Origin of the sequence: Escherichia sp. TW09308, assembly GCF_000208565.1 — a bacterium.
Lineage (GTDB): Bacteria > Pseudomonadota > Gammaproteobacteria > Enterobacterales > Enterobacteriaceae > Escherichia > Escherichia marmotae.
The window spans coordinates 917,615-974,115 of record NZ_AEME01000001.1; the positions used below are offsets into that span (position 1 = coordinate 917,615).

The 56,501-nt window shown below is 50.2% G+C and carries 53 protein-coding genes, 1 tRNA gene, 1 other RNA gene, 9 pseudogenes, 1 riboswitch and 1 other annotated feature (2 of these 66 running past the window's edge); of the genes and pseudogenes, 32 read left to right on the forward strand and 32 right to left on the reverse strand.

The genetic code is table 11. The features are described from left to right. The 4 genes from argH to oxyR form a co-directional block, all read left to right on the forward strand. A protein-coding gene (gene argH, locus ESM_RS0104580) for an argininosuccinate lyase (RefSeq protein ID WP_001240113.1) crosses the window boundary here: on the forward strand, nt 1-57 show its final stretch. The gene continues 1,317 nt to the left of window position 1, outside the view; only the last 57 of its 1,374 coding nucleotides appear in the window; its start codon lies beyond the left edge, outside the window; the stop codon is at nt 55-57. Between the two features lie 501 nt (nt 58-558). Then, on the forward strand, nt 559-1,773 hold the full coding sequence (manD, locus tag ESM_RS0104585) for a D-mannonate dehydratase ManD (RefSeq protein WP_000690941.1): 1,215 nt from the start codon (nt 559-561) through the stop codon (nt 1,771-1,773). Between the two features lie 83 nt (nt 1,774-1,856). Next, a complete protein-coding gene (locus ESM_RS0104590; RefSeq protein WP_000382161.1) occupies nt 1,857-3,140 on the forward strand; it encodes an MFS transporter in 1,284 nt (427 codons plus the stop codon). Nucleotides 3,141-3,390: 250 nt separating this feature from the next. Then, nucleotides 3,391-4,308: a DNA-binding transcriptional regulator OxyR gene (gene oxyR, locus ESM_RS0104595; RefSeq protein ID WP_001025929.1), complete on the forward strand. Its 918-nt coding sequence runs from the start codon at nt 3,391-3,393 to the stop codon at nt 4,306-4,308. Here the strand turns inward: oxyR and sthA are convergent. Further along, a complete protein-coding gene (sthA, locus tag ESM_RS0104600) occupies nt 4,291-5,691 on the reverse strand; it encodes a Si-specific NAD(P)(+) transhydrogenase (protein WP_000019889.1) in 1,401 nt (466 codons plus the stop codon). The two genes, oxyR and sthA, sit on opposite strands and share 18 nt — an antisense overlap. A 329-nt stretch (nt 5,692-6,020) precedes the next feature. Here sthA and ESM_RS0104605 point away from each other — a divergent pair, with 329 nt between their 5' ends. From ESM_RS0104605 to ESM_RS0104620, 4 genes are all read left to right on the forward strand, one after another. Then, nucleotides 6,021-7,187, forward strand: coding sequence for a M20 aminoacylase family protein (locus ESM_RS0104605; RefSeq protein WP_000569546.1), 1,167 nt, complete (start codon nt 6,021-6,023; stop codon nt 7,185-7,187). Between the two features lie 42 nt (nt 7,188-7,229). Then, nucleotides 7,230-8,546 carry a citrate-proton symporter gene (locus ESM_RS0104610; RefSeq protein ID WP_000125454.1) on the forward strand — a complete coding sequence of 439 codons (1,317 nt, stop codon included), beginning with the start codon at nt 7,230-7,232 and terminating at the stop codon, nt 8,544-8,546. A 103-nt stretch (nt 8,547-8,649) separates the two neighbouring features. Beyond that, nucleotides 8,650-9,300 carry an HTH-type transcriptional repressor FabR gene (gene fabR, locus ESM_RS0104615; RefSeq protein ID WP_001309117.1) on the forward strand — a complete coding sequence of 217 codons (651 nt, stop codon included), beginning with the start codon at nt 8,650-8,652 and terminating at the stop codon, nt 9,298-9,300. After that, the gene (locus ESM_RS0104620; RefSeq protein WP_000806410.1) at nt 9,300-9,659 is read left to right on the forward strand and encodes a YijD family membrane protein; all 360 of its coding nucleotides are present in this window, start codon (nt 9,300-9,302) and stop codon (nt 9,657-9,659) included. Before fabR ends, ESM_RS0104620 begins: the two co-directional genes overlap by 1 nt. Before the next feature lie 39 nt (nt 9,660-9,698). Here ESM_RS0104620 and trmA read toward each other — a convergent pair. Beyond that, nucleotides 9,699-10,800 (reverse strand): annotated as a pseudogene (gene trmA / locus ESM_RS01000000124065) (tRNA (uridine(54)-C5)-methyltransferase TrmA). Nucleotides 10,801-10,913: 113 nt separating this feature from the next. After that, nucleotides 10,914-11,104, forward strand: a riboswitch (cobalamin riboswitch). Nucleotides 11,105-11,169: 65 nt separating this feature from the next. Between trmA and btuB the strand changes: the two are divergent. From btuB to ESM_RS01000000124070, 4 genes and pseudogenes are all read left to right on the forward strand, one after another. Next, on the forward strand, nt 11,170-13,014 hold the full coding sequence (gene btuB, locus ESM_RS0104630) for a TonB-dependent vitamin B12 receptor BtuB (protein WP_000591341.1): 1,845 nt from the start codon (nt 11,170-11,172) through the stop codon (nt 13,012-13,014). Continuing rightward, entirely contained in the window at nt 12,959-13,816 is an 858-nt protein-coding gene (gene murI, locus ESM_RS0104635) for a glutamate racemase (protein WP_000201835.1), read from the forward strand. The genes btuB and murI overlap by 56 nt, the downstream gene beginning before the upstream one ends. Before the next feature lie 260 nt (nt 13,817-14,076). Next, the gene (locus ESM_RS0104640) at nt 14,077-15,087 is read left to right on the forward strand and encodes an IS110 family transposase (RefSeq protein WP_001132302.1); all 1,011 of its coding nucleotides are present in this window, start codon (nt 14,077-14,079) and stop codon (nt 15,085-15,087) included. 163 nt (nt 15,088-15,250) lie between these two features. Beyond that, a pseudogene (locus tag ESM_RS01000000124070) lies at nt 15,251-15,520 on the forward strand (YgjV family protein); the annotation flags it as partial. A gap of 3 nt (nt 15,521-15,523) precedes the next feature. Here the strand turns inward: ESM_RS01000000124070 and sstT are convergent. The 5 genes from sstT to ESM_RS0104670 form a co-directional block, all read right to left on the reverse strand. Continuing rightward, a complete protein-coding gene (gene sstT, locus ESM_RS0104650) occupies nt 15,524-16,768 on the reverse strand; it encodes a serine/threonine transporter SstT (protein ID WP_000211634.1) in 1,245 nt (414 codons plus the stop codon). Between the two features lie 557 nt (nt 16,769-17,325). Then, entirely contained in the window at nt 17,326-18,291 is a 966-nt protein-coding gene (alx, locus tag ESM_RS0104655) for a TerC family membrane protein Alx (RefSeq protein WP_001098824.1), read from the reverse strand. A 282-nt stretch (nt 18,292-18,573) separates the two neighbouring features. Further along, the gene (locus ESM_RS0104660; protein ID WP_000617697.1) at nt 18,574-19,560 is read right to left on the reverse strand and encodes a Gfo/Idh/MocA family protein; all 987 of its coding nucleotides are present in this window, start codon (nt 19,558-19,560) and stop codon (nt 18,574-18,576) included. A 78-nt stretch (nt 19,561-19,638) separates the two neighbouring features. Further along, complete coding sequence (locus ESM_RS0104665) at nt 19,639-20,331, reverse strand: SanA/YdcF family protein (protein ID WP_000942580.1); 693 nt, start codon at nt 20,329-20,331, stop codon at nt 19,639-19,641. Between the two features lie 75 nt (nt 20,332-20,406). Then, nucleotides 20,407-20,910, reverse strand: coding sequence for a M48 metallopeptidase family protein (locus tag ESM_RS0104670; RefSeq protein WP_001517132.1), 504 nt, complete (start codon nt 20,908-20,910; stop codon nt 20,407-20,409). An 84-nt stretch (nt 20,911-20,994) separates the two neighbouring features. Between ESM_RS0104670 and rlmG the strand changes: the two genes are divergently transcribed. After that, nucleotides 20,995-22,131 (forward strand): 23S rRNA (guanine(1835)-N(2))-methyltransferase RlmG, encoded by a 1,137-nt coding sequence (rlmG, locus tag ESM_RS0104675; protein ID WP_000018671.1) that lies wholly within the window; start codon nt 20,995-20,997, stop codon nt 22,129-22,131. Between the two features lie 117 nt (nt 22,132-22,248). Here rlmG and fadH read toward each other — a convergent pair whose 3' ends face one another. The 4 genes and pseudogenes from fadH to ESM_RS01000000124085 all read right to left on the reverse strand — a co-directional run. Next, complete coding sequence (gene fadH / locus ESM_RS0104680; RefSeq protein ID WP_000121418.1) at nt 22,249-24,267, reverse strand: NADPH-dependent 2,4-dienoyl-CoA reductase; 2,019 nt, start codon at nt 24,265-24,267, stop codon at nt 22,249-22,251. Nucleotides 24,268-24,387: 120 nt separating this feature from the next. After that, a pseudogene (locus tag ESM_RS01000000124075) lies at nt 24,388-24,595 on the reverse strand (putative phage tail protein); the annotation flags it as partial. Next, nucleotides 24,586-25,642, reverse strand: a pseudogene (locus tag ESM_RS01000000124080) (baseplate J/gp47 family protein). The pseudogenes ESM_RS01000000124080 and ESM_RS01000000124075, both read right to left, overlap by 10 nt. After that, nucleotides 25,629-25,821: pseudogene (locus tag ESM_RS01000000124085) on the reverse strand (phage GP46 family protein); the annotation flags it as partial. The pseudogenes ESM_RS01000000124080 and ESM_RS01000000124085, both read right to left, overlap by 14 nt. Here ESM_RS01000000124085 and ESM_RS01000000124090 point away from each other — a divergent pair. Both ESM_RS01000000124090 and ESM_RS0104700 read left to right on the forward strand, forming a co-directional pair. Then, nucleotides 25,816-26,106 (forward strand): annotated as a pseudogene (locus tag ESM_RS01000000124090) (phage tail protein); the annotation flags it as partial. The pseudogenes ESM_RS01000000124085 and ESM_RS01000000124090 sit on opposite strands and share 6 nt — an antisense overlap. Beyond that, on the forward strand, nt 26,106-26,714 hold the full coding sequence (locus ESM_RS0104700) for a tail fiber assembly protein (protein ID WP_000368066.1): 609 nt from the start codon (nt 26,106-26,108) through the stop codon (nt 26,712-26,714). The pseudogene ESM_RS01000000124090 and the gene ESM_RS0104700, both read left to right, overlap by 1 nt. Here ESM_RS0104700 and ESM_RS1000000128075 read toward each other — a convergent pair. Then, on the reverse strand, nt 26,680-27,027 hold the full coding sequence (locus tag ESM_RS1000000128075) for a hypothetical protein (RefSeq protein WP_010376608.1): 348 nt from the start codon (nt 27,025-27,027) through the stop codon (nt 26,680-26,682). The genes ESM_RS0104700 and ESM_RS1000000128075 overlap by 35 nt on opposite strands. Further along, nucleotides 26,921-27,532, reverse strand: a pseudogene (locus ESM_RS1000000129615) (glycine-rich domain-containing protein); the annotation flags it as partial. The gene ESM_RS1000000128075 and the pseudogene ESM_RS1000000129615, both read right to left, overlap by 107 nt. A 26-nt stretch (nt 27,533-27,558) precedes the next feature. Here ESM_RS1000000129615 and pinE point away from each other — a divergent pair. Together pinE and ESM_RS0104715 are read left to right on the forward strand one after the other, a co-directional pair. Beyond that, nucleotides 27,559-28,113 (forward strand): site-specific DNA recombinase, encoded by a 555-nt coding sequence (gene pinE / locus ESM_RS0104710; protein ID WP_000904997.1) that lies wholly within the window; start codon nt 27,559-27,561, stop codon nt 28,111-28,113. 198 nt (nt 28,114-28,311) lie between these two features. Next, nucleotides 28,312-28,524: a hypothetical protein gene (locus ESM_RS0104715; RefSeq protein ID WP_001137529.1), complete on the forward strand. Its 213-nt coding sequence runs from the start codon at nt 28,312-28,314 to the stop codon at nt 28,522-28,524. Nucleotides 28,525-28,608: 84 nt separating this feature from the next. Here ESM_RS0104715 and ESM_RS0104720 read toward each other — a convergent pair whose 3' ends face one another. The 4 genes from ESM_RS0104720 to smpB all read right to left on the reverse strand — a co-directional run bounded on the left by ESM_RS0104720 (nt 28,609) and on the right by smpB (nt 31,306). Then, the gene (locus tag ESM_RS0104720; RefSeq protein ID WP_000054185.1) at nt 28,609-28,953 is read right to left on the reverse strand and encodes a hypothetical protein; all 345 of its coding nucleotides are present in this window, start codon (nt 28,951-28,953) and stop codon (nt 28,609-28,611) included. A 51-nt stretch (nt 28,954-29,004) separates the two neighbouring features. Continuing rightward, complete coding sequence (locus tag ESM_RS0104725; protein WP_000388455.1) at nt 29,005-30,036, reverse strand: hypothetical protein; 1,032 nt, start codon at nt 30,034-30,036, stop codon at nt 29,005-29,007. 209 nt (nt 30,037-30,245) lie between these two features. Continuing rightward, nucleotides 30,246-30,608: a transfer-messenger RNA gene (gene ssrA, locus ESM_RS1000000126290) on the reverse strand. A gap of 215 nt (nt 30,609-30,823) precedes the next feature. Next, the gene (gene smpB / locus ESM_RS0104730; RefSeq protein WP_000162574.1) at nt 30,824-31,306 is read right to left on the reverse strand and encodes an SsrA-binding protein SmpB; all 483 of its coding nucleotides are present in this window, start codon (nt 31,304-31,306) and stop codon (nt 30,824-30,826) included. A 170-nt stretch (nt 31,307-31,476) separates the two neighbouring features. Between smpB and ratA the strand changes: the two genes are divergently transcribed. Together ratA and ESM_RS0104740 are read left to right on the forward strand one after the other, a co-directional pair. After that, a complete protein-coding gene (gene ratA, locus ESM_RS0104735) occupies nt 31,477-31,914 on the forward strand; it encodes a type II toxin-antitoxin system toxin RatA (protein ID WP_010376629.1) in 438 nt (145 codons plus the stop codon). Continuing rightward, a complete protein-coding gene (locus ESM_RS0104740; RefSeq protein ID WP_001117829.1) occupies nt 31,904-32,194 on the forward strand; it encodes an RnfH family protein in 291 nt (96 codons plus the stop codon). Before ratA ends, ESM_RS0104740 begins: the two co-directional genes overlap by 11 nt. Nucleotides 32,195-32,250: 56 nt before the next feature. On the opposite strand, the gene bamE is transcribed toward ESM_RS0104740, so the two are convergent. The 3 genes from bamE to nadK all read right to left on the reverse strand — a co-directional run bounded on the left by bamE (nt 32,251) and on the right by nadK (nt 35,369). Next, entirely contained in the window at nt 32,251-32,595 is a 345-nt protein-coding gene (bamE, locus tag ESM_RS0104745; protein ID WP_001203438.1) for an outer membrane protein assembly factor BamE, read from the reverse strand. A 148-nt stretch (nt 32,596-32,743) separates the two neighbouring features. Continuing rightward, nucleotides 32,744-34,405 carry a DNA repair protein RecN gene (recN, locus tag ESM_RS0104750; RefSeq protein WP_000880946.1) on the reverse strand — a complete coding sequence of 554 codons (1,662 nt, stop codon included), beginning with the start codon at nt 34,403-34,405 and terminating at the stop codon, nt 32,744-32,746. Between the two features lie 85 nt (nt 34,406-34,490). After that, nucleotides 34,491-35,369, reverse strand: coding sequence for an NAD(+) kinase (nadK, locus tag ESM_RS0104755; protein ID WP_001059172.1), 879 nt, complete (start codon nt 35,367-35,369; stop codon nt 34,491-34,493). 122 nt (nt 35,370-35,491) lie between these two features. Here nadK and grpE point away from each other — a divergent pair, with 122 nt between their 5' ends. Further along, entirely contained in the window at nt 35,492-36,085 is a 594-nt protein-coding gene (gene grpE, locus ESM_RS0104760) for a nucleotide exchange factor GrpE (RefSeq protein WP_001366580.1), read from the forward strand. A gap of 54 nt (nt 36,086-36,139) precedes the next feature. On the opposite strand, the gene ESM_RS0104765 is transcribed toward grpE, so the two are convergent. Next, the gene (locus ESM_RS0104765) at nt 36,140-37,426 is read right to left on the reverse strand and encodes an HlyC/CorC family transporter (protein ID WP_077627655.1); all 1,287 of its coding nucleotides are present in this window, start codon (nt 37,424-37,426) and stop codon (nt 36,140-36,142) included. A gap of 19 nt (nt 37,427-37,445) precedes the next feature. Continuing rightward, entirely contained in the window at nt 37,446-38,237 is a 792-nt protein-coding gene (locus tag ESM_RS0104770) for a cytochrome C assembly family protein (RefSeq protein ID WP_010376639.1), read from the reverse strand. Between the two features lie 166 nt (nt 38,238-38,403). Between ESM_RS0104770 and ffh the strand changes: the two genes are divergently transcribed. From ffh to rplS, 5 genes are all read left to right on the forward strand, one after another. Beyond that, nucleotides 38,404-39,765 (forward strand): signal recognition particle protein, encoded by a 1,362-nt coding sequence (gene ffh, locus ESM_RS0104775; RefSeq protein WP_000460036.1) that lies wholly within the window; start codon nt 38,404-38,406, stop codon nt 39,763-39,765. 136 nt (nt 39,766-39,901) lie between these two features. Continuing rightward, complete coding sequence (gene rpsP, locus ESM_RS0104780) at nt 39,902-40,150, forward strand: 30S ribosomal protein S16 (RefSeq protein ID WP_001371138.1); 249 nt, start codon at nt 39,902-39,904, stop codon at nt 40,148-40,150. 18 nt (nt 40,151-40,168) lie between these two features. After that, entirely contained in the window at nt 40,169-40,717 is a 549-nt protein-coding gene (rimM, locus tag ESM_RS0104785; protein WP_000043335.1) for a ribosome maturation factor RimM, read from the forward strand. Nucleotides 40,718-40,747: 30 nt separating this feature from the next. Continuing rightward, nucleotides 40,748-41,515, forward strand: a complete 768-nt coding sequence (trmD, locus tag ESM_RS0104790) for a tRNA (guanosine(37)-N1)-methyltransferase TrmD (protein ID WP_000264785.1) — start codon at nt 40,748-40,750, stop codon at nt 41,513-41,515. A gap of 41 nt (nt 41,516-41,556) precedes the next feature. Then, complete coding sequence (rplS, locus tag ESM_RS0104795; protein WP_000065253.1) at nt 41,557-41,904, forward strand: 50S ribosomal protein L19; 348 nt, start codon at nt 41,557-41,559, stop codon at nt 41,902-41,904. Between the two features lie 76 nt (nt 41,905-41,980). Here the strand turns inward: rplS and ESM_RS0104800 are convergent, their stop codons facing one another. The 4 genes from ESM_RS0104800 to ESM_RS0104815 all read right to left on the reverse strand — a co-directional run bounded on the left by ESM_RS0104800 (nt 41,981) and on the right by ESM_RS0104815 (nt 44,731). Further along, nucleotides 41,981-42,463 (reverse strand): OmpA family protein, encoded by a 483-nt coding sequence (locus ESM_RS0104800; RefSeq protein WP_000595358.1) that lies wholly within the window; start codon nt 42,461-42,463, stop codon nt 41,981-41,983. Nucleotides 42,464-42,478: 15 nt separating this feature from the next. Then, nucleotides 42,479-43,705: a diguanylate cyclase DgcN gene (gene dgcN / locus ESM_RS0104805; RefSeq protein ID WP_000971914.1), complete on the reverse strand. Its 1,227-nt coding sequence runs from the start codon at nt 43,703-43,705 to the stop codon at nt 42,479-42,481. Further along, nucleotides 43,695-44,213 (reverse strand): YfiR family protein, encoded by a 519-nt coding sequence (locus ESM_RS0104810; RefSeq protein WP_001212412.1) that lies wholly within the window; start codon nt 44,211-44,213, stop codon nt 43,695-43,697. Before ESM_RS0104810 ends, dgcN begins: the two co-directional genes overlap by 11 nt. Nucleotides 44,214-44,365: 152 nt before the next feature. Further along, nucleotides 44,366-44,731 carry a DUF2799 domain-containing protein gene (locus ESM_RS0104815; protein WP_000976009.1) on the reverse strand — a complete coding sequence of 122 codons (366 nt, stop codon included), beginning with the start codon at nt 44,729-44,731 and terminating at the stop codon, nt 44,366-44,368. Between the two features lie 208 nt (nt 44,732-44,939). Here ESM_RS0104815 and aroF point away from each other — a divergent pair, with 208 nt between their 5' ends. Together aroF and tyrA are read left to right on the forward strand one after the other, a co-directional pair. Then, the gene (gene aroF, locus ESM_RS0104820) at nt 44,940-46,010 is read left to right on the forward strand and encodes a 3-deoxy-7-phosphoheptulonate synthase AroF (RefSeq protein WP_001168033.1); all 1,071 of its coding nucleotides are present in this window, start codon (nt 44,940-44,942) and stop codon (nt 46,008-46,010) included. Nucleotides 46,011-46,020: 10 nt separating this feature from the next. Next, nucleotides 46,021-47,142 carry a bifunctional chorismate mutase/prephenate dehydrogenase gene (gene tyrA, locus ESM_RS0104825; RefSeq protein WP_000225243.1) on the forward strand — a complete coding sequence of 374 codons (1,122 nt, stop codon included), beginning with the start codon at nt 46,021-46,023 and terminating at the stop codon, nt 47,140-47,142. A gap of 44 nt (nt 47,143-47,186) precedes the next feature. Here the strand turns inward: tyrA and pheA are convergent, their stop codons facing one another. The 4 genes from pheA to pepA form a co-directional block, all read right to left on the reverse strand. After that, the gene (pheA, locus tag ESM_RS0104830) at nt 47,187-48,347 is read right to left on the reverse strand and encodes a bifunctional chorismate mutase/prephenate dehydratase (protein ID WP_000200142.1); all 1,161 of its coding nucleotides are present in this window, start codon (nt 48,345-48,347) and stop codon (nt 47,187-47,189) included. Nucleotides 48,348-48,369: 22 nt separating this feature from the next. Then, nucleotides 48,370-48,495: a sequence feature (Phe leader region), on the reverse strand. After that, nucleotides 48,447-48,494, reverse strand: a complete 48-nt coding sequence (gene pheL / locus ESM_RS1000000128315; RefSeq protein ID WP_101958059.1) for a pheA operon leader peptide PheL — start codon at nt 48,492-48,494, stop codon at nt 48,447-48,449. (Overlaps the previous feature by 48 nt.) 102 nt (nt 48,496-48,597) lie before the next feature. Next, complete coding sequence (raiA, locus tag ESM_RS0104835; RefSeq protein ID WP_000178461.1) at nt 48,598-48,939, reverse strand: ribosome-associated translation inhibitor RaiA; 342 nt, start codon at nt 48,937-48,939, stop codon at nt 48,598-48,600. Between the two features lie 258 nt (nt 48,940-49,197). Next, nucleotides 49,198-50,709, reverse strand: a complete 1,512-nt coding sequence (gene pepA, locus ESM_RS0104840) for a leucyl aminopeptidase (protein ID WP_000397162.1) — start codon at nt 50,707-50,709, stop codon at nt 49,198-49,200. Between the two features lie 153 nt (nt 50,710-50,862). Here pepA and ytgA point away from each other — a divergent pair, with 153 nt between their 5' ends. From ytgA to lptG, 3 genes are all read left to right on the forward strand, one after another. Further along, on the forward strand, nt 50,863-50,913 hold the full coding sequence (ytgA, locus tag ESM_RS1000000129035; protein WP_211180521.1) for a protein YtgA: 51 nt from the start codon (nt 50,863-50,865) through the stop codon (nt 50,911-50,913). Nucleotides 50,914-50,975: 62 nt separating this feature from the next. Further along, a complete protein-coding gene (gene lptF, locus ESM_RS0104845; RefSeq protein ID WP_000584138.1) occupies nt 50,976-52,076 on the forward strand; it encodes an LPS export ABC transporter permease LptF in 1,101 nt (366 codons plus the stop codon). Beyond that, entirely contained in the window at nt 52,076-53,158 is a 1,083-nt protein-coding gene (lptG, locus tag ESM_RS0104850) for an LPS export ABC transporter permease LptG (RefSeq protein ID WP_001182249.1), read from the forward strand. Before lptF ends, lptG begins: the two co-directional genes overlap by 1 nt. A 150-nt stretch (nt 53,159-53,308) precedes the next feature. Here lptG and ESM_RS0104855 read toward each other — a convergent pair whose 3' ends face one another. Both ESM_RS0104855 and ESM_RS0104860 read right to left on the reverse strand, forming a co-directional pair. After that, the gene (locus ESM_RS0104855; RefSeq protein ID WP_001294846.1) at nt 53,309-54,811 is read right to left on the reverse strand and encodes a helicase HerA-like C-terminal domain-containing protein; all 1,503 of its coding nucleotides are present in this window, start codon (nt 54,809-54,811) and stop codon (nt 53,309-53,311) included. 157 nt (nt 54,812-54,968) lie between these two features. Next, nucleotides 54,969-55,196 (reverse strand): annotated as a pseudogene (locus ESM_RS0104860) (alcohol dehydrogenase catalytic domain-containing protein); the annotation flags it as partial. Nucleotides 55,197-55,391: 195 nt separating this feature from the next. On the opposite strand from ESM_RS0104860, the gene ESM_RS0104865 reads away from it, so the two are divergent. Both ESM_RS0104865 and ESM_RS01000000124110 read left to right on the forward strand, forming a co-directional pair. Next, a tRNA-Leu gene (locus tag ESM_RS0104865) sits at nt 55,392-55,476 on the forward strand. A 152-nt stretch (nt 55,477-55,628) separates the two neighbouring features. Continuing rightward, a pseudogene (locus ESM_RS01000000124110) lies at nt 55,629-56,501 on the forward strand (tyrosine-type recombinase/integrase) (it continues 386 nt past the right edge of the window).

Consider the following 56,501-nt stretch of genomic DNA (forward strand, 5'->3'; position numbering starts at 1 on the left):
GTCTCACCGCAGCAGGTGGCGCAGGCGATTGCTTTTGCAAAGGCGCGGTTGGTGTAACTTGTTTATATCGCTCCCCTGAAAACGGGGAGTTTGCCTTATCATGCCTACGTAGTGTTGCGCTTTGTAAGCCAGATAAGGCGTTTACGCCGCATCTGGCAGGAATTTATCATCATCCTGATGCCCCTGAGTTTTACGTCCAGCCACAGCCATTCTTCGTCACATTCCTTTTAATTCTTGCGTCTTCTTTACGTTTACTTTTCCTATAAAAATCATTTTCAAATACATCAAACAATACATATTTTAATTAATTGAATATAATTGATTTCTATTGCTGTGTTCATTTTTAAGATTAATGGAATTTGTTATGTGATTATTTAACGTGTTGTTTTAACGATGATGGTTAATATTGTAGACAATATTTGAGGATATTTCTGTTCCTCGGCGGAAAATTTTATTTTTAATGTGATCACGGTTGAATAATCACTTTTTCTTCCTTGTATGGTAGTAGGCATAAAATTAAGTTTAAAACGTCTATTTAAAACACAGGAGAGTGCAATAATGAAAATTATTGCTGCGGACGTTTTTGTCACTTGCCCCGGGCGTAATTTCGTTACGCTTAAAATAACCACTGAAAGCGGACTTTGTGGGCTGGGAGATGCCACATTAAATGGTCGTGAATTGTCGGTCGCTTCCTATCTGAAAGATCATCTTTGTCCACAATTAATAGGTCGCGATGCCAGCCGTATCGAAGATATCTGGCAATTCTTTTATAAAGGTGCTTACTGGCGGCGTGGCCCCGTCACGATGTCGGCAATCTCTGCCATTGATATGGCGTTATGGGATATCAAAGCTAAAGCAGCCAATATGCCGCTGTATCAACTGCTGGGTGGCGCTTCTCGCGAGGGCGTGATGGTCTATTGCCACACCACCGGGCGTACAATTGATGAAGTCCTTGAAGACTATGCAAAACACCAGCAAATGGGCTTTAAGGCGATTCGGGTGCAGTGCGGCGTGCCGGGTATGCAAACTACCTATGGCCTGGCGAAGGGAAAAGGGTTGGCTTACGAACCGGCAACCAAAGGCCAGTGGCCGGAAGAACAATTGTGGTCTTCAGAAAAGTATCTCGATTTTACGCCGAAGCTCTTTGAGGCCGTGCGCAACAAGTTCGGTTTTAATGAACATCTGTTGCATGACATGCACCATCGCCTTACCCCTATTGAAGCGGCGCGCTTTGGTAAGAGCATTGAAGATTACCGCCTGTTCTGGATGGAAGACCCGACACCTGCCGAGAATCAGGAATGTTTCCGTTTGATTCGCCAGCATACCGTGACACCAATTGCGGTCGGAGAAGTCTTTAATAGTATCTGGGATTGTAAGCAGTTAATCGAAGAGCAGTTAATTGACTATATCCGCACGACGATTACCCATGCTGGTGGAATTACCGGGATGCGACGGATTGCCGATTTTGCATCGCTTTATCAGGTGCGTACCGGTTCGCATGGCCCTTCTGATTTATCGCCCATTTGCCATGCGGCAGCGCTGCATTTTGATCTCTGGGTGCCTAACTTCGGTGTTCAGGAGTACATGGGTTATTCCGAACAAATGCTTGAGGTCTTCCCGCATAGCTGGCGCTTCGACGCGGGTTATATGCACCCAGGCGATGAACCAGGGCTGGGTATCTCCTTTGATGAGAAGCTGGCGGCGAAATATCCGTATGATCCGGCGTATCTCCCCGTTGCGCGTCTGGAAGACGGTACATTGTGGAATTGGTAGTGATTTAAGCGAAACCGTATATCTGTCGCTTAATTTATTTATTGAGTAATCAAATCTATTCAATTTTCTCAAGGAGTATAAAAATGGATGTTGATTTGCCAGGTAGTGTTGCGGGTAATAAACCGCAACGGATTCGCCGTATTCAGACGGTGGCGCTGGTTTTATTATTTATGGCGGGAATCGTTAATTTTCTCGATCGCTCATCATTGAGCGTGGCAGGCGAGGCGATTCGTGGCGAGTTAGGATTATCAGCCACAGAGTTTGGCGTTTTACTTTCTGCATTTTCTCTGTCTTATGGTTTTTCACAACTGCCTTCCGGTATTTTGTTAGATCGTTTTGGTCCACGAATTGTGTTAGGCGCAGGATTAATATTCTGGTCATTAATGCAGGCATTAACAGGAATGGTTAATTCCTTTAGCCACTTTATTATTATGCGTATTGGACTGGGTATTGGTGAAGCGCCGTTTATGCCTGCGGGGGTGAAATCTATCACCGACTGGTATGCGCAAAAAGAACGCGGCACGGCGCTGGGGATCCTTAACTCATCTACCGTTATCGGTCAGGCCATCGCGCCCCCTGTTCTTGTATTGATGCAACTGGCGTGGGGCTGGAGGACGATGTTTGTCATCATCGGCCTGGCGGGGATTCTGGTTGGGATTTGCTGGTACGCATGGTATCGCAACCGGGCGCAGTTTGTCCTGACCGATGAAGAACGAGCGTATCTCTCTGCACCGGTTAAGCCGCGTCCACAATTGCAATTTAGCGAGTGGCTGGCGCTGTTTAAACATCGGACAACCTGGGGGATGATTTTAGGTTTCGCTGGTGTCAACTATACCGGTTGGCTCTACATTGCGTGGTTACCCGGTTATTTGCAGGCTGCGCAAGGTTTCAGTCTGGCAAAAACCGGCTGGGTGGCGGCGATTCCTTTCCTTGCGGCGGCAGTCGGGATGTGGATCAACGGTATTGTTGTCGATAGACTGGCGAAAAAAGGCTACGACCTGGCGAAGACGCGTAAAACGGCCATTGTTTGCGGTTTGATGATGTCGGCATTAGGGACGTTGCTGGTGGTGCAATCTTCCTCGCCTGCGCAGGCGGTGGCGTTTATCTCAATGGCGCTGTTCTGCGTGCATTTCGCGGGAACATCGGCATGGGGACTGGTGCAGGTGATGGTGTCAGAAACAAAAGTGGCTTCCATCGCTGGTATTCAAAACTTTGGCAGTTTTGTCTTTGCTTCCTTTGCCCCGATCGTGACCGGCTGGGTAGTGGATACTACGCACTCGTTTAATCTGGCGCTGGTTATTGCGGCCTGCGTGACCTTCATCGGCGCGCTGTGTTACTTCTTTATCGTCAAAGATCGCATTGAATAAATATTGGGTCTGGCTCTCTTGTGGGAGCCGGGCGAAATAAAAAAAAAGCGGATCCTGGAGATCCGCAAAAGTTCACGTTGGCTTTAGTTATTCGAGTTGAGAAACTCTCGAAACGGGCAGTGACTTCAAGGGTTAAAGAGGTGCCGCTCCGTTTCTATGAGCAATTATCAGTCAGAATGCTTGATAGGGATAATCGTTCGTTGCTATGCTACCTATCGCCATGAACTATCGTGGCGATGGAGGATGGATAATGAATATTCGTGATCTTGAGTACCTGGTGGCATTGGCCGAACACCGCCATTTTCGCCGTGCGGCAGATTCCTGCCACGTCAGCCAGCCAACCCTGAGTGGGCAAATTCGTAAGCTGGAAGATGAGCTGGGCGTGATGTTGCTGGAGCGGACCAGCCGTAAAGTGTTATTCACCCAGGCGGGAATGCTGCTGGTGGATCAGGCGCGTACCGTGCTGCGTGAGGTGAAAGTCCTTAAAGAGATGGCAAGCCAGCAGGGCGAGACCATGTCCGGGCCGCTGCACATTGGTTTGATTCCAACGGTCGGGCCTTACCTGCTACCGCATATTATCCCGATGCTGCACCAGGCTTTTCCGAAGCTGGAAATGTATCTGCATGAAGCCCAGACCCATCAATTACTGGCGCAACTGGACAGCGGCAAACTCGACTGTGTGATCCTCGCACTGGTGAAGGAGAGCGAAGCATTCATTGAAGTGCCGTTGTTTGATGAGCCAATGCTGTTGGCAATCTATGAAGATCACCCGTGGGCTGATCGTGAATGTGTACCGATGGCCGATCTGGCCGGGGAAAAACTGCTGATGCTGGAAGATGGTCACTGTCTGCGCGATCAGGCAATGGGCTTCTGCTTTGAAGCGGGGGCGGATGAAGATACACACTTCCGCGCGACCAGTCTGGAGACGCTGCGTAACATGGTGGCGGCTGGTAGCGGTATCACTTTACTGCCTGCGCTGGCCGTGCCGCCGGAGCGTAAACGTGATGGCGTTGTTTATCTGCCGTGCATTAAGCCAGAACCACGCCGCACTGTTGGCCTGGTTTACCGTCCGGGTTCGCCGCTGCGCAGTCGCTATGAGCAACTGGCAGAGGCCATCCGTGCAAGAATGGATGGCCATTTCGGTAAAACGTTAAAACAGGCGATTTAAGCCGTTTAGCGCCGCGACCCGATAGGCTTCCGCCATAGTCGGGTAGTTAAAGGTGGTGTTGACGAAGTACTCAATCGTGTTGCCGCCACCTTTCTGTTCCATAATCGCCTGACCGATATGAATAATTTCGGCAGCGCGCTCACCAAAGCAGTGAATTCCCAGAATCTCTTTTGTTTCCCGATGGAACAAAATTTTCAACGTGCCCACGTTCATCCCGACAATTTGCGCACGAGCCAGATGTTTAAACTGGGCGCGGCCCACTTCATACGGCACTTTCATCGCGGTCAGTTGCTGTTCCGTTTTACCGACCGAGCTGATTTCCGGAATGGTGTAGATGCCGGTAGGGATATCTTCAATCAGATGCGCGGTGGCTTCGCCTTTCACCAGCGCCTGTGCGGCAATGCGCCCCTGGTCGTAGGCCGCCGACGCCAGGCTTGGATAACCAATCACGTCGCCCACCGCGTAAACGTGCGGCTGCGCGGTCTGGTACATGCTGTTGACCTTTAGCTGACCGCGGCTGTCAGTTTCCAGTCCAATGTTCTGTAACGCCAGTGAATCGGTATTACCGGTGCGACCGTTGGCATAGAGCAGGCAGTCTGCTTTCAGCTTTTTGCCTGACTTCAGGTGCATGATCACGCCGTCGTCACAGCCTTCGATCTTCTCGTACTCTTCGTTGTGACGGATCACCACGCCACTGTTCCAGAAGTGATAGGAGAGAGAATCTGACATCTCCTGATCCAGAAATGCCAGCAGGCGATCACGGGTGTTGATCAGATCGACTTTCACATCCATTCCACGGAAGATCGACGCATATTCGCAGCCGATCACCCCGGCACCGTAGATAAGTACATGGCGCGGTTCGTGATGCATGCTAAGAATCGAGTCGCTGTCGTAAATGCGCGGATGGGTAAAATCGACGTCTGCCGGATGATAAGGGCGAGAACCGCAGGCAATGACATATTTTTCTGCGGTCAGCGTTTCTACCGTGCCGTCAGGGCAATCCAGCGCCAACGTGTGCTCGTCAACAAAGCGAGCGTTTCCCTGCAATATTTCGCAGTGATTACGTTCGTAAAATCCCTGACGCATGCGCGTTTGTTGATTAATCACATTATCGGCATGGTTGAGGATATCGGCAAAAGAAGAGCGGAGCAGCCGTGAATGATCGCTATAAAGAGGGTTTTGATTAAATTCTATAATGCGGCTGACAGCGTGACGGAGGGCTTTCGACGGAATGGTGCCCCAGTGGGTGCAACCGCCGCCAACATTTTGATAACGCTCGATAACTGCGACGCGCGCACCTTGCTTAACCAGACCCATTGCAGCGCCTTCGCCGCCGGGGCCGGAACCTATTACTATGGCATCGTAATCGTAGGAATGTGACATGGTAGGGCTTACCTGTTCTTATACATAAAAGCAACAGAATGGTAACATTTTATCGCGGGTAAGCCAATTGATCCCCGTCATTTATCTGGTTATATCGTGAGCGGCCTTTGCTTTGTCTGCTCCTTCCCTGTCTCATTAATTCGCAATTAAACGCTTTTTCTTATGGCAGATAGTTTTATCTTGCTGAAAAGTGCCTTTTTGTTATTGTCTCCGTGAAATCATTTTATAAAACAAATAGATAAACATTTTATATTGATTGGTTATTTGTATTTATACCATCAATGCAATCCGTTAATTAGCCTGTTTATCAGTGAATAAAGGAATAGCCGATGATCGAACACTCTATTCGTGGGTTTGAGGAAGAACTGCGCGAGATCCGCCATCAGATCCATGAAAATCCGGAGCTGGGGTTAAAGGAGTTTAAAACCAGTGCGCTGGTGGCGGAAAAGTTACGCCTGTGGGGTTATGAAGTTGAACAAGGGCTGGCGACGACGGGCGTGGTCGCTACCTTAAAAGTCGGTGACGGAGAGAAAAGTATTGGCTTGCGTGCCGATATGGATGCGCTGCCAATTTATGAAAATAGCGGCAAGTCCTGGGCCAGTAAACATCCCGGTTTAATGCATGCCTGCGGGCATGACGGACATACCACAATATTGCTGGGTGCCGCGCGCTATCTTGCTGAAACCCGCCGCTTTAACGGCACGTTGCGCCTTATCTTCCAGCCAGCGGAAGAAATGATTAACGGCGGCGAGATCATGGTTAAAGAAGGACTTTTTGACCGTTTCCCCTGCGATGTCATTTTCGGCATGCATAACATGCCCGGTCTGCCAGTGGGTAAGTTTTATTTCCAGCCCGGAGCGCTGATGGCGTCAATGGATCAATTCTATATTACGGTTCGTGGTTGTGGCGGACACGGTGCGATCCCTCACAAAGCGATTGATCCGGTGCTGGTTGCCGCACATATCACCACCGCATTACAAAGCATTGTGTCGCGCAATGTCGATCCGCTGGAGGCAGCAGTCATTACCGTCGGCAGTATTGTTGCGGGTGAGGCCGCTAACGTCATTCCTGATAGTGCTGAGATGAAAATTAGCGTCCGCTCTCTTAGCCGTGAAACCCGGCAACTTCTGTTGGCCCGTATTCCCGCTCTGGCACAAGCCCAGGCTATCAGCTTTGGTGCTACGGCTGATGTGACGCATGTTAACTGTACTCCGGTGTTGGTCAACGATGAAGAGATGGCGCGCTTTGCCTGGCAGGTGGCGTGTAAAACGTTTGGTGAAGATCGGGCCGGGTTTGGCATCAAGCCTCTGATGGGCAGTGAAGATTTCTCTTTCATGCTGGAAGCCCAGCCGAAAGGTGCTTTTTTGCTGTTCGGTAATGGCGATGTCGGGGAAGGGGCATGCATGGTGCATAACCCAGGTTACGACTTCAACGATGCAAGTCTGGTTCCGGCAAGCAGCTACTGGGGCGCACTGGTGGAAGCCTGGCTGCAATAAATAAAACAACACACAACATCACTATCTGGCAAGGAACATGGAATGACGGCGATCGTAAATGAAACAGTGGACGTAAGGAAAAAGCCCAGCGGCAAACGGGTGATTTTTGCCTCGGCGTTTGGCAATGCGCTCGAATTTTTTGATTTTGGCGTTTACAACTTTTTTGTGGTCTATATCAGCACGCTTTTCTTTCCACCCAGTGCCGATCACAATGTCGCGCTGTTACTGGCATTTGCAACGTTTGGCGTGAGCTTTTTTATGCGCCCGCTTGGTGGGATTATCGTTGGTGCCTGGGCCGATCGTTTCGGGCGGAAACCGGCGATGGTGTTTACCATTGCCCTGATGAGTCTCGGTACGCTGATGATCGGCATTGCGCCAACATATGCGACGGCGGGATATTGGGGAACAGCGACGCTGGTGCTGGCGCGCCTGATTCAGGGCGTTGCGGCAGGCGGTGAAGTCGGTGCCTCAATGTCTTTGCTGGTTGAGTCAGCTCCGGCAAATCGTCGCGGCTTTTACAGTAGCTGGTCGCTGGCGACCCAGGGGCTGGCAACGACCTTTGGTGGTGTCGTCGCTTTGGGTTTGAGCGCATGGCTGCCGTTCGCCACAGGTTCAGAAACCGTAATGGCGGAGTGGGGCTGGCGTGTACCGTTTTTTATTGGTGTGCTGTTAGCGCCCATCGGTTGCTGGCTGCGCCTGAGTCTGGAAAACGATGTGCCTGAACCTGTGCACCATAAAAAAGCCGCAGCCAGCGAAAGCGCGTTTTCTCTGCTCTTGCAACATAAAGCAACCATCGTTAATGGTGTTTTACTCGCTATTGGTAGTACGGTTGCAACCTATATCTCCCTCTTTTACTACGGCACCTGGGCAGCGAAGTATCTGGCGATGCCTCAACACTATTCTCATGCAGCGATGTTACTGGCGGGCGTTATTACGTTTGTGGGGGCGTTGTTGGTGGGGATGCTGTGTGATTCGGTCGGGCGTAAAAAGCTGATTTTAATCTCCCGGGTGATGGTGTTGATCTGTAGCTGGCCATCGTTCTGGCTGTTGGTGAATTATCCCAGTCCCGGCATGTTGCTGACGGTGGTTTTCGTGATGGTCAGCTTCACCACGCTTGGCGGTGTACCGGTAATGTTGCTGATTTCCGAACTGTTACCGAAACGGATTCGGGCATTGGGCTTCGCACTGGTTTATAGCATTGGCGTAGCAATCTTCGGCGGGTTTGCGCAATACTTTGCCACGCAATCCATTGTGTTACTGGATAGCCTGACGGCGCCAGCGTGGTATCTGGGCGGAGGTACGTTGTTGTCGATGCTGGCGTTGTTGTTTGTGAAAGAACCGGCTAAAGAGTTGCAGTAAATGTGTTTTATTGCGTTACCGTTCATTCACAACACTGGAGCAATCCAGTATGTTCATTCTCTGGTATAGTGCCAACAGTACTTTTGGCAAGGATTTAGACATCGTGATGGGCGTAAGAGCGCAACAAAAAGAAAAAACCCGCCGTTCTCTGGTGGAAGCCGCATTTAGCCAATTAAGTGCTGAACGTAGCTTCGCCAGCCTGAGTTTGCGTGAAGTGGCGCGTGAAGCGGGCATTGCTCCCACCTCTTTTTATCGGCATTTCCGCGACGTAGACGAACTTGGTCTGACCATGGTTGATGAGAGCGGTTTAATGCTGCGCCAACTCATGCGCCAGGCGCGTCAGCGTATTGCTAAAGGCGGGAGTGTGATCCGCACCTCGGTCTCCACATTTATGGAGTTCATCGGTAATAATCCGAACGCCTTCCGGTTATTATTGCGGGAACGCTCCGGCACCTCCGCTGCGTTCCGTGCCGCTGTTGCGCGTGAAATTCAGCACTTCATTGCGGAACTTGCGGACTATCTGGAACTCGAAAACCATATGCCTCGTGCGTTTACTGAAGCGCAAGCCGAAGCAATGGTGACGATTGTCTTCAGTGCGGGTGCCGAGGCGTTGGATGTCGGCGTCGAACAACGTCGGCAATTAGAAGAGCGACTGGTACTGCAACTGCGAATGATTTCGAAAGGGGCTTATTACTGGTATCGCCGTGAACAAGAAAAAACCGCAATTATTCCGGGAAATGTGAAGGACGAGTAATGAAACAAGCAAATCAAGATAGAGGTACGCTGCTGCTGGCGCTGGTTGCAGGCTTATCGATCAATGGTACTTTTGCGGCGCTGTTTAGCTCCATTGTGCCATTTTCTGTATTCCCGATTATTTCCCTGGTGCTGACGGTCTACTGCCTGCATCAACGTTATCTTAATCGCACTATGCCGGTAGGTTTGCCGGGTCTGGCTGCTGCCTGTTTTATTCTCGGTGTTCTGCTGTACAGCACGGTGGTTCGTGCGGAATATCCGGATATCGGTTCTAACTTCTTCCCGGCCGTGCTGTCCGTCATTATGGTGTTCTGGATTGGCGCGAAGATGCGTAACCGTAAGCAGGAAATTGCTGAGTAATCAGTATCATGCTGGATGCTGGCGCATCCAGCATGGGTTTTACTTAGCGGTTAGTAATACGCCGCACTCCATATGGTGCGTGTAGGGGAACTGATCAAACAGAGCCAGACGTTCAACCTTGTGCGTCTGGCTTAATGTTTCCAGATTCTTACATAACGTTTCCGGGTTGCAGGAGATATACAAAATACGCGGATACGCCTGCACCATTTTCTCGGTTTCACTGTCCAGACCGCTGCGCGGTGGGTCGACAAAAATGGTTTCGCACTGATAACTCTTCAGGTCGATACCTTGCAGACGGTTAAACTCACGCACGCCATTCATCGCCTGAGTAAACTCTTCCGCCGCCATACGAATAATTTGTACGTTATCTATATGGTTAGCAGCAATATTGTATTGCGCGGCAGCGACCGACGGCTTGGCGATTTCGGTGGCTAATACTCGATCAAAATTGCGCGCCAGAGCTAATGAAAAATTACCGTTGCCGCAGTACAACTCCAGTAAATCGCCTTTTGAGCCTTTGGTAACATCCAGCGCCCATTCCAGCATCTGAATATTCATCGCCGCGTTTGGCTGGGTGAAGCTGTTTTCTACCTGACGGTAGATCATCTCTTTCCCTGCGACCGGCAGACGCTCATCAATGTAATCCTGATCCAGCTCGATTTTTGTTTTCGTTTGCCCGACCAATCAAATGCACATTCAGATTCTGCGCTCGCAGTGCATCGCGCAGGGCTTCTGCCTGCTGACGCCACTCGTCATCCAGCTTTTTATGGTACAGCAGAGAAACGACGGCCTGATTGCTCAATGTGGTGAGGTAATCAATCTGGAACAGCTTGTGGCGCAGAACGGGATTATTACGCACACCCGCAATCATCGCCGTCATCAACTGGTTGATCAGTTCACTGGCGGCGGGGAAGCTATCTACGCGGATGCGGCTTTTGGTCTGTTGATCGAAAATGATGTGGTACAGGTCATCGCCATCGTGCCAGATGCGGAACTCTGCTCGCATCCGATAATGACTGACCGGCGAGCGAAACACTTCCGGAACCAGGTCAGAAAACGGCGCCATCATACTTTGTAAACGTACCACTTTTTCGGCTAACTGCGCTTCATACTGTTCTGTTGGAAGGTGTTCGGGGGTCATGATGTATCCTGAAAATGAAATGTACGCGGCGATTGTAGGGATTGCTCATCAGATGTCCAGATCTTGATGAATTCCTATTTATGCGCGACGTCTGGACAGCAACTTGTTACAACCTGTAGCATCCACTCGCCGGTCCTGTGAGTTAATAGGGAATCCAGTGCGAATCTGGAGCTGACGCGCAGCGGTAAGGAAAGGTGCGATGATTGCGTAATGCGGACACTGCCATCCGGTGGGAAGTCATCATCTCTTTGTATCCTCAGATACCCCTCCAAGCCCGAAGACCTGCCGGCCAACGTCGCATCTGGTTCTCATCATCGCGTAATATTGATGAAACCTGCGGCATCCTTCTTCTATTGTGGATGCTTTACAATGATTAAAAAAGCTTCGCTGCTGACGGCGTGTTCCGTCACAGCCTTTTCCGCTTGGGCGCAGGACACCAGCCCGGATACTCTCGTTGTTACTGCTAACCGTTTTGAACAGCCTCGCAGCACTGTGCTTGCTCCAACTACCGTTGTGACACGTCAGGATATTGACCGCTGGCAGTCGGCCTCGGTGAACGATGTTCTACGTCGTCTGCCGGGCGTGGATATCACCCAGAATGGCGGTTCAGGTCAGCTCTCTTCTATTTTTATCCGTGGTACAAACGCCAGCCATGTATTGGTGTTAATTGATGGCGTACGCCTGAATTTGGCGGGGGTCAGTGGTTCTGCCGACCTTAGCCAATTCCCTATTGCGCTTGTCCAGCGAGTTGAATATATCCGTGGACCGCGATCTGCCGTTTATGGTTCTGATGCAATAGGCGGAGTGGTGAATATCATCACCACGCGGGATGAATCCGGCACGGAAATTTCAGCGGGATGGGGAAGTAATAGTTATCAGAACTACGATGTTTCTACGCAGCAACAACTGGGGGATAAAACACGGGTAACTCTGTTGGCCGATTATGCCCATACCCATGGATTTGATGTTGTCGCCTATGGCAATACCGGAACGCAAGCACAACCAGATAACGATGGTTTTTTAAGTAAAACGCTTTATGGTGCGCTGGAGCATAATTTTACTGACACCTGGAGCGGCTTTGTGCGCGGCTATGGCTATGATAATCGTACCAATTATGACGCGTATTATTCTCCCGGCTCACCGTTACTCGATACCCGTAAACTCTATAGCCAAAGTTGGGACACCGGGCTGCGCTATAACGGCGAGTTGATTAAATCACAACTGATTACCAGTTACAGCCACAGCAAAGATTACAACTACGATCCGCATTATGGTCGTTATGATTCGTCCGCGACGCTCGATGAGATGAAGCAGTACACCGTCCAGTGGGCAAACAACGTCACCGTTGGTCACGGTAATATCGGCGCGGGTGTTGACTGGCAGAAGCAAACTACGACGCCAGGCACTGGATATGTTGCAGATGGGTATGATCAACGTAATACGGGGATCTATCTGACCGGGGTACAACAAGTTGGCGATTTTACGTTTGAAGGTGCTGCACGCAGCGATGATAACTCACAGTTTGGTCGTCATGGCACCTGGCAAACCAGTGCTGGTTGGGAGTTCATTGAAGGCTATCGCTTTATCGCTTCTTATGGCACGTCGTACAAGGCACCTAATCTTGGGCAACTGTACGGTTTCTACGGTAATCCGGATCTGAACCCCGAGAAAAGCAAACAGTGGGAAGGTGCGTTTGAGGGTTTAACCGCCGGGGTGAACTGGCGTATCTCCGGGTATCGTAACGATATCAGTGACCTGATCGATTATGACGATCACATCCTGAAATACTACAACGAAGGGAAAGCGCGGATTAAAGGCGTCGAGGCGACCGCCAATTTTGATACCGGACCGCTAACACATACGGTGAGTTACGATTATGTCGACGCACGTAATGCGATTACCGACACGCCGTTATTACGTCGTGCTAAACAGCAGGTGAAATATCAGCTCGACTGGCAACTGTATGATTTTGATTGGGGTATTACTTACCAGTATTTAGGTACTCGCTATGATAAGGATTACTCATCTTATCCCTATCAAACTGTGAAAATGGGCGGTGTGAGCTTGTGGGATATTGCGGTTGCATATCCGGTCACCTCTCATCTGACTGTTCGTGGTAAAATAGCCAACCTGTTCGACAAAGATTACGAGACAGTCTATGGCTACCAAACTGCAGGACGGGAATACACCTTGTCTGGCAGCTACACCTTCTGAACCACGTCCCACCGTGCTGGTGTTTGACTCCGGCGTCGGTGGGCTGTCGGTCTATGACGAGATCCGGCGTCTCTTACCGGATCTCCATTACATTTATGCTTTTGATAACGTCGCTTTCCCGTATGGCGAAAAAAGCGAAGAGTTTATTGTTGAGCGCGTGGTGGAAATTGTCACTGCAGTGCAAGAACGTTATCCCCTTGCATTGGCGGTGGTGGCTTGCAACACCGCCAGTACCGTTTCACTTCCTGCATTACGCGAAAAGTTTGACTTCCCGGTTGTCGGCGTCGTTCCGGCGATTAAACCCGCAGCGCGTCTGACCGCTAATGGCATTGTTGGACTGCTGGCAACTCGCGGAACAGTTAAACGTTCTTATACCCATGAGTTGATCGCGCGTTTCGCCAATGAATGCCAGATAGAAATGCTCGGTTCGGCAGAGATGGTCGAGCTGGCTGAAGCGAAGCTGCATGGCAATGAAGTTTCTCTGGATGCACTAAAGCGTATCTTGCGCCCGTGGTTAAGAATGAAAGAGCCGCCAGATACTGTTGTTCTGGGATGTACCCACTTCCCTCTATTACAAGATGAACTGTTGCAGGTGCTGCCAGAGGGAACCCGGTTGGTGGATTCAGGCGCAGCGATTGCCCGCCGAACGGCCTGGTTACTGGAGCATGAAGCCCCTGATGCAAAATCAGTCGATGCGAATATTGCCTTTTGTATGGCAATGACGCCAGAAGCTGAACAGTTATTGTCCGTTTTACAGCGTTACGGCTTTAAAACGCTCGAAAAACTGACAGTTTCAGGCTGATTTGATTGAAACTTGCGCATTCGGAAAATTATTTTAAATTTCCTCCCCCATCATCTTGTATGTAATCAACGAGCGATGATTAGCTACCATCGCATGAAGCGGAGAGAACCTACCCCATCATCTAAGGTAATAACCTTCGTCAACAGCTATAGTCCTCTGCTTCACCTTTCACGCCAGCATTAACATTGAACGGTTGCCAAGAGCTAAGACTCTGCATGAACAAGACAAATTGGCGTGATGGTTATGTGAAAGGAGAAAAAATGCCGATGTACCAGTTAGGTATTGATGTCAGTAAAAACACTCTTGATCTATGCCTCTTACGGGAGGGCATCAAAGGGAGGATCAAAACTCGTAAGCTAAAAAATACTGCTGATGCGGCTAAAGTCGTGGCAGAGTGGCTTAAAAAGCAATCCTGTGAACTGGGCGAAGTTCATATCATCATGGAAGCCACTGGGGTATATCATGAACCTCTGGCTTATGGCCTTCACTTTGCTGGCGCCAGAATTTCTTTAGCCAATCCTCACCGCACAAGGGAATTTGCCAGAGGTATGAATATCCTGACCAAGAATGACAAAGTTGATGCCTGGATGCTGGCTTGTTATGGCTCCCTTAAAGAGCCTGAGGCATGGACTCCACCACCAGAATCTGTGCGGTATCTTAGAGCTCTTTTACGCCGCAGAGACGCTCTTGTTGCAGACAGCACCAGAGAAAAAAACAGACTTGAAAAATCTGTTTTTACAGACAGCCCTGATGCCGTCAGGGCGTCAATTGAAAACATGCTTCAGGAGCTGAGCAATGAGATCGAACATCTTGATGTCCTGATCCAGGAACATATTAAAACTCACCCTGAGCTCAACCAGGATTTCAGACTGTTAACATCAATAAAATCTGTTGGTTACCTGCTGGGATTAAATATGCTGGCAATACTCAAAAGCCATTCATTCGAATCAGCAGAGCAGGCAGCAGCATTCCTTGGTGTAGTTCCGGTAGAAAGGAGATCTGGCACATCTGTAAAGGGAAAACCTAAATTATCTAAAATTGGACCACCGGAGATAAGAACAAAACTTTATCTTGCCGCTTTATGTGGGCTGAGATTCAACCCTGTAATGAAACAGATGTATACGAAGTTATGCCAGAGGGGAAAGTCAAAGATGTGTGCTATTGGAGCATTAATGCGAAAACTTGTGCACTGGTGCTATGGTGTGCTGAAAACGCAGTTACCATTCGACGCTGAATACAACCAACAAAGTTATTATAAAACAATATTTTAATCAACACCATCGGAGCAATACTGAAGCAACATGTTTGTATCTTTTTCCTTCTATCATGGTATTTAACTGAGCATCTGCTCTTTTTATAAAAACTCAGAGAAAATTTCTCCTGAAAATGGAATGTTCAAACATCACATAATTTTCTTGACTAAACACGGTAGCTGTTGAATTACTGCCGGTTATTGGCACGATCATCAGTACCTGGGCGCTGTTTCGCTGTAAAGGGCTGACTATGCGCTGCGTGATGTGGTTTTCAACGTGTTGCTGGGTGATTCACAACTTTTGGGCCGGGTCGATTGGTGGCACGATGATTGAAGGCAGTTTTCTGTTGATGAATGGCCTGAATATCATTCGTTTCTGGCGGATGCAGAAAAGGGGAATTGATCCGTTTAAAGTAGAGAAAACCCCTTCCGCCGTAGACGAAAGGGGTTAAGCATTAATTACGCAGGGCGCTATTTGCCAGACGCTCATCTTCTGCCTGGCATGCTGCCGCGGTGAACAGCACGTCAGTTGACGAGTTCAGCGCGGTTTCGCAGGAGTCCTGCAATACGCCGATAATAAAGCCGACGGCGACCACCTGCATGGCGATGTCGTTTGGGATACCGAACATATTACAGGCCAGCGGGATCAGCAGCAGAGAACCACCAGCTACGCCTGATGCGCCACAGGCACACAAAGAAGCAACCACGCTCAACAGCAGCGCCGTGGGCAGATCCACCGGAATACCCAGCGTATTGACCGCTGCCAGCGTCAACACCGTAATGGTGATCGCCGCGCCCGCCATATTGATGGTTGCTCCCAGCGGAATAGAAACGGAATAGGTATCACGATCCAGATTCAGCTTTTCGCACAGCGCCATATTCACCGGAATATTCGCCGCAGAGCTACGGGTGAAGAAGGCGTACACGCCGCTTTCACGTAGGCACAGCAGTACCAGCGGGAACGGATTACGACGAATTTTCCACCATACCAGCAGTGGATTAACCACCAGCGCCACCAACAGCATACAGCCAACCAGCACCGCGAGCAGTTGCGCATAACCCCACAACGTGTCGAACCCTGTGGTTGCCAGCGTAGAAGAAACCAGGCCAAAAATACCGATCGGCGCGAAGCGAATCACCAGCTTCACCATAAAGGTGACGGCATTCGACATATCGTTGACCAGGTTTTTGGTGGTCTCGTTACCATGACGCAGGGCAAAACCGAGGCCAATCGCCCACACCAGAATCCCGATGTAATTACCTTTTAGCAGGGCGTCGATAGGGTTGGAAACCATACTCATCAGCAACCCGCGCATGACCTCAATAATGCCTGACGGGGGGGTAATATCCCCCGCACTGCTGGATAAATGCAGAGTAGAAGGGAAGGCGAAGCTGAAGACAACTGCGGCCAGTGCAGCGGAGAAAGTACCCAGCAAATAGAGAAACAGAATAGGGCGGATATTGGTTTTTTGTCCGTGCTGGTGGTTAGCGATGGAAGCCATTACCAGCATCAGCACCAGGATTGGCGCTACAGCTTTCAGCGCGCCGACGAACAGGGTGCCTAACAGGCCGACAGCTTCAGCCGCCGGTTTTGAGATCCATGCCAGGAGAATCCCCAGAACAAGGCCGACCAGGATTTGTTTTACCAGGCTGCCATGAGCCAGACGCCGGAATATCCCCGGTGAACGTTGCGTAGTCATTTTTCGATCCTTTCGTTGTGTTGTCGCACATCCCTGGTGCGTTCTGTCGACGCATCTTTCAGGATGTAACAAAGTATTTGCAAGGTTGAGTATAAGGAAAGTTGTGGGTTCGGGAAGCTAAAAATACTGGATTTTAAAGAGAGGTCATGTTTTGCAACTTAATTGTTACATTTATTTGACATAAACAGAGGGAAGGACTGACTACTAAGGCTGATTAGATAACATATGGGCAAAACTATTTGGAGTATGAGAACGGTTGCGCTCCTTTAATGTGCAATGCCATATAAAGTCACTGGCGCAGGGAGCGCGCAGGGGGCGGCCAATCGCCGCTGCCCCCTGCACCCCGGGCTCTGGCGAACAAAATCGCCGCCGCGCGGTTCCCTCAGCTTATCCCTTGCGGCTATCGGGTACGGGCGCGAGGTAACATCCCTGTAAAACGTGCCCTCGCCGCGCATCCATGCGGTCTTTTTGTAACGAGCTATAAGTCGATTACATAATTAATAGCTCATCTTTGTCTGGAATGAGTTATCTCCAGTAATGGCTTAATATACAGCGAATTACTCTACCCGCTGCTTATCATGCTGATAATTCACCCACGCGTTGATAATAAACGTCGTCACCAGAATGCCAAACACCACGCCCAGCGAGACGGCGATCGGAATATGGTAGAAATCGACAATCAGCATCTTGATACCAATAAACACCAGAATCACTGCCAGGCCATATTTGAGCATCGAGAAACGCTCCGCCACGCCCGCCAGCAGGAAATACATCGCACGCAGGCCGAGTATCGCAAACAGGTTTGAGGTCAGCACAATGAACGGATCGGTGGTGACGGCGAAGATTGCCGGAATGCTATCCACGGCGAAAATCACGTCGCTTAACTCCACCAGAATCAACACCAGCATCAGCGGCGTGGCATACAGCAAGCCATTCTTACGCACAAAGAAGTGCTCGTTGTCGATGGTGTCGGTCATGCGCAAATGACCCCGCAGCCAGCGTACCAGCGGCTTGTCGCCAATCCCTGATTCGTCTTCATGGGCCAATGCCATCTTCACGCCAGTAAACAGCAGGAATGCGCCAAAGATATACAGGATCCAGTCGAACTGCGAAATCAGCCAGCTACCGGTGAAGATCATGATAGTACGCAGGACAATCGCCCCGAGCACGCCATACACCAGCACGCGGCGTTGTAATGCCGCCGGAACAGAGAAATAGCTGAACAACATCAGCCAGACAAAGACGTTATCAACCGCCAGAGATTTCTCAATCAGATAACCAGTGAGGAAGGCCAGCGCCTGCGGGTCCGCGACTTCGCGTCCCTGTGTCTGCGCCAGATACCACCAGAAAGCGGCGTTAAACAGTAACGACAGCGTCACCCAAACCAGTGACCAGGCTGCAGCCTGTTTCATGGTCATAGCGTGCGCACCCCGACGCCCCTGCAACAACAGGTCGATAGCCAGCATAACAGCGACAACGACAGCGAATCCGCCCCATAACAACGGCGTGCCGACAGTATTCATAGAAGTTCCTTACACATAAAAAAACGGCCAACGTCGGAAGACGTCAGCCGCTGCTTTTTATGCATAGACCTCGCCTTCCGGCAAGGTCTCACTTACAACAAAAAAGGAATACGTCTGCGTATTCCTTTCGGGTTGCCCGGTGACCGGATGTGGTTTTTCACACATCGTAATGACGATCGACCGGCAATGAAGTTACTCCCCTTTGCAGGTAACAAAGTATGACAGACCATTCATCCAGTCAATGGTCTGTTACATGCCTTTTACACTGCTTTACGGTAACAATTATTGCTTTACGCTATCTGCCGGAAAAATCACCCCGGTCTGGCGGCGGATCTCGGTCAGCAGTTTGGCGGTGATACGACTGACTGCCAGACCCGGATGATCTACCAGATGCTCATCCACCAGAGTGGCGAACAGCTCTGCTTCGTAGAGCATGGTATTAATATGCTGCGGCAAGGTGAGATCCTGCATCTGGCTGCCACGCGGTACAAAACAGACTTTCTGGCACTCGGAAAGTTTTTCAATTACCAGTGATCCCGCTTCGCCCTGAATCTCGCTTGCCAGTACAGAATCGCTGACTTTGGAGTGCTGCAACGTAACGCTGAAATCACCGTAATCCATCACCACCACGCCGTGGGCATCCACGCCGCTTGCCAGCAAACTGGCGGTTGCCTGCACGCTTTTCGGCTCACCAAATAACGCCACTGCCGACGCCAGGCAGTAAAAGCCGATATCCATGACCGAGCCGTTAGAGAACGCCGGATTAAAGGTATTGGGATTCTCGCCGTCGAGATAACGTTGATAACGCGAAGAGTACTGGCAGTAGTTAAAAAAGACTTTACGCAATTTGCCGACTTTCGGCAGCGCCTGGCGTAACAAATGAAAGTTAGGCAGGCTGGCCGTTTTAAATGCTTCAAACAGCACCACCTGATTTTCCCGCGCGCAGGCAATAGCGGCATCCACTTCCGCCAGATTCGACGCCAGCGGTTTCTCGCAAATTACATGCATTTTGTGACTGAGGAAAAGCTGCGTCTGGGAAAAATGCAGGGCATTCGGGCTGGCAATATACACCGCGTCAATGGCATCGCTTTCCGCCATCGCTTCCAGCGAAGTGAACAGATGCTCGACAGAAAAATCATTGGCGAAGTGCTGGGCCTGTTCAAGGCTGCGGGAATAGACGGCGGTTAACTTGTATTTGCCGCTCTCATGGGCGGCCTCGACGAACTGGCGGGTGATCCAGTTCGTGCCAATCACGGCGAAACGTATCATAACGCGTGGTTACTCCATAAAGGGATTCTGTCGTCAATGTAGCACGCCTTTTTCATCTTCGGCGTGCGTGGATACGCATTATTTCTGCGCCGGACAGCCATGTTCGCTAAATGGCCCAATCATGACCGACGGCCCGAGATATTTCGGCTGGCGATGGAGGATTTTGGCGTCAATCACCGCGCTGACGCGAGCGAGTTTTTCCCGCAGTTGAGTATAAAAACCCTGTTTCATATTCAGGTCAGGGGCATTAAAACCGATAGCATCGATGCCGTACTGTTTTGCCAGCCAGATGGCGCGTTGGTTATGAAATTTTTGCGAAATAATGGTGATATGGTTCTCACCAAACACTTTATTGGCGCGCACCACCGAATCAAGCGTTGAGAATCCGGCATAATCGCAGAAGATGACTTTCGCCGGTACGCCTTTAGCGATGAGCGCCCGCTGCATTCCTGACGCTTCATCGTAATTTTTTCGTCCGTTATCGCCACTGACCAACAGCCACTTCACTTTTCCGGCGTGGTACAACTCTGCGGCGCTATCAATACGTCGGGTAAAGTAGCGATTACCCGGCTTTGCTCCCAGCAATAACCCCACGTTACGTACCGGAACTGCGTTGACATCGCTCCATGTTAGTTGCTGGCTGGCGTTGACCATCGCCCGATCGCTGATAAAAACCGTCGCGCCTGCTACAAGCAACAGTAAACAGGCAATCTTAAGAATCCGGCGGGAAAAACAAACGCGACGAAGAAGGCGGAAAAATGCGCGCAGCATGGTCGTTATCCTTAACGAAAGAGGGACGTCGATTTTAGGCGTTAATGGGAGAAAATATAACGCCTGAATCCATTTTCAGATTTTGCCCCGGCCAAGCGACAGTTGCGTCAACCACAGGCGAGTGTCGAACTCAAGCTGGTGGTACTGTGGTTCCATATGACAGCACAACTGGTAGAACGCTTTGTTGTGCTCCTTCTCTTTCAGATGCGCCAGTTCATGCACCACGATCATGCGCAAAAACGGTTCCGGCGCGTTGCGAAACACGGTAGCAACGCGAATTTCAGCCTTCGCTTTCAGCTTGCCGCCCTGCACGCGGGAAACAGCAGTATGTAATCCCAGCGCGTTTTTCAGCACGTGGATCTTATTGTCATACATCACTTTATTGATCGGCGGGGCATTACGCAGAAACTGATTTTTCAGATCCTGAGTGTATTGCCAGAGGGCTTTATCGGTGGAGTAGTCGTGCGTTCCCGGATAGCGTTTTGCCAGCACATCACCCAGACGCTGTTCATTAATTAGCGTGCGCACCTGGGAAAGTAGCTGCTCGGGATAGCCCTGAAGATAAGTAAGATTGCTCATAACTGCCCATGAAAAAGAGAAAAAGGGTATACTCACGCACCCTTTTCAGGGGCAACGTCGAAATTTTATCATTCAGGAGGGCCGATGAGCCACTTAGACAACGGTTTCCGTTCACTGACACTACAACGTTTTCCGGCGACGGATGACGTTAACCCGCTACAGGCGTGGGAAGCGGCGGATGAATATTTGCTGCAACAGTTGGACGACACAGAAATCCGCGGCCCGGTGTTAATCCTGAATGATGCTTTCGGTGCGTTAAGCTGCGCGCTGGCGGAACATAAACCGTACAGTATTGGTGATTCGTATATCAGCGAGCTGGCAACGCGCGAGAATTTGCGTCTCAACGGGATTGATGAGTCGAGCGTGAAGTTTCTCGACAGCACTGCCGACTACCCGCAACAGCCGGGCGTGGTGTTGATCAAAGTGCCGAAAACGCTGGCGTTGCTGGAACAACAACTGCGTGCGCTGCGCAAAGTGGTCACGCCGGATACACGTATTATTGCTGGCGCTAAAGCCCGCGACATTCACACTTCCACGCTGGAACTGTTCGAAAAAGTGCTCGGCCCAACCACCACCACGCTGGCATGGAAAAAAGCGCGACTGATTAACTGTACCTTCAATGAACCGCCGCTGGCTGATGCACCGCAGACCGTTAGCTGGAAACTGGAAGGCACCGACTGGACTATCCACAACCATGCGAATGTCTTCTCCCGCACCGGGCTGGATATTGGCGCGCGTTTCTTTATGCAGCATCTGCCGGAAAATCTTGAAGGGGAGATTGTCGATCTCGGCTGTGGTAATGGCGTCATTGGTCTGACGCTGCTTGATAAAAACCCGCAGGCGAAAGTGGTGTTTGTCGATGAATCACCGATGGCAGTTGCTTCCAGCCGATTGAACGTAGAAACCAACATGCCTGAAGCGCTGGATCGCTGCGAGTTTATGATCAACAACGCACTTTCTGGCGTAGAGCCTTTTCGCTTTAATGCTGTGCTCTGCAACCCGCCGTTTCACCAGCAACATGCGCTGACCGATAACGTTGCCTGGGAGATGTTCCACCACGCCCGCCGCTGCCTGAAAATCAACGGTGAGCTGTATATCGTTGCCAACCGCCATCTGGATTACTTTCACAAACTGAAGAAGATTTTTGGCAATTGCACCACTATCGCGACGAATAATAAATTTGTGGTGCTGAAAGCAGTGAAGCTGGGGCGTCGTCGATAAGGTTGGGAGCTACCTGCCGGATGCGGCGTGAACGCCTTATCCGGCCTACGTTCGGCACGTTACCCCCAGGCCGGATAAGACGCGTCAAGCGTCGCATCCGGCACTTCAATGCACGATTTAAATCTCCAGCGCAAGCTGTGTTCCCTGGGCAATTGCCCGTCGTGCGTCCAGCTCCATAGCCACATCGCAGCCGCCAATTAAATGCACGGTTTTACCGCTATCAATCAGCGGTTGCGCCAGCGCGCGGTTTGGCTCCTGACCTGCACAGATCACCACATTGTCCACCGCTAATACCTGCGTTTCGCCATTGATCACCACATGCAGCCCGTCATCGTCGATCTTCTGGTAACTTACGCCCGGGATCATTTTCACGCCGCGCGAGAGCAGGGTGGTGCGATGGATCCAACCGGTGGTTTTACCCAATCCCTGACCTGGTTTGCTGGCTTTACGTTGGAGCATTACGATTTGTCGTGGGCTACGGGGGATCTGTATACCTTGCGAACTTAAGCCACCAGCTTGTTGCAGGCTGCTGTCGATCCCCCATTCTGTGCAGAATTCAGCGATATTCTGGCTGGTGGATTCGCCTGGCTGACTCAAATACATTGCCGTATCAAAACCAATACCGCCACAACCGATGATGGCGACTTTGTTGCCCACTGGCGCTTTGTCGCGCAGTACATCGAGGTAACTCAGTACTTTCGGATGATCGATCCCGTCGATGGGCGGAATACGCGGCACGATCCCGCTGGCAAGGATCGTTTCATCGAACGCCTGTAATTGATCCGCCGTCACGGTATGATTGAGTTTCAGCGTCACGCCCGTCACTTCGATCATCCGGCGGTAGTAACGCAGTGTTTCGTAGAACTCCTCTTTACCGGGGATCTGTTTGGCAATGTTGAACTGCCCACCGATCTCGCTGTGAGTATCAAACAGCGTTACCTGATGTCCACGTGCTGCTGCGTTAATGGCAAACGCCAGCCCCGCCGGACCTGCACCGACCACCGCCAGATTTTTTTTCTGCATAGCAGGAAGGATTGGCATTTTGGTTTCATGGCAGGCGCGAGGATTGACCAGACACGAAGTCACTTTGCCGACGAAGATCTGATCCAGACAGGCCTGGTTACAGCCAATACAGGTGTTGATCTCATCAGATCTCCCCGATTGCGCTTTTGACAGCAGCTCGGCATCAGCCAGAAACGGTCGCGCCATCGACACCATGTCCGCATCGCCACGCGAGAGGATATCGTCGGCAACCTGCGGATCGTTAATTCGGTTGGTGGTCACCAGCGGCAGTGATACATGGCCTTTCAGTTTGCGCGTGACCCAACTGAATGCGCCGCGCGGCACGGGAGTGGCGATGGTCGGAATCCGCGCTTCATGCCAGCCAATGCCGGTATTGATAATGGTTGCGCCAGCCGTTTCAATGGCCTGCGCCAGTTGTACCGTTTCGGTAAAAGTGCTGCCGCCTTCTACCAGATCGAGCATCGACAGACGGTAGATAATAATGAAATCGTTGCCGACGCGTTCGCGCACTGCACGTACCACTTCAACGGCAAACCGCATCCGGTTAGGGTAATCACCACCCCACTGGTCGCTACGCTGGTTGGTGCGCAGAGTCAGAAATTCGTTGATCAAATACCCTTCGGAACCCATAACTTCTACGCCATCGTATCCGGCCTCCCGCGCCAGTTGCGCACAGCGGGCGAAATCGTTGATCAGTTGCAGGATCTCTTCATGGCTTAACTCATGAGGAACGAAACGGTTGATGGGAGCCTGCAATGCGGACGGGGCGACCAGATGCGGCTGGTAACTGTAGCGCCCGGTATGCAAAATTTGCAGGGCGATTTTGCCGCCTTCCTGATGTACCGCTTCGGTAATAATGCGATGGTGTGGGATCTGACTGGCGTCGTTGAGCATTGCGCCGCCTTCCATGCCAACGCCCGTTAAATCTGGTGCGATACCGCCGCTGACAATCAGCGCCACGCCGTGGCGGGCGCGTTCGGCATAAAACGCCGCCAGCCGCTCAGCGCCATCCGGGTATTCCTCCAGCCCGGTGTGCATTGACCCCATCAGTACGCGGTTTTTTAACGTGGTGAAGCCTAAATCAAGCGGGGCGAACAGCGACGGGTAGCTCATAAGATTGTCCAGTATGTAAAATAATTGTTATGTGGTCGGATGAGTTCTAATTTAGCCGTCGCCGGAGAAAAGGGAAAAGGGGAATGCGGGGTTTGTGATGGGATTCAAAAAGAATACGCCCGGTGGTCCGCACAGACGCTCCCAGCGGTTTATCAGTTCAGTGGTGGTGCGCGGATCCAGCTCCCGCATCAGGGCATCCGCACGCTGATGAACGCGGGTTAATGACGGTGCCGCACCGGCAATCGCCGGATCGCTGGCTGACCACGCCGGACCGGGGTGGCAACAGTGCCGACAACAGACGGATGTAATCATCGTTTGTCACGTCCATGAAATCGTCCCCAGAACCGCCAGTTCGTTTTTCGCAATGGAGATATTGTCTGCCGGTGCAAGCAACTGATGGCTGTATTCCCCGTTCGCACCGGAAATCGCTTCACTGATACGCGACACCTTCAGCTCTCCCTGCGGATAACCATCACGCAGCAGGAACGAACGCAACTCCGCGGTAATGGCAGCCCGTATTTCTGGTGTGTCCGGCGTCACGCGGATATGAAAATCCACCGTATGTGCCACCGGCCTGAATACATACAAATCAGAGCCTGCCACCGGGGCCAGTGGCCCGATATGTTGTCTTGCTGCCGTTTCCGTTGATTCTTCCGGAATGGGATTAATCAGGTCACTGCTGGCAATCATCACACCGACAGTTCCCGTTCCCATCCAGTGACGGTATGTCCATGCGCGGGTAATGCCGGGCACTTCTTTAGCCCAGACAACATAGTCCCCGTCAGCCCCGCCCTGCGGCGTCCAGTAATACCGCTCAATGACGCGGGCGCGCCACGTTTCCAGCTCTTCAGTATCAAATCCGCCTGTCAGGGTGTCAGCCACACCGGAAGACGGCAGACCATTCACCGGCGTGACCAGGATTAATGCGTACCGTCGTCAGCGTTACCGACCGCGCCTGCACTTGAGCAGGCGATCGGCACGCGCAGGACACCACCGGAGCTGGTTGCATCGGCAGTTGCCGTGTACTGAACCAGGTCATCGCGCTGAATAACACTCCCGGCGGTCACCTTCAGGCCATCGCTGACACCTTCCCAGCGCATATACCCACTGGCAACCGTGGCTCCCTTGCGCGGACACCGTTTCATCGCAGCATGTCGCGCCAGCCAGGACTCATCGCACAGGTCAGGCAGCATGTTCATTGCCAGATAATCGATGTAACCGTAAACCGTATGCAGCGCCGCCGCATACACCTTTGCCCGCACGTCTTCATCCATGCGCCGGAGCGTGTCGCTGACGTCCAGCCTGGCGAAAAATCGTTACGGAGCATACTGATATTTTCTGCCAGCGTCGGGCGCTGAAATTCACTGTCCGCCATGCGTTATCGCACTCCACAGATCATCAAAAGAAATCATTACCGGTCCGTCACGACGCCAGAGAGGTGATACTGTTACCCAGTTCATTAATCCCGGTGCGGCGGATATCCAGATCAATACGGGACACCACGCCGTCATCAGTCATCCATTGCAGGCATTCGCGGATATACCCCCCGGGCGTGGTATTGATGCTGGACGTGCTTTATTGAGCCTTCAGGCTGGGATGCTGGAAAAACACCGCCATATTGTTGTTGCCAATGATGGTTACGACACAAAAGATGAATGGGAACTGGCTACGATTTTCAAAAAAACATACACACAAGGACGGGGACTTGATGCCACAAATACAGGAGGGAGTCTGATCCCATCACCGACACTTCATTCACGAGGGAGTATCGGTAATACTGGCGGGAGTGAGACCCGTCCACGAAATATTGCATTTAACTTTATCGTGAGGGCTGCATAATGGATAACGCAGTATTAAATAGCGAGTTTATTGCCACGAAGGCGGGGAATATTACCGTCTATAACTACGATGGTGAAACTCGGGAATATATTTCTGCATCAACTGAATATCTTGCAGTGGGTGTCGGTATTCCAGCATATTCCTGTTTAGACGCTCCTGGTACATATAAGGCTGGTTATACAATTTGCCGTTCTGTAGATTTAAATTCATGGGAATATGTGCCAGACCATCGCGGTGAAATCGTCTATAACACCGAAACGGGAGATGCCAAAGAAATCACAGCACCGGGTGATTACCCCGAAAATACAACCACTATCGCCCCATTAACGCCATACGATAAATGGGATGGTGAGAAATGGGTGACCGATACTGAGGCACAGCATAGCGCCGCAGTAGACGCGGTAGAAGCACAGCGTCAGTCACTGATTGATACTGCAATGGCTTCCATTAGTCTGATTCAGCTGAAATTACAGGCCGGACGGAATCTGACGCAGTCAGAAACCAGCCGACTTAACACGGTGTTGGATTACATTGACGCGGTGACGGCAACAGATACCAGCACCGCGCCGGATGTTATCTGGCCTGAACTGCCGGAGACTGCGCAATAAACTCACCATCAATATATAAATCCCCCTGCTGTGTGTCAGCAGGGCATTCTTTCCATATTAATGATGGATGGAATCTTCCTTCAGGATTAATTTCCGTTATCTCTTCTACTTTATTTTCTTCAATTCTTGCCCACATATGAACCTCACCAGTAAATATAAACTGCGCCATCTGCTCCGGCACCCGACTGACCCGTTGATGAATTAGGACATAATCCAGCACCGCCACCTCCAGGCCCAACTGCTGATACCGCTTTTCCGTTAGCTGTATCTCTGAATGAACCTGCTCCTCCGGGGCCACCACCAGAACCACCATTACCAGCTCCCGATGCGGCAGAAGCAATGGAACCTGGATAACCTGGCCCAAGCGATGTATTAATTGTTCCCCCGACACCAACTGCGCCTAACCCTCCGGAAGGCTGGCCTCCGCTATAGCCTCCGGAAGCTGACATGTAAGTCCCGAAACTGCTCGAGCCACCATTTTTACCGTTTACAGAAATACCAGACACAGGCGCACCACCGGCACCAACCGTAATCGAAACACTGTTTATACCAGTTAAATCTACCAGCCCCTCAGCAACTCCGCCCCCACCACCTCCTCCGCCACATGTAACGGCTGAAGCGGTTGTTGAACCTATCCCTCCTGACGCACCGCCACCAATAACTTTGACGTAACATTTTCTTCCATTGCGCAACTCTTCAGGAACAGTCCAGCTTGTTACTCCAGCCGTTGTGAAGGCAACCAGATTTCTGAACCCAAATGAACCTTCTCCCAAACCAACGTTTATGAAAATGCAGAAATAACGAGCAGATGGCATCATTCCTGCTTTTGTCAGGGAGATCTACCATGCTTATTGGCTATGTACGTGTGTCAACAAATGACCAGAACACAGATCTACAACGTAATGCGCTGAACTGTGCAGGATGCGAGCTGATTTTTGAAGACAAGATAAGCGGTACAAAGTCCGAAAGGCCGGGACTGAAAAAACTGCTCAGGACATTATCGGCAGGCGATACGCTGGTGGTCTGGAAACTGGACCGACTGGGGCGCAGTATGCGGCATCTTGTCGTGCTGGTGGAGGAGTTGCGCGAACGAGGCATCAACTTTCGTAGTCTGACGGATTCAATTGATACCAGTACCCCAATGGGGCGCTTTTTCTTTCATGTGATGGGGGCCCTGGCTGAAATGGAACGAGAACTGATTGTTGAACGAACAAAAGCTGGACTGGAAGCTGCTCGCGCACAGGGACGAATTGGTGGACGTCGTCCCAAACTTACACCAGAACAATGGGCACAAGCCGGACGATTAATTGCATCAGGAGTTCCGCGCCAGAAAGTTGCGATTATCTATGATGTTGGCGTATCGACTTTGTATCAGAGGTTTCCGGCAGGAGATAAATAAAGACACAGCTCGTCGAATTCAAGAACGTGTGAGCCAATCTCATGATGATTCATTATTTTCACATAGAGTCAATGACAAAAAACGGCTGCAAGGTAAACCACAACGATGGCTTTGTTAATTGATAGCGGTTTTGGTACTAAATGATACAAATTAAAATGAATATCCTAGTGAATTACAACAATTTCAGGAGGAAATAGTATGCCAAGAAAAACGCTAGAAAATTTGGTAAATGTTGCACGTCAGACTCAGGAAATAGCGGATAAGAGAAGCCGTTTTTTCGGGTATCTTGAACAGCATGGCTTGAAGAGGAATGAGGATAGTGCTCACCTTTTTGCTATGCATTTACGGTTGCAACACAATGAAAGAGATAATCTTGTCCATGAACTGATGTCCGGATTACATCATAAATAGTGCATCATTCGAGCAAGAATATTATAAGACAATAAACCAGCCAAAAACTGGCTGGTTGAACGTTAACTTTTTGAATTTAATCAATTAACTTTGGTGTATGTCTTGGTAAGTCTCATCCGTCAGAGCCAATTTCATGCAAATATCATCGTTAAGACTGACAATATCTTCGATCAGTTTATTGATCTCGAAATCGTTAAGTTTTGATACTGTTGCTTGAACTCGCCCCTCATCGCCAGTGGCATCAAACTTAGTCAGTTCCTTACATAATTCATCGAACCTGCTTTGTAAGGCATTTGGAATATCATCGGCTGTTTTAAGATGCCCAAGGCTAAAAACATACGAATTAATCAAGCGTTCTTGAATACTTCCATGGCCCGCAAGAGTAAGTACTGCAGTATGAAATTTTTCATGTGCATACTTTAAGGACATATCTGGTCTCCGTGACTTATAACCTCAACCGACATAAATGGGGTTAAGTGATTATTCTGAAACAATAGTGTTGAACTGACCTATAGAAACAGCACCCTTTTCAATTACCTCTAAGTAACTGATTTTAATATGAGAGTTGTTTGACAAAGCGTCAACAATAGCTGTCAACTCATCTTGGGTGATAACATCAGCTGAAGCTTTGATTGTGAAGCATTCGTCATTAGAGACCCTAACAACGTTAATATTAATATCCTGATTTGTTGGCCCTGTTCTGGTTACACCTTTGATGGAAAATATATCAGTTCGTTCTTTACGTTCTCTATCTACAGATTGTCGGCTGTTGTAGGTATTTAGGTCTTGTCGTGTTAGTTTCTCATTTCCTAAAGTCACGGTTTCGACAGTAGGATCAGCAGCTAATTGCTTCACTAAAGCACTTTTACCTGCTTGTCCGTGACTAGTAACTTTATCGCTAATCGCTGATTTCCCATTGATTTTATAATCTAATGTTGCTTCTATGGCTTTGTTTATGCCATCGGATGTGGTTTTTGCAATTTCAACCTGTCGATCAGTTGCATGTCTTTCTGTTACGGCATTTTCTGAAATGTAGTGATAACCACATGTGCTGGCCGCGCCAACCATTGTGATTATAACAAGCATTTTCTGCCAGCCGTTCAGTCCAGACATAGTATCTCGCAAAAAATCAGTTACTGCGTTGATGATCTTGTCAGTGGTGCCTTCCGCATCACTAGAACCTTCGCTAATTTTAAAATTTATATCAAGTCGTTGCTTGTCTTCATTAGTCAAGCGTTGAAGATTCTGCGATCCGTATCGTATGGTTGCAAACGCCCGCTGTATCTCCTCGTTGAGCATTGACATACCAAACAACATTGCTGATGTAATTGATGAATGATACCGCTCTCCTTTAACATTTATGTCTAAGGATGGCCAGCCTGCAAACTTTACGTTAGGGAAAATAAACTCTTTAGAATCAAGCCCCTCTCGGGCTTTCATTTCTTCCAGAAAGTTTAGAAAATCATCTTCACTACGGATCAGAAAATCAATCGAATCCACAGTAGCTTCCATATGAATATCCTTATTAAATTCTCATTCGGTTACTGTTTATTGTTGACTGATCAATAAAAAAGCCCGCAATTTGCGGGCTTCTTTCACACTTGAGAGCCGCGGCTCCTTTGCGTATCCTTTTTTGTCTCCTCACCGTCTGGTCGGTGTCCTGCTGAGACTGCTAACTTCCTGTTTTTGTTGGTGTTGTCCTTACACCGTCCAATCATGATTGGTGGAGCTGGCGGGAGTTGAACCCGCGTCCGAAATTCCTACATCCTCGGTACTACATGCTTAGTCAGTCTTTACATTCGCTTGCCAGCTGCGGACAGACACGCCACTAACAAACTAGCCTGATTAAGTTTTAACGCTTCAACCCCAGGCAAGGCTTCCACGCGATCTCTTTTGGGTTTGACCTCTCTTGATCCCCGTCCTAAGAGCGGAGGCTAGGGAGAGAGGGCTCTAAGCAGGTTATTAAGCTGCTAAAGCGTAGTTTTCGTCGTTTGCGACTATTTTTTGCGGCTTTTTACGAGGCCAACCGCCCCTCGGCATGCACCTTGGGTTTCGCAAATCCCGTCGAATCCAGAATCAGCCCCAATGTGTAACGGTGAGTATACCAGATTTGTGAGCGCCATGACCAGCCCCAATGGCGACATCGTCAAGGATTTAGCGCCTGCGTAGCATGATTTTTATTAGATTAAGCATGGGGATGACTACATCTGTGTTAAATATGATTATCAACAAGATGTTCATTCGCGCCACCGGAGAGGGGAGGCGCGGTGAGGGGCTGATCAGTATATGTTATGTAGGTTTAACGGTGAGCGTTTTTCATGATACGTGCTTTATCCACCTGCCATTCACGTTCTTTGATGTCAGAACGTTTATCGTGTTGTTTCTTACCTTTCGCGACACCAATTTTTACTTTGCACCAGGCATTTTTCCAGTACAGGGAGAGCGCCACTACGGTATAGCCTTCACGATTTACGCGACCGTACAATGAGTCCAGTTCGCGCTGGTTGAGAAGTAGCTTGCGAGTACGAGTAGGATCGCACACCACATGCGTGGAAGCCACAGCCATCGGCGTGATATTTGCGCCAAACAGGAACGCTTCTCCGTCGCGCAGAAGAACATAGCTGTCGCTAATATTGGCTTTTCCTGCGCGCAGGGATTTAACTTCCCAGCCTTGCAGGGCGAGTCCCGCTTCAAACTCTTCTTCAATAAAGTATTCGTGACGGGCGCGCTTGTTGAGCGCTATGGTTGCTGAACCAGGTTTATGTGCTTTTTTCTTCGTCATAAGCGTCGTGAATCATCGGTAATCTGAAATCGAAAACACCCCATATTAATCCTGCGGGGGACAAGGCTCTATCTTAGCATGAACCCGATGTTACCCAGTGCCGGGATAGCGTTTTTTTTACAGCAGGATAAATGATATTATTTGTTGGTTTTTTGTTGATGGAATTTGTTATGCCTCAAATTAGCCGGACCGCACTCGTACCCTACAGCGCGGAGCAAATGTATCAGTTAGTGAATGACGTTCAGTCTTATCCTCAGTTTTTGCCGGGTTGTACCGGAAGTCGGATTCTGGAGTCCACTCCTGGGCAGATGACCGCTGCGGTAGATGTCTCTAAGGCTGGGATCAGCAAAACGTTTACTACCCGGAATCAGTTGACCAGTAACCAAAGTATCCTCATGAATCTGGTTGATGGGCCGTTCAAGAAGTTGATCGGCGGTTGGAAGTTTACGCCGCTGAGCCAGGAGGCGTGCCGTATCGAGTTTCATCTCGATTTTGAGTTTACTAATAAGCTGATTGAACTCGCCTTTGGTCGCGTGTTTAAAGAGCTGGCGACTAATATGGTGCAGGCTTTCACTGTGCGAGCAAAAGAGGTTTATAGTGCCAGGTAAAATTGCCGTTGAGGTAGCTTACGCGTTACCAGAGAAGCAGTACCTGCAACGTGTGATGTTGCAGGAGGGAGCGACGGTTGAAGAGGCGATTCGCGCCAGCGGTTTGCTGGAATTGCGTACAGATATCGATTTAACTAAAAATAAAGTCGGCATTTACAGTCGTCCGGCAAAACTGAGTGATATCGTGCGCGATGGCGATCGTGTAGAGATTTATCGACCATTGATTGCCGATCCGAAAGAGCTTCGCAGGCAGCGGGCAGAGAAGTCAGCGAATAAATAGCAGGCAGAAAAAAGGTGCTCAGCGAGCACCTTTTTGATCGCTATAAACAGCAAATTTTATTCGTTGCCACTCAGTGCGGGTTTGTTATCAATATTGGTCAACACACCGCTGCTGTTAAAGGTCAGCGTCAGCGTTTGCTGCGTTACACCTTCATGACCTGGTTGTTGGCGGAAGACATAGAACCAGGTATTCGTACCAAATGGATCGGACATCAGCGGTGTACCCAATGCGTACGCAACTTGTTGTTGCGTCATGCCAACGCGTATTTTGGATACGTCGTTAGCGGTCAGATAGTTCCCCTGGTTGATGTCAGGACGGTAAACCACTCGCTCCAGAGTGGAACAGCCTGCGGTCAACATCAATAGTACTGCTGCGGCAGCAGTCAGCGTTTTACAGCGCATAGTGATTTGATTCCTTTTCGGGCCCGAGCAGTACGTGGCTCATCTGTAATATGCCGATGATAATAGACCTTTCGTCACTTTAAAACCTTTTGCTGTCGGGTCTTACGGCGTTTTGCTGTCTACTCTGACCGTGAAGCAGTAAAAAAGTTTACGCCGCAAGCAGTTCTTTCGCGTTCGCCAGGGTGTTGCGGGTAACTTCGCTACCACCAAGTAAGCGCGCCAACTCCTGTAACCGCGCCTTTTTATCCAGTGATTGCATATGTGTTTCTGTCATCGCGCCATCTGTTTCTTTGCTGACAAAATAGTGTTGATGACCGCATCCTGCGACTTGTGGCAGGTGGGTAACACACATTACCTGGGTTGATTCGCCAAGCTGACGTAGCAGTTTGCCGACGACTGCTGCAGTCGGGCCGCTGATCCCCACATCCACTTCATCGAAAATGAGCGCTGGCGTTTCCATTTTACGCGCTGTAATAACCTGAATCGCCAGAGCGATACGCGACAATTCACCACCGGATGCGACTTTGGCGATAGGCTGCATTGGCTGACCAGGGTTGGTGGTAACCCGAAACTCAATGCGGTCGGCACCGTCAGCGCTCAGGTGATGCTCATCAAATTTCACATCAATCATAAATTGCCCATGCGGCATGGAGAGTGCGTGCATACTGTCGGTGATCAGGTGCGCAAGTTCTGCTGCATAGTGCTGGCGTTGTTGGTGTAACGCGCGTGCCGTTTCCAGCGCCTGCTGATGGTGTTTAGTTACGGCCAGCGCGAGAGTTTCTTGTGAGTCGGCCTGATCGTCGAGTTGCTGTTGTTCTTCCAGCAGTGATTGATAATATTGCGGCAATGCTTCCGGGCTGACGTGGTGTTTACGTGCCAGTGAAATCTGTTTTGAGATACGTTGTTCAAGTTCGAACAACCGGTTAGGGTCGAGATCCAGACGATCGCAGTAGTGGCGTAATTCGTCACTGGCTTCAGCTATCTGAATTGTGGCCTCTTCCAGCATATCAAGTACACCGGACAGTTTGCTGTCCATACCAATCAGTTCGCTAACCAATTGTTTTGCTGTATAAAGCTGACTTTGCAGGTTTGCATCTTCGCCGTCGGCCATTAATGCCAGTGCATTCTGGCTTGTAGTCAGCAATTGACCGCTGTTAGCCAGACGCTTGTACTCTTCGTCGATTTGTTCAAACTCACCGGGCTGCGGATTAAATTCGTTCAGTTCTTTTAACTGATATTGCAGCAGTTCCGCGCGAGCGGCGCGTTCCTGACTTAACTGTTGATGATGCGCCAGGTCGCGGCAGCTTTGATGCCACAACTGATAACGAGCGGTCATTTCCTGGAGCAGAGAAGTTTCATTGGCGTAGCCATCAAGCAGGAATTTTTGGTGCTCGGCCTTGGTAAGTAACTGATGAGCATGCTGACCGTGGATCTGGATGAGCAACTGACCCAGTTCGCGCAGTTGTGACAGAGGAACGGCCGTGCCGTTGATGAAACCACGGGAGCGGCCATCGCTACTGATCACGCGACGAAGCAGGCATTCGCGGCCATCTTCCAGTTGGTTTTCTTCCAGCCAGCGCAGAGCCGCTGGCGTATCTTTAAGAGAAAAACGAGCGCACAGGTCTGCGCGAGCAGCGCCGGTACGCACCATGTCGGCTTCAGCGCGACCACCGAGACAAAGGCCGAGCGCATCTATTGCAATAGATTTGCCTGCGCCGGTCTCACCGGTTATTACGGTCATACCGCTGTGAAAATCAATCTCAAGCTCACGAACAATAGCAAAGTTGCTGATGGTCAGTTGTGCCAACATAGTCGTTTTCCTGTATGAAAAACCATTACTGTTATTGTGTACAGTATAAACTGGTTTTATATACAGTAAAGAGGCTGGTGTAAAATTAAAATAATTTTTTTGACCAGCCGAGCTTAGTGCTTAATGTATTGAAATAGCTGTAATCTTTTGGATGAATCAGATTCAGATGGTAATCACAACGACGAATCAGGACATCTTCACCTTCCTGAATCGGTAGCGCTATCTGGCTGTCGCAGCTAATTTCCAGATCGCTACGGCGGTGCGAAAAGCGCAGGCGAATTGTGCTGCTGCTGTTAATGACCAGCGGGCGCGCCGAGAGTGTATGCGGGAACATTGGCACCAGGGTAATTGCATCCAGTGATGGTGTCAGAATCGGGCCGCCCGCCGAGAGGGAATAGGCGGTAGAACCTGTAGGCGTAGAAATAATCAGTCCATCGGAGCGCTGAGAAAACGCAAAGATCTCGTCGATATACACTTCGAACTCAATCATATGCGCTACTTTACCTGGGTGAAGCACTACTTCGTTAATCGCTGTGCTGATGCGCTTCTGGCAATCTTGCTGGCAGACTTGTGCTTCCAGCAAAAAACGTTTTTCGCTGATGTAGTGGCCTTCCAGCACATCGGCTAACTGTTGTTGGGCGTTATCGGGGTCAAGGTCAGTCAGGAAACCCAGGTTGCCACGGTTGATGCCAATGACTTTAATGTCGTAGCGGGCGAGCGTGCGCGCCGCGCCCAGCATATTACCGTCGCCACCAACAACTACCGCGAGATCAGCCAGTTGTCCAATCTCCGCGAGTGTGCCAGTTTTCACATTCTTCAGTTGCAGTTCATGAGCGATTTGCTGCTCAACGATGACCTCGTAACCTTTTGTGCACAACCAGCGGTAGAGCATTTCATGTGTTGTCAGTGCAGTAGGGTGCCGTGGGTGTCCCACAATGCCAATACACTTGAAATGATTATTCATTTTTCCGAGGTCCTTGTTGTGAAGATTGATGACAATGTGAGTGCTTCCCTTGAAACCCTGAAACTGATCCCCATAATAAGCCAAGTTAGCGAGATGAATGCGAAAAAAACGCGGAGAAATTCATGAGTAGTAAAGAACAGAAAACGCCTGAGGGGCAAGCCCCGGAAGAAATTATCATGGATCAGCACGAAGAGATTGAGGCAGTTGAGCCAGAAGCTTCTGCTGAGCAGGTGGATCCGCGCGATGAAAAAATTGCGAATCTCGAAGCTCAGCTGGCTGAAGCCCAGACCCGTGAACGGGACGGTATTTTGCGCGTAAAAGCGGAAATGGAAAACCTGCGTCGTCGTACTGAACTGGATATCGAAAAAGCGCATAAATTTGCGCTGGAGAAATTCATCAACGAATTGCTGCCGGTGATTGATAGTCTGGATCGTGCGCTGGAAGTGGCTGATAAAGCTAACCCGGATATGTCTGCGATGGTTGAAGGTATTGAGCTGACGCTGAAGTCGATGCTGGATGTAGTACGTAAATTTGGCGTTGATGTCATTGCCGAAACGAACGTACCGCTGGATCCAAACGTGCATCAGGCCATCGCAATGGTGGAATCTGATGACGTTGCGCCGGGTAACGTACTGGGCATCATGCAGAAGGGTTATACGCTGAACGGTCGTACGATTCGTGCGGCGATGGTTACTGTCGCGAAAGCGAAAGCTTAATTTCTGCCTTCGTAATGAGTTACGGCCCTGCATATGAATGCCGGGCCGTTTTCGTTACTCCGCCACGCTTTCACGTAGCGGTTTTACAGGAAAAACTTTTACCTGCTTAATCATATTGTCCTGAACGTCAAGGATATCGATATCGTACTCGCCAATACGCACGCGGGTGCCTGCGACAGGGATCTCTTCCAGCGCCTCCAGAATAACGCCATTAACCGTGCGGGCATCATCTTCCGGTAGATGCCAGTTAAAGGCTTTGTTAATTTCTCGCACGTTGGCGGTGCTATCGATAATCACCGAACCGTCGTTTTGCGGTGTGACCTCTTCGGCAAGCGTTGGTGACATCGACGTGGTGAAATCACCGACAATCTCTTCAAGAATATCTTCAACTGTGACCAGCCCCTGAATATCTCCGTATTCGTTGACGACCAGACCAACTTTCTTTTTATTGCGTTGAAATTTAACTAATTGTGTACTGAGCGGCGTGCCTTCCGGAACAAAATAAATTTCGTCCGCAGCGCGCAGCATGGTTTCTTTAGTGAACTCTTTTTTCTCCGACATCAGCCGCCAGGCTTCACGTACTCGCAGCATACTAATGGCGTCGTCCAGAGAGTCGCGGTACAGCACGATGCGCCCGTGAGGAGAGTGGGAGAGTTGACGGAGAATCGATTTCCAGTCGTCGTTGATATCGATGCCGATGATTTCACTGCGCGGCACCATGATGTCATCAACGGTCATTTTTTCCAGATCGAGCACCGATAGCAGCATATCCTGATTGCGGCGGGAAATTTGTGAGCGTGATTCGTGCACAATGGTGCGCAACTCCTCTTTGCTTAAAGAGCCGCTGACTACGATATCGGTTTTGATACCCATCATACGCATCAGCATACGGGTGATGGCGTTCAGTAGCCAGACCAGTGGCATCATCAAAATTTGCAGCGGAGCCAGCAGAAAACTACTCGGATAGGCGACTTTTTCCGGGTACAGCGCGGCAATGGTTTTCGGCAATACTTCGGCAAAAACCAGCACCACGAAGGTCAGCACGCCGGTCGCAATCGCCACGCCTGCATCACCGTACAAGCGCATTCCGACAATGGTGCCCAGTGCGGAAGCGAGAATATTGACCAGGTTATTGCCGATTAACACCAGGCTTATCAGGCGGTCGGGTTTGCGCAGTAATTTTTCGACCCGTTTAGCCGAGCGATTACCCTGCTTCGCCATATGTCGCAGGCGATAGCGGTTGAGTGTCATCATTCCGGTTTCGGAGCCGGAAAAATAGGCTGAAATGACCACCATGATGATCAAAATTATGATCAACGTGGTAGTAGAGATATGTTCCAGGGGAAGCTCCTTTTCTGGTTTAGCTGATTAACTGCTGGACAATTCGGCTGCCAAAATAGGCCAGTGTCAGAATGACTGCGCCGGCGACGTTAAACCAGACAACGCGGCGTCCACGCCATCCTTCATGATAATGCCCCCACAGCAGCACAATATAGACAAACCACGCCACAATAGAGAGCACGGCCTTGTCGATATTTTCCATGCTAAATAAGTTGTGCATGTAGAACAGGCCTGTACAGAGAGTGAGCGTCAATAGCACCACACCAATTTGCGTGATGTGGAACATTTTACGTTCAATACTCATCAGTGGAGGCATTTCCTGATTAAACGCCAACTTCTTGTTCTTCAGTTGGTAATCAATCCATGCCAGTTGCAGCGCGTACAGGGCAGCGATAATCAGCGTGGCGTAGGAAAAGAGCGATAAGCCAATGTGCATCAGCATCCCGGGTGTTGCTTCCAGGTGGGTGATGTATTCATTGGGCATGAAGGTCGCCAGCGCCAGGTTGATGAGCGCAAAGGCGTAAACAATCGGCAGCAGCAGCCAGCCACGGTTACGTGAGGCCACAATGGTCATCACCGTACAGATCATCAGGCTGACCAACGAACCGACATTCAACAGGCTAAGGTTTTGTCCGCTATCACCGCCGGGCAGTATGCGGGCTTCAAGAGCAATAGCGTGGCAAACCAGCGCGATGACCGCAGAAATAATAGCCATTCGCCGCCAGCCGCCGTTTTTTTGCAGCAGACCGGGAATAATCAGTGCGAGACTGACAGAGTAGGCGACGAGCGCGAGCAGAGCAAAAACGGGCATAGTAATGTCGACAGTTTGAGCAATGAGAAAGAAAAGCAGTATAGCGTCAGGTGAACGCGGCTCCAACCGTTGCATAACAACAAAGACGCCTTCATGTTATACTGCGGCAAAATACTGATGATGTGTCGCGATTGCGGCCAACCGTTTCCACCCCAGGCGAGAGACAATGTTTGATAATTTAACCGATCGTTTGTCGCGCACGCTGCGCAATATCAGTGGCCGTGGACGCCTTACTGAAGACAACGTTAAAGATACGCTGCGCGAAGTGCGCATGGCGCTGCTGGAGGCGGACGTCGCTCTGCCGGTAGTGCGTGAGTTTATCAATCGCGTAAAAGAGAAAGCGGTTGGTCATGAAGTTAACAAGAGCCTGACGCCGGGGCAGGAGTTCGTCAAAATCGTCCGTAACGAACTGGTTGCGGCGATGGGCGAAGAGAACCAGACCCTGAATCTGGCTGCGCAGCCGCCTGCGGTGGTGCTGATGGCGGGTCTGCAAGGTGCCGGTAAAACAACCAGCGTTGGTAAACTCGGTAAGTTCCTGCGCGAGAAGCACAAAAAGAAAGTGCTGGTGGTTTCTGCCGACGTTTATCGTCCGGCGGCAATCAAACAGCTTGAGACGCTGGCCGAACAGGTAGGCGTCGATTTCTTCCCTTCAGATGTTGGTCAGAAGCCGGTCGATATCGTTAATGCGGCGCTGAAAGAAGCCAAACTGAAATTCTACGACGTGTTGCTGGTGGATACTGCCGGTCGTTTGCACGTTGATGAAGCGATGATGGACGAGATCAAACAAGTCCACGCTTCGATTAACCCGGTTGAAACCTTGTTTGTGGTTGACGCCATGACCGGTCAGGATGCCGCCAATACGGCAAAAGCGTTCAATGAAGCGTTACCGCTTACCGGCGTAGTGTTGACCAAAGTAGACGGCGATGCCCGCGGCGGTGCGGCGCTCTCGATTCGCCACATCACTGGCAAACCGATCAAATTCCTCGGTGTTGGTGAGAAAACAGAGGCGCTGGAACCGTTCCATCCGGATCGCATCGCTTCCCGTATTCTCGGTATGGGCGATGTTCTGTCGCTGATCGAAGATATCGAAAGCAAAGTTGACCGCGCGCAGGCTGAGAAATTAGCTAGCAAGCTGAAAAAAGGCGACGGCTTCGATCTCAACGATTTCCTTGAACAGTTGCGCCAGATGAAAAACATGGGCGGCATGGCCAGCCTGATGGGCAAACTGCCGGGTATGGGGCAGATCCCGGAGAACGTGAAGTCGCAGATGGACGATAAAGTGCTGGTGCGTATGGAAGCCATCATCAACTCGATGACGCTGAAAGAGCGCGCTAAGCCAGAAATCATCAAAGGTTCGCGTAAACGTCGTATCGCTGCCGGTTGCGGTATGCAGGTACAGGATGTTAACCGTCTTCTGAAGCAGTTCGACGACATGCAGCGCATGATGAAGAAGATGAAGAAGGGCGGAATGGCGAAGATGATGAGAAGCATGAAAGGGATGATGCCGCCGGGATTTCCTGGTCGCTAAATGACCTTATGCGACAGAGTTATTAACTGTTGATTGCATTTTCTCCAGAAATCAGTAAAATTTTCGGGCTTTTAATATGACACCGGACTCCGTTCCTCGATGGGGTCCGGTTGTTTTATTCACACAAGAGGATGTTATGGTAACTATTCGTTTAGCACGTCACGGCGCTAAAAAGCGTCCGTTCTACCAGGTTGTTGTCGCTGACAGCCGTAATGCACGCAACGGTCGCTTCATTGAGCGCGTTGGTTTCTTCAACCCAATCGCTAGCGAAAAAGAAGAAGGCGCCCGCCTGGATCTGGATCGCATTGCTCACTGGGTTGGCCAGGGCGCAACTATTTCTGATCGCGTTGCTGCGCTGATCAAAGAAGTAAACAAAGCAGCTTAATCTGTCACGGTGGTCATGATGAGCAAACAACTCACCGCGCAAGCACCTGTTGATCCCATCGTTTTGGGAAAAATGGGTTCGTCTTACGGTATTCGTGGGTGGCTCAGAGTGTTTTCTTCCACCGAAGACGCCGAAAGCATTTTTGACTATCAGCCCTGGTTTATCCAGAAGGCGGGTCAGTGGCAGCAAGTCCAGTTGGAAAGCTGGAAGCACCACAATCAGGACATGATCATCAAGCTGAAAGGCGTTGACGATCGTGATGCGGCGAACCTGCTGACGAATTGTGAAATTGTCGTAGATTCTTCGCAGTTGCCTCAGCTTGAAGAGGGTGACTACTACTGGAAAGACCTGATGGGCTGCCAGGTAGTGACCACTGAAGGCTACGATCTCGGTAAAGTCGTCGACATGATGGAAACCGGATCTAATGACGTTCTCGTCATTAAGGCAAACCTGAAAGATGCGTTTGGTATCAAGGAACGTCTCGTACCGTTCCTCGATGGGCAGGTTATCAAGAAAGTCGATCTCACTACTCGTTCAATCGAAGTAGATTGGGATCCTGGTTTTTAAACCACCGGATAAACGGTAAAAGACGGCGCTATGTGGATTGGCATAATTAGCCTGTTTCCTGAAATGTTCCGCGCAATTACCGATTACGGGGTAACTGGCCGGGCAGTTAAAAATGGCCTGCTGAGCATCCAGAGCTGGAGTCCTCGTGACTTCACGCATGACCGGCACCGTACCGTGGACGATCGTCCTTACGGCGGCGGACCGGGGATGTTAATGATGGTGCAACCTTTACGGGATGCCATTCATGCAGCAAAAAGCGCGGCGGGTGAAGGCGCTAAGGTGATCTATCTGTCACCGCAGGGGCGCAAGCTTGATCAAGCAGGCGTCAGCGAACTGGCAACGAATCAAAAATTGATTCTGGTGTGCGGTCGCTACGAAGGTATAGATGAGCGCGTGATCCAAACCGAAATTGACGAAGAATGGTCAATCGGGGATTACGTTCTGAGTGGTGGTGAGTTACCAGCAATGACGTTGATTGACTCTGTCTCCCGGTTTATTCCGGGGGTACTGGGACATGAAGCCTCAGCAACGGAAGATTCCTTTGCTGAAGGATTGCTGGATTGCCCGCACTATACGCGGCCTGAGGTGTTAGAAGGGATGGAAGTTCCGTCAGTGTTACTGTCGGGCAACCATGCCGAGATACGTCGCTGGCGTTTGAAACAGTCGCTGGGCCGTACCTGGCTTAGAAGACCTGAACTTCTGGAAAACCTGGCTCTGACTGAAGAGCAAGCAAGGTTGCTGGCGGAGTTCAAAACCGAACACGCGCAACAGCAACATAAACATGATGGGATGGCGTAAGCCCCCGAGATATCAGTTTACCCAGGATAAGAGATTAAATTATGAGCAACATTATTAAGCAACTTGAACAAGAGCAGATGAAGCAGGACGTACCTTCCTTCCGTCCGGGTGATACCGTGGAAGTGAAAGTATGGGTTGTTGAAGGTTCCAAAAAACGTCTGCAGGCATTCGAGGGCGTGGTTATCGCTATTCGTAACCGCGGTCTGCACTCTGCATTCACTGTTCGTAAAATTTCCAACGGCGAAGGCGTTGAGCGTGTCTTCCAGACTCACTCTCCGGTAGTTGACAGCATTTCTGTCAAACGTCGTGGTGCTGTTCGTAAAGCTAAACTGTACTACCTGCGTGAGCGTACTGGTAAGGCTGCTCGTATCAAAGAGCGTCTTAACTAAGATTTCGCTTAAGCGACATCCTGTTAAGAAGGGCTGGCCAATTGGCTGGCCCTTTTTTTATCTACTGAAATTGAGTTTAAGGCGCACTTATCACCACAGCGACGCGGCGGTTCTCGGCCCGACCCTGAGATGTCTGGTTGCTGGCGATGGGGTATTTTTTCCCTAAGCCTTGAGTAGATAGATTGCTGCGAGGAATTTGCCCACCTTCAGCCCAGGCATCTGCGACGACATTCGCTCTCTTCAGTGATAAGGCTTCATTGTAGCTATCTTCACCGTAGTTATCGGTATGACCATCCATACGGGCATGTGTTAGCCCGGTAGAAGCCAGTTTCGCCGCCATGGTTTGGATCTGTTGCTGACTTTCCGGAAGTAGTTTGTAGTCATTTTTAGCAAACAGAATCGTGTCTGATAAGCCAAGTGACCAGTCACCGGCGGATTCAGTAAAACCATAAGACTGCATAGCAGCGACTTGCTCTGGGGTAAACTTGCCTTGTGGAGCCTGGCAACCTGCCAGTATCAGAGAAGAGAAAACCAGAGGTGCTACCAGTTGCTTTATCATGTAGATATTTCCTTGTTATTTCACCCGCGTTTCGGCGCGCTGGTGCTTGGCCTGATACATATTACGATCGGCCAGCTCTTGTAATTTTTCGGCAGAATCGTGTTCACGAGTCAGGGCGTATCCAATACTTAAGGTCATGCAGGCCTGATGACCGTTATGGAGATTGAATGGGCGATGAAAGGTTTGTGTGAGATCTGCACAGATACGCTGCACTTCATATTCTGACAGTACGCCAGACAGAACCATGGCGAACTCGTCGCCTCCTATGCGGTATGACTGATGTCGTTTTCCGCTAAATTCCATTAACCGTATGGCTATCTCGATCAAGACCTGATCGCCCGTCGCGTGCCCCCATGTGTCATTGATATATTTGAAATTATCGCCATCAAGAAAAAGTAAAGCTGAGGTTTCTCGAGCAGCAGAATCATTCATTAACGTATTGATGCAGTTGCGGAATGCAGCGCGGTTCGCCAGCCCGGTTAATGGGTCATGTAGCGCGGTACGTAGAAGCTGGGCATTTTTTGCCTGCAAACGGAGCTGCCACTCTTCCATTTCATCCAGCAAGCTATTGAAGTCGAGAGCAAAGCGGTGAAATTCTGCGATTCGTTCTTCCGAAACACGGCGGGAAAAATTGCGGTTGGAGCGCACATCATGAACGACGTCAGTGATGTTTTTTAGCGCTTCCACCAGTCCGTTATGCAAATGGCGGGTAAGGGTGATTGCAATGCCTGATGCCAGCAGAATGCAGCCCGTCAGAACAGCCAGCGATAACCAGATAAAATGACTGATTGAGTTGTCGCGAGCGGTTAACTGTACTTCTCCAATGATTTTGCCATTATGGCGAATCGGCTGAATGACGGGAGCGGGGAAGAGCCAGTGGCTAATGAAATTACTGAATGTCTCGCCCGGAGCCTTACTGGTGTAATGCCAGGATGCCAGAATGTTTTGCTGGTTATCTCGCACTTCTGCGGTTGAAAATTGGCCCTGCTGACCCAGCGCGGCTAACGTTTCTGTGGCTGCCGGACCATCGGCAAAAACGACAGCCGCTTCCAGACTGTAAGTCATTGTCGCTGCGGTGAGTGCCAGGTTTTTTTGCGCGTATTGTTTCAGGGTCAGCACCGATGTCACGGAAAGCAGCAGCCAGATCAGCGTCATAGTGATAAATACGCTGGTCATGCTGATATTGCGTAATGCTCTTTTAAACGTGGGGCGCTTATTAAGAGAATTATCGTTACCCATCATTTTTCTTCCGTGCGAGCATTAAGACATCCGGGTTGACCTTTACACCACTACGCGATAAGGCATCCAGGTTTACGGCAAATCTGACGTTATTATTGTTGATGATCAGGCAAAATGCGCTGCCAATAATGCACTCGGTATTTTGTTCGGCTATTAATAATAACGCCTTAGACGGATATTCATCGATTAATTCTATCTGGAATGTCGGTGACTCGTTGCCAAAATAAAAGCCATCGCAACTTGAAATCAGTGCCTCTTGTTTAGAGTTAATGATGATGGGGAGATAAGGCAAAGAAGTTGCGTTGTTCTCTTGTAGGGCTGCGCTAAAACGTGAAGATGAAAAAATACATAGCCTTGGTGGGCCAGTCAATGCAGGCCAGCGAGTGTAGCTGACGATACCGGAAACCACCAAACGTACATTTTTTGTAACGTCAGAAGCACCCTGAGCGAGTAATGGCGATCCTGCCAGGAGAAAGAGCAGTAGTAAGATCGGTCGGTGAGAAAAGCGCATTCAGGGATCCTCACCACCGTTGCTCGAAACGCATCGAAAATTTTCTTTAGGATGCTCATTAAAATATCATTATTTTATGCACTCGTCATCAAAACGAGAATTAAAATTCAAATAAGTTAAATCTTATGATTAATTTATTGATGGGGTTTAAATTAATTCAATCGTATCGTGCTGGCATTTTCATCGGCTCCTTTTTGCCATACTTCATGCAGTTGACTGGCATTTTCCACCGTGTCACAACTGGCGGGAAAGCTTTTACCAGATAGCCCTCTGGCGTAAGTAAAATCAGGCTGGCAGGTTTTCTTTTGTCCTTCGGCATATCCTTTAAGGTATACCACCCGATCTGTTGGTGAATCGTTAAATGTATCGTCGTCTTTTATGGCAACGCCTGATATAGCATCTTCCATACCAACGTCATACCAGTCGGTACTGGTCAAGGTTGGCGCGTGAGTATAAGGATCAATCTGGCAACCGCTAATCACTAAGGCCAACAGGGGACCGATAAATTTTTTCATCATTTTTTCTCCTTTTTCAAAGCATAGCGGATTGTTTTTGATAGTGGTGTAAATTTATTTTTACGAAATTAATTGTATCAGAAGCATTAAAACTGCATGTGTAAACTATTATTTACGAAATTTGGATTGAAATCTTTACTTGTTGTGTTATCGTTACGTCATCCTCGCTGAGGATCAACTATCGCAAACGAGCATAAACAGGATCACCATCATGCAAAAAGACGCGCTGAATAACGTACACATTACCGATGAACAGGTTCTGATGACCCCGGAACAATTGAAGGCCGCTTTTCCATTAAGCCTGCAACAAGAAGCCAAGATTGCCGATTCGCGTAAAACCATTTCAGATATTATCGCCGGGCGCGATCCTCGTCTGCTGGTAGTGTGTGGTCCTTGTTCCATTCATGATCCTGAAACGGCTCTGGAATATGCTCGTCGATTTAAAGCTCTTGCCGAAGAGGTCAGCGATAACCTCTATCTGGTGATGCGCGTCTATTTTGAAAAACCCCGTACTACTGTCGGCTGGAAAGGGTTAATTAACGATCCACATATGGATGGCTCTTTTGACGTAGAAGCCGGGCTGCAAATTGCGCGTAAGTTGCTGCTTGAACTGGTGAACATGGGGCTGCCGTTGGCGACGGAGGCGTTAGATCCAAACAGCCCGCAATATCTTGGTGATCTGTTTAGCTGGTCTGCAATTGGTGCTCGCACCACAGAATCGCAAACACACCGTGAAATGGCATCTGGCCTGTCTATGCCGGTTGGTTTTAAAAACGGCACCGATGGCAGTCTGGCAACGGCAATTAACGCCATGCGAGCTGCCGCCCAGCCACACCGTTTTGTCGGTATTAACCAGGCAGGGCAGGTTGCGTTGCTACAAACGCAAGGTAATCCGGACGGACATGTGATCCTGCGAGGCGGCAAAGCACCGAATTATAGCCCTGCGGATATTGCGCAATGTGAAAAAGAGATGGAACAGGCGGGACTGCGTCCCTCACTGATGGTAGATTGCAGCCACGGTAATTCCAATAAAGATTATCGCCGCCAACCTGCGGTAGCAGAGTCCGTGGTTGCCCAAATCAAAGATGGCAATCGCTCAATTATTGGTCTGATGATCGAAAGTAATATCCACGAAGGCAATCAGTCTTCCGAGCAACCGCGCAGCGCAATGAAATACGGTGTATCCGTTACCGATGCCTGCATTAGCTGGGAAATGACAGATGCCTTGCTGCGTGAGATTCATCATGATCTCAACGGACAGTTGACGGCACGCGTGGCTTAAGAGGTTTATTATGGTTGCTGAGTTGACCGCATTACGCGATCAAATTGATGAAGTCGATAAAGAGCTGCTGAATTTATTAGCGAAGCGTCTGGAACTGGTTGCCGAAGTCGGAGAGGTGAAGAGCCGTTTTGGGTTGCCTATTTATGTTCCGGAGCGTGAGGCATCCATGCTGGCCTCGCGGCGCGCCGAGGCTGAAGCTCTCGGAGTGCCGCCGGATCTCATTGAAGACATCCTGCGTCGGGTGATGCGTGAATCTTACTCCAGCGAGAACGACAAAGGCTTTAAAACGCTTTGTCCTACGTTGCGCCCGGTGGTTATCGTCGGCGGTGGCGGTCAGATGGGGCGATTGTTCGAGAAGATGCTGACACTCTCGGGTTATCAGGTGCGGATCCTTGAACAACATGATTGGGAACGTGCGGCTGAGATTGTTGCCGATGCCGGAATGGTGATTGTTAGTGTGCCGATTCATGTTACTGAGCAGGTCATAGGAAAATTGCCGCGTTTACCGCAAGACTGTATTCTGGTTGATCTGGCATCGGTGAAAAATGGACCGTTGCAGGCCATGCTGGCGGCGCATGATGGTCCGGTGCTGGGGCTACACCCGATGTTCGGCCCGGACAGCGGTAGCCTGGCGAAACAGGTCGTTGTCTGGTGTGATGGCCGCCAGCCGGAAGCGTATCAATGGTTTCTGGAGCAAATTCAGGTCTGGGGCGCACGGTTACATCGCATTAGCGCCGTGGAGCACGATCAGAATATGGCGTTTATCCAGGCGTTGCGCCACTTTGCTACTTTTGCTTATGGCCTGCATCTGGCAGAAGAAAATGTTCAGCTTGAGCAACTTCTGGCGCTCTCTTCGCCCATTTATCGCCTTGAACTGGCGATGGTCGGGCGACTGTTTGCCCAGGATCCGCAGCTTTATGCCGACATCATCATGTCGTCAGAACGTAATCTGGCGCTGATCAAACGTTACTATAAACGTTTTGGCGAGGCGATTGAGTTGCTGGAGCAGGGCGATAAGCAGGCGTTTATTGACAGTTTCCGCAAGGTTGAGCACTGGTTCGGTGATTACGCGCAACGCTTCCAGAGTGAAAGCCGTGTGTTATTGCGTCAGGCAAACGACAACCGGCAGTAATAATTTTGTGCCGGGTGATACGTATCACATCCGGCACGGCTTCATCATGCAGGATCGACAGGCACCACATTCTCGCTTGGGTAACAGCCCAACACCTTCATCGAACGGGTGATTTCACCTAACTCTTTCAATGCTTTTTGCATTTCTGCTGATTCAAGGTTGGCCTGAATATCCAGATAAAACATCTCTTCCCACGGATTACCGTGAATCGGACGTGATTCCAGACGGGTCATGATCAGATTATGATTGCGCAGCACCAGCAGTGCTTCAACCAGTGCACCGGCTTGTTGTCCGGTGGCCATTAACAGCGTGGTTTTTGCCGGAACCTGGTCTGAAACGTTAATGGCTTTACGCGCCAGCACGACAAATCGGGTGAAGTTTTGTCGCTGATTTGCCTCAATGCTCTCCAACACCTGTAAGCCGTACAAAGTGCCGCCTGCCTCGCTCCCCAATGCAGCAACATGCGGTGATTTTGCCTGTGCAACCTTTTCCATCGCCGCGGACGTACTTTCGGTATATTCAATCTTCCAGTGCGGATAGCGATTAAGGAATTTACTGCATTGCTGGAATGGCTGCGGATGGCTGTAGACCGTGTTGATGGTGGATAAATCTGTAGTACCAGAAACCAGCAGGCAGTGGTCAATGGTCAGCGTCATCTCGCCAACAATCGATAAGCTGGTATGTTGCAGCAGATCGTAGACATCGTTAATGGCACCGGAGCTGGTATTTTCAATCGGTACGACGGCATAGTCGGCCTGACCTGTTTCCACCTGATTAAAAATATCAGCAAATTTGGCACAACCACTTTCAATAAATTGCTCGAAGTGACGGGCAGCATACTGACGGGCGGCAAGGTGTGAGTAGGAACCTTTCGGGCCAAGAAAAGCAATGCGGGCAGAGTGCGGATTAATTTTATTGAGATGCTGCTGGAGCAGTGCCTGCTGGGTCAATACGGAATCTTCAATGATAAGCTGGAACAGACGGGTAATGTAGTGCGCATCCAGATGGTGCGTTTTACCGAGTGTAATCAGTTTTTCCAGTAAATCGCGTTCACGATCGATATCTCGTACCGGGCGATGAGAGAGCAGTTTGGCTTTTCCCACCTCGACAGCAAGTTCGCGCCGCTCTGCCAGTAGCGCCAGTAATTTTTCATCCAGCGAGCTGATTTTCTCACGCAGCGCCAGTAACGGGTTTTCCGATGTCATAGTGTTGCCTTTTTTGTTATCAATAAAAAAGGCCCCCCGGTTTGGGAGGCCTTATTGTTCGTCTTCGCATTCTGTTTCACACGACGAAACGCCTCCCATTCAGGGGAAGGTAAAAAAGAATGCGAAGAAGAACAGAGTGTGTTTCATATTTGTTTCCTTAAGCGACTTCAGTACAGTACCCGCACTGTTTTCACGCTGTCAACAAAAAACGCGCCCGAAGGCGCGTTGGCGATACACTCAATATAAAGGACTACTCTTCTTCAACTTCTTCGACAAAGTTGGCGTCTTTCACCGATGTTGCGGCACGACGTGCTTCGCCTTTGTGCTGCAGTTTATTGAGCTGCCGTTCCAGCTTGTTGATCAATTCGTTAATTGCGGTGTACATATCTTCATGTTTACCACTGGCAACAAGAACGCCGTTAGGTGTATTGATAGTGGCGTCAGCAACGAACCCTTGTGGCTCTTTGGACAGAATGATATGTGGATTAATCAGATGTGTTTGCCATTTTTCCAGTTTGGCGAGACGGTCTTCGACATGTTGGCGGATGGCCGGAGTAATTTCCATTTGTTTACTGGTAATGTTCATTGTCATAAATTTTACCTCTTGTCTTCCCGTCTTGGTGAATTCAGCATACCGTTCCTGATGTCAAAATGTGTGATGGAAATCTCATAATTTTGTCACTTTTTGTCAACGAAGTTTTTTTGTGAGAAATCGCAGGAAGAAGTGTTTTTTTACTTGAGGAATGTCTCAAAGCGAGCCATATTTGATGAGATCGATCGCGACTAAATCGCTTCAGTTACACGCGTTACAGAATAAAAAAACGGCAGCTCAAGGTAATTCTTGATGCAATCACTCTTCGCCGTTAAACCCGGCGCGGTTCAACAGGAACTGTGCCAGCAACGCCACCGGACGGCCGGTTGCGCCTTTTGCTTTACCAGAACGCCACGCAGTACCCGCGATATCCAGGTGTGCCCAGTTGTACTTACGCGTAAAGCGCGACAGGAAACAGCCTGCGGTAATCGCCCCGCCAGGACGCCCGCCAATGTTCGCCATATCGGCAAAATTGGACTCCAACTGTTCCTGGTACTCGTCACCCAGCGGTAAACGCCATGCGCGGTCGCCCGACTGTTCAGACGCGGCAATCAGCTCATGAGCCAGCGGGTTGTGGTTCGCCATCAGGCCAGTGATATGATGGCCCAGCGCGATCACACAAGCACCCGTCAACGTCGCCACGTCAATCACCGCCTCTGGCTCAAAACGCTCAACATAAGTTAACACATCGCACAGCACCAGACGGCCTTCAGCGTCGGTATTCAGCACTTCAACGGTTTGACCGGACATGGTGGTTAACACATCGCCCGGACGATAGGCACGACCGCCAGGCATGTTTTCGCAGCCTGCCAGCACGCCGATAACATTAATCGGCAGTTGCAGCTCCGCGACCATACGCATCACGCCGTAAACTGCCGCCGCGCCGCACATATCGTACTTCATCTCATCCATGCCTTCGGAAGGCTTGATCGAGATACCGCCGGAGTCGAAGGTTAAGCCTTTACCGACCAGCACGATTGGGCGCGCATCTTCCGACGCGTTGCCTTTGTACTCAATCACCGACATCAGCGATTCGTTCTGCGAACCCTGACCAACCGCCAGATAGGAGTGCATCCCCAGCTCTTTCATCTGCTGTTCACCGATAACGCGGGTGATGACATTTTTGCTGTAGCTGTCAGCCAACTGGCGTGCCTGGGAGGCGAGGTAGGCGGCGTTACAGATATTTGGCGGCATATTGCCGAGATCTTTCGCCGCTTTGATCCCTGCGGCAATCGCCAGACCGTGCTGGATCGCACGCTCACCACTGGTAAGTTCACGGCGAGTCGGTACGTTGAACACCATTTTACGCAGCGGACGACGCGGCTCGGTCTTATTCGTTTTTAGTTGATCAAAACTGTATAGCGTCTCTTTTGCCGTCTCGACAGCCTGACGCACTTTCCAGTAGTTATTGCGGCCTTTGACGTGCAGTTCAGTCAGGAAGCAGACCGCTTCCATTGAGCCAGTATCATTCAGTGTATTAATGGTTTTCTGAATAACCTGCTTATACTGGCGCTCATCCAGCTCACGTTCTTTGCCACAACCAATAAGGAGGATGCGCTCGGAGAGCACATTTGGCACATGGTGCAGCAACAGGGTCTGCCCCGGTTTTCCTTCCAGTTCGCCCCGGCGTAGCAGGGCGCTGATGTACCCATCACTGATCTTATCGAGCTGTTCTGCAATCGGAGAAAGGCGACGTGGTTCGAAGACGCCCACGACGATGCAGGCACTCCGCTGTTTCTCCGGGCTACCGCTTTTTACACTAAACTCCATGCACTACGCTCCTGAATCTTAAAGACAACGGCGGTGGCTACAGATAGAATTGCAAGCTTTCGTAACTCATGTCCGCTGTTGCGATGACTTCGTGTTAATCTTAACGTTATTACGGCATTGGCACGTCAGAACAAAATCTGAGGGGCGAATCCGTTGAGTATAATTATCTTAGCGACGATTTCGACGACTCAAGAGAATAAATGACGTTTAAGCCATGAAACAAGCTAAAATCCTGCAAAAGACGAGTTTTTACGGGCGTATTTAAAGTGATAATCATAAGATATCTGGTTCGGGAGACGCTCAAAAGCCAGTTGGCGATACTCTTCATCTTGCTTTTGATCTTCTTCTGTCAAAAGTTAGTGAGGATCCTCGGCGCGGCGGTTGACGGCGACATTCCGGCGAACCTGGTGCTCTCCCTTCTTGGGTTGGGCGTGCCGGAAATGGCGCAGCTTATCCTGCCATTAAGCCTGTTCCTCGGGCTGCTGATGACGTTGGGTAAACTGTATACCGAAAGTGAAATTACGGTAATGCATGCCTGTGGCCTGAGCAAAGCGGTTTTGGTCAAAGCGGCGATGGTTCTCGCGGTATTCACGGCGATTGTCGCGGCGGTTAACGTTATGTGGGCAGGACCGTGGTCATCGCGCCATCAGGATGAAGTGTTAGCGGAAGCGAAAGCTAACCCCGGCATGGCGGCGCTGGCGCAAGGTCAGTTCCAGCAAGCGACGAATGGCAGCTCGGTGCTGTTCATCGAAAGTGTTGACGGTAGCGATTTCAAAGATGTGTTCCTCGCGCAAATTCGACCAAAAGGTAATGCGCGTCCTTCCGTGGTGGTGGCCGATTCCGGACATTTAACTCAGTTGCGAGATGGCTCTCAGGTCGTGACCCTCAATCAGGGAACGCGCTTCGAAGGCACTGCACTGCTGCGTGATTTCCGCATTACGGACTTCCAGGATTATCAGGCGATCATCGGTCATCAGGCGGTAGCGCTGGACCCGAACGATACTGACCAGATGGACATGCGCACATTGTGGAACACTGACACCGATCGTGCCCGCGCGGAACTGAACTGGCGTATCACTCTGGTATTCACCGTGTTTATGATGGCGCTCATGGTTGTGCCTCTGAGCGTGGTTAACCCGCGTCAGGGGCGTGTCCTGTCGATGCTACCGGCCATGTTGCTGTATCTGCTTTTCTTCCTGATCCAGACCTCGCTGAAATCGAACGGCGGTAAAGGTAAGTTGGACCCGACGCTGTGGATGTGGACCGTAAACCTGATTTATCTGGCTTTGGCGATTGTTCTCAACCTTTGGGATACGGTGCCGGTCCGCCGTCTGCGCGCCAGTTTTACGCGTAAAGGAGCGGTATAATGCAACCCTTTGGTGTACTTGACCGCTATATCGGTAAAACTATTTTCACCACCATCATGATGACGCTGTTCATGCTGGTGTCGCTTTCCGGCATTATCAAGTTTGTCGATCAGTTGAAAAAAGCCGGGCAGGGGAGCTACGACGCGTTAGGCGCGGGGATGTATACCCTGCTGAGCGTGCCGAAAGATGTGCAAATCTTCTTCCCGATGGCGGCCTTGCTGGGCGCGTTGCTCGGACTGGGGATGCTGGCACAACGCAGCGAACTGGTGGTGATGCAGGCTTCTGGTTTTACCCGTATGCAGGTGGCGCTGTCAGTGATGAAAACCGCCATTCCACTGGTCTTGTTGACCATGGCGATTGGCGAGTGGGTCGCGCCGCAGGGCGAACAGATGGCGCGTAACTACCGTGCGCAGGCGATGTACGGCGGCTCGTTGCTCTCTACCCAGCAAGGTTTATGGGCGAAAGATGGCGACAACTTTGTCTATATCGAACGAGTAAAAGGCGATGAAGAGTTAGGTGGCATCAGTATTTATGCCTTCAACGAGAATCGTCGTCTGCAATCCGTTCGCTATGCTGCTTCCGCGAAGTTTGACCCGGAACATAAAGTCTGGCGTCTCTCGCAGGTTGATGAATCTGACCTGACCAATCCCAAACAGATAACCGGTTCGCAGACTGTGAGCGGTACCTGGAAAACCAACCTCACGCCGGACAAACTGGGCGTTGTAGCGCTGGATCCGGATGCCCTCTCCATTAGTGGTTTACACAACTACGTGAAGTATCTGAAGTCGAGTGGCCAGGACGCCGGACGTTATCAGCTCAATATGTGGAGCAAAATCTTCCAGCCGCTTTCTGTCGCGGTGATGATGTTGATGGCGCTGTCGTTCATCTTCGGTCCACTGCGCAGCGTGCCGATGGGGGTACGGGTGGTCACCGGTATCAGCTTCGGCTTTGTGTTCTACGTGCTGGATCAGATCTTCGGCCCACTGACGCTGGTTTACGGTATCCCGCCGATCATCGGCGCACTGTTGCCAAGCGCCAGCTTCTTCTTAATCAGCCTGTGGCTGTTAATGAGAAAATCGTAACTTGATGAACGAATAAAGGGAGCATAAGCTCCCTTTATTATTGTCAGCAAAGTGTGTTTCGTTCATGCCTGAAAAATCAATATATTGCAGTGGCGTAGGCCTGATAAGACGCGCCAGCGTCGCATCAGGCGAAGATAAATCGCACCTGACTTACCTTCTTCTTCCCCCCAGCAAACTCCCCAGCACCCCGCGTATAATCTGGTTCGTCACCTGACGGGCGGCGCTTTTCGCCATAGTCTGTACCACGCCATCTTTCTTCCCGCCGCGCGGTCCGGTAGTGCCAAACAAAATATCCTTCAACCCACCCAGAATACCGTCATCTTCACTTATCTCTTTCCCTTTGGCAGGAGGGTTATTTTGCTGTTCGGTACTGGCCTGCACACCTTTTTGCAGCATCTCATAGGCGGATTCCCGGTCCACGTCATCTTCATACTTGCCATACACCGGAGAGTGATTAATCAGGCCGTTACGCTCATCTTCCGTTACCGGCCCCATCCGTGAACAAGGCGCGATCACCATCGCACGCTCTACCACAGAAGGACTTCCTTTCGCATCCAGAAAAGAGATCAACGCTTCGCCGGTTCCTAGTTCCTGAATCGCCTTTTCCGTATCAAATGCCGGATTGGGACGCATGGTTTGCGCCGCCGTCTTCACCGCTTTCTGGTCTTTCGGCGTGAAGGCGCGCAGAGCGTGCTGAACGCGATTTCCCAACTGCCCAAGCACGTTGTCAGGGATATCAGACGGGTTTTGCGAAACAAACCAGACGCCCACACCTTTCGAGCGGATAAGTCTTATTACCTGTTCAATCTTATCCAGCAACACCTGCGGTGCATCGTTGAACAGCAGATGCGCTTCGTCGAAGAAAAATACCAGTTTCGGTTTATCCAAATCGCCTGCTTCTGGCAGTTGCTCATACAACTCAGAAAGCATCCACAGCAGGCTGGCGGCGTACAGTTTTGGCATCTGGTAGAGCTTTTCGGCGCTAAGAATATTGATAACACCTTTACCGTTGGCATCGGTACGCATCCAGTCTTTGATATCCAGCATTGGCTCACCAAAGAAATGCGTCGCCCCTTGCTGTTCCAGTGTCAGTAATCCGCGCTGGATGGCGCCAACCGATGCGCTACTGATATTACCGTACTGATTCTGGAATGATTTGGCGTTATCACCGATATATTGGGTAATCGCCCGGAGATCTTTAAAGTCGAGTAACAATAGTCCCTGATCGTCGGCAATACGGAAGATGATATTCAGCACGCCGGATTGCACGTCGTTGAGATTTAACAGCCGTGCAAGCAACAGCGGCCCCAGATCCGAGACCGTTGCCCGTACTGGATGACCTTTCTCACCAAAAATATCCCACACAACGACTGGATTCGCATGTGGCTGCCAGTCGTTGACGCCGATATTTTTCAACCGAGCGAGCAGTTTTTCCGAGGTAGTACCTTCTGCCGCAACCCCGGTCAAATCACCTTTTACATCGGCCATAAATACCGGAACGCCGATTTCTGACAGAGATTCCGCCAGTTTTTGCAGCGTGACAGTTTTACCTGTCCCTGTTGCGCCAGTAATCAGTCCGTGACGGTTAGCCATAGCGGGTAGTAAAAACAGTTCTGTGTCCGGCGTGCGGGCAATTAAACGCGGTTCGCTCATGAGATTTCCTCCAGTTCCCTGCCTGGAGTATAGACACGGTTGAGCGCTTTTCACCACTAAATTCAGCCGATTGCGAGATATCTTAAAGGCCGGTAGAAGTGACCCGGCAGAGCGATCAGAGGTCGACACGCTGACTGATTTGCAAACCTTTATCTTACGCGGCGCTACCCAGCGCAACCACGCGACCAATCACTTCATGACAGGCAACCAGTGGGTACTGTGAGAATCCCCACTTGTTGTCGAGCATCGACAGGCCAGAATGGCAAATCCCGCAGTAATCCACCTGTACTTCGCCGTCTTGTGGCTTCAGTTCACCGGGATCGTACTCATAGAGCTCCAGTTCCCCGCCAGCCTCTTTTGCAGCATAGCTTTTTATCATCGACATGCTTTTGCCCTTCTCTGGTATTGCCCGGGAAGTGTAGAGTATGGTCGGGCGGGAGGCCTGGAGTGTGACAAAGGTTACACATTACTGAGAATGGTGCTGAAATTTTCAGCACTTAGCAAGGTGGGTGCAAGCTGACGCTTGCATGGCGGCGCGTGACAGGTATAATCCACAACGTTTTCCGCATACCTCTTCAGTGCCGAAGTGGCGAAATCGGTAGACGCAGTTGATTCAAAATCAACCGTAGAAATACGTGCCGGTTCGAGTCCGGCCTTCGGCACCATTAGTACTTCCAAGATCATCCGAGAAAGTCAAAATATCCTTTTAAAATCAATGCTTGCAGCGATCTTTACGTCCTGCGTCTTCCGAGGTTGTCCGTTGAAATCCGGATGTCATTGGGGGCATCTTAACTTCGATTAGAAATGTGCCCCCAAAATGAAGCTCAACGCCAGACAAGTCGAGACCGCAAAGCTAAAAGACAAAACCTACAAAATGGCTGATGGTGGCGGTTTGTATCTTGAGGTTTCTATCAAAGGCTCTAAATATTGGCGTATGAAATACAGACGCCCCTCCGACAAAAAAGAGGATCGTCTTGCTTTTGGTGTTTGGCCGACCGTGACGCTTGCTGAAGCTAGAACGAGAAGGGATGAAGCGAAAAAGTTGCTGGCACACGGCATAGATCCAAAAGCAGTACGAAAAGAGGCCCAAGCAGAGAATGCTGGTACTTATAATTTTGAAACTATTACCCGTGAATGGCATGCCAGCAACAAACGTTGGAGCGAGGATCATCGGGGGCGCGTTCTTCGCTATCTAGAGCTTTATATCTTCCCTTATATTGGCTCGTCTGATATCCGACAGCTTAAAACTAGTCATCTTCTAGCTCCGATAAAAAAGTTGATGCCAGTGGTAAGCATGATGTAGCGCAGCGTCTTCAGCAACGTGTCACTACTATTATGCGCTATGCCGTACAGAACGATTATATAGACTCGAATCCTGCAAGTGATATGGCTGGAGCGTTATCGACATCTAAAATGCGGCACTATCCGGCGCTACCCTCACATCGTTTCCCTGAGTTCTTGGCGCGTCTTGCTGCATATCGTGGTCGTATGATGACGAAAATTGCGGTTGAGCTTTCTTTACTAACTTTTGTTCGTTCAAGCGAATTGCGTTTTGCTCGTTGGAAAGAATTTGATTTTGATAACGCTATTTGGCGTATTCCGGCAAAACGTGAAGAAATTAAAGGTGTGCGTTACTCGTATCGCGGCATGAAAATGAAAGAGGAGCATATAGTTCCACTTAGCCAGCAGG

Excerpts from the sequence above, each read along its gene's own strand:
- manD (WP_000690941.1), top strand. The coding sequence starts at position 559 with ATGAAAATTATTGCTGCGGACGTTTTTGTCACTTGCCCCGGGCGTAAT.
- ESM_RS0104590 (WP_000382161.1), top strand. The coding sequence starts at position 1,857 with ATGGATGTTGATTTGCCAGGTAGTGTTGCGGGTAATAAACCGCAACGG.
- oxyR (WP_001025929.1), top strand. The coding sequence starts at position 3,391 with ATGAATATTCGTGATCTTGAGTACCTGGTGGCATTGGCCGAACACCGC.
- sthA (WP_000019889.1), bottom strand. The coding sequence starts at position 5,691 with ATGTCACATTCCTACGATTACGATGCCATAGTAATAGGTTCCGGCCCC.
- ESM_RS0104605 (WP_000569546.1), top strand. The coding sequence starts at position 6,021 with ATGATCGAACACTCTATTCGTGGGTTTGAGGAAGAACTGCGCGAGATC.
- ESM_RS0104610 (WP_000125454.1), top strand. The coding sequence starts at position 7,230 with ATGACGGCGATCGTAAATGAAACAGTGGACGTAAGGAAAAAGCCCAGC.
- ESM_RS0104620 (WP_000806410.1), top strand. The coding sequence starts at position 9,300 with ATGAAACAAGCAAATCAAGATAGAGGTACGCTGCTGCTGGCGCTGGTT.
- btuB (WP_000591341.1), top strand. The coding sequence starts at position 11,170 with ATGATTAAAAAAGCTTCGCTGCTGACGGCGTGTTCCGTCACAGCCTTT.
- murI (WP_000201835.1), top strand. The coding sequence starts at position 12,959 with ATGGCTACCAAACTGCAGGACGGGAATACACCTTGTCTGGCAGCTACA.
- ESM_RS0104640 (WP_001132302.1), top strand. The coding sequence starts at position 14,077 with ATGCCGATGTACCAGTTAGGTATTGATGTCAGTAAAAACACTCTTGAT.
- sstT (WP_000211634.1), bottom strand. The coding sequence starts at position 16,768 with ATGACTACGCAACGTTCACCGGGGATATTCCGGCGTCTGGCTCATGGC.
- alx (WP_001098824.1), bottom strand. The coding sequence starts at position 18,291 with ATGAATACTGTCGGCACGCCGTTGTTATGGGGCGGATTCGCTGTCGTT.
- ESM_RS0104660 (WP_000617697.1), bottom strand. The coding sequence starts at position 19,560 with ATGATACGTTTCGCCGTGATTGGCACGAACTGGATCACCCGCCAGTTC.
- ESM_RS0104665 (WP_000942580.1), bottom strand. The coding sequence starts at position 20,331 with ATGCTGCGCGCATTTTTCCGCCTTCTTCGTCGCGTTTGTTTTTCCCGC.
- ESM_RS0104670 (WP_001517132.1), bottom strand. The coding sequence starts at position 20,910 with ATGAGCAATCTTACTTATCTTCAGGGCTATCCCGAGCAGCTACTTTCC.
- rlmG (WP_000018671.1), top strand. The coding sequence starts at position 20,995 with ATGAGCCACTTAGACAACGGTTTCCGTTCACTGACACTACAACGTTTT.
- fadH (WP_000121418.1), bottom strand. The coding sequence starts at position 24,267 with ATGAGCTACCCGTCGCTGTTCGCCCCGCTTGATTTAGGCTTCACCACG.
- ESM_RS0104700 (WP_000368066.1), top strand. The coding sequence starts at position 26,106 with ATGGATAACGCAGTATTAAATAGCGAGTTTATTGCCACGAAGGCGGGG.
- ESM_RS1000000128075 (WP_010376608.1), bottom strand. The coding sequence starts at position 27,027 with ATGGTGGTTCTGGTGGTGGCCCCGGAGGAGCAGGTTCATTCAGAGATA.
- pinE (WP_000904997.1), top strand. The coding sequence starts at position 27,559 with ATGCTTATTGGCTATGTACGTGTGTCAACAAATGACCAGAACACAGAT.
- ESM_RS0104715 (WP_001137529.1), top strand. The coding sequence starts at position 28,312 with ATGCCAAGAAAAACGCTAGAAAATTTGGTAAATGTTGCACGTCAGACT.
- ESM_RS0104720 (WP_000054185.1), bottom strand. The coding sequence starts at position 28,953 with ATGTCCTTAAAGTATGCACATGAAAAATTTCATACTGCAGTACTTACT.
- ESM_RS0104725 (WP_000388455.1), bottom strand. The coding sequence starts at position 30,036 with ATGGAAGCTACTGTGGATTCGATTGATTTTCTGATCCGTAGTGAAGAT.
- smpB (WP_000162574.1), bottom strand. The coding sequence starts at position 31,306 with ATGACGAAGAAAAAAGCACATAAACCTGGTTCAGCAACCATAGCGCTC.
- ratA (WP_010376629.1), top strand. The coding sequence starts at position 31,477 with ATGCCTCAAATTAGCCGGACCGCACTCGTACCCTACAGCGCGGAGCAA.
- bamE (WP_001203438.1), bottom strand. The coding sequence starts at position 32,595 with ATGCGCTGTAAAACGCTGACTGCTGCCGCAGCAGTACTATTGATGTTG.
- recN (WP_000880946.1), bottom strand. The coding sequence starts at position 34,405 with ATGTTGGCACAACTGACCATCAGCAACTTTGCTATTGTTCGTGAGCTT.
- nadK (WP_001059172.1), bottom strand. The coding sequence starts at position 35,369 with ATGAATAATCATTTCAAGTGTATTGGCATTGTGGGACACCCACGGCAC.
- grpE (WP_001366580.1), top strand. The coding sequence starts at position 35,492 with ATGAGTAGTAAAGAACAGAAAACGCCTGAGGGGCAAGCCCCGGAAGAA.
- ESM_RS0104770 (WP_010376639.1), bottom strand. The coding sequence starts at position 38,237 with ATGCCCGTTTTTGCTCTGCTCGCGCTCGTCGCCTACTCTGTCAGTCTC.
- ffh (WP_000460036.1), top strand. The coding sequence starts at position 38,404 with ATGTTTGATAATTTAACCGATCGTTTGTCGCGCACGCTGCGCAATATC.
- rpsP (WP_001371138.1), top strand. The coding sequence starts at position 39,902 with ATGGTAACTATTCGTTTAGCACGTCACGGCGCTAAAAAGCGTCCGTTC.
- rimM (WP_000043335.1), top strand. The coding sequence starts at position 40,169 with ATGAGCAAACAACTCACCGCGCAAGCACCTGTTGATCCCATCGTTTTG.
- trmD (WP_000264785.1), top strand. The coding sequence starts at position 40,748 with ATGTGGATTGGCATAATTAGCCTGTTTCCTGAAATGTTCCGCGCAATT.
- rplS (WP_000065253.1), top strand. The coding sequence starts at position 41,557 with ATGAGCAACATTATTAAGCAACTTGAACAAGAGCAGATGAAGCAGGAC.
- ESM_RS0104800 (WP_000595358.1), bottom strand. The coding sequence starts at position 42,463 with ATGATAAAGCAACTGGTAGCACCTCTGGTTTTCTCTTCTCTGATACTG.
- dgcN (WP_000971914.1), bottom strand. The coding sequence starts at position 43,705 with ATGATGGGTAACGATAATTCTCTTAATAAGCGCCCCACGTTTAAAAGA.
- ESM_RS0104810 (WP_001212412.1), bottom strand. The coding sequence starts at position 44,213 with ATGCGCTTTTCTCACCGACCGATCTTACTACTGCTCTTTCTCCTGGCA.
- ESM_RS0104815 (WP_000976009.1), bottom strand. The coding sequence starts at position 44,731 with ATGATGAAAAAATTTATCGGTCCCCTGTTGGCCTTAGTGATTAGCGGT.
- aroF (WP_001168033.1), top strand. The coding sequence starts at position 44,940 with ATGCAAAAAGACGCGCTGAATAACGTACACATTACCGATGAACAGGTT.
- tyrA (WP_000225243.1), top strand. The coding sequence starts at position 46,021 with ATGGTTGCTGAGTTGACCGCATTACGCGATCAAATTGATGAAGTCGAT.
- pheA (WP_000200142.1), bottom strand. The coding sequence starts at position 48,347 with ATGACATCGGAAAACCCGTTACTGGCGCTGCGTGAGAAAATCAGCTCG.
- raiA (WP_000178461.1), bottom strand. The coding sequence starts at position 48,939 with ATGACAATGAACATTACCAGTAAACAAATGGAAATTACTCCGGCCATC.
- pepA (WP_000397162.1), bottom strand. The coding sequence starts at position 50,709 with ATGGAGTTTAGTGTAAAAAGCGGTAGCCCGGAGAAACAGCGGAGTGCC.
- lptG (WP_001182249.1), top strand. The coding sequence starts at position 52,076 with ATGCAACCCTTTGGTGTACTTGACCGCTATATCGGTAAAACTATTTTC.
- ESM_RS0104855 (WP_001294846.1), bottom strand. The coding sequence starts at position 54,811 with ATGAGCGAACCGCGTTTAATTGCCCGCACGCCGGACACAGAACTGTTT.